Here is a 53228-nt window from a genome sequence, read left to right as displayed (position 1 = left end):
GGGGGGGGGGGGCGGGGGGGGGGCCCCCCCGGGGCGGGGGCCCCCCCCCCCCCCCCCCCCGGGGGGGGGGGGGGGGCGGGGCCCCCCCCCCCCCCCCCGGCCACCCGGGACGTGCCCTGCTACGCCTCGGGGGTGTCCCGGCCCTCCAGGTCCGCCGAGCCGGCCGACGTGGTGGGCTTCTTCGCCTCCTCGGTCGGCGAGGTCGGCGTCTCCGGGCGGGCCGACACCGGCTCCTCGGCCTTGTCGCCGTCGAGCAGCGCGGTCAACGCGGCCCCGGTGATCCGGCGGAACGTCCGCCCCACCCGGCGACGGTCCAGGACCGCCACCTCCAACTGGTTGGCGGCGATGGTCCGGGCGGCGCCGCCCTCTCCCCCGACGCTGCTCAGCGCCTGCATCGCGACCTTCACCGCCTCGCCCAGCGACATGTCCGGACGGTGGTGGGACTTCAGCACGCCGGTGATCGCCTCGGCCTGCCCGCCCATCGCCATCCGGCCCGGCTCGTCGTTGACGGATCCGTCGTAGGTAAGCCGGTAGAGCTCGTCGTCCTCGGCGGTGGTGCCGACCTCGGCCACGCAGATCTCCACCTCGAACGGCTTCGACTGCTCGGTGAAGATGGCACCCAGGGTCTGCGCGAAGGCATTCGCCAGGGCCCGGCCGGTGACGTCACGCCGGTCGTAGCTGAGGCCGTTCAGGTCGGCCATCCGCACGCCGGCGCGGCGCAGGTTCTCGAACTCGTTGTAGCGGCCGACGGCGGCGAAGCCGATCCGGTCGTAGATCTCACTGACCTTGTGCAGGGCGCTGGAGAGGTTCTCGGCGACGAAGAGCACCCCGCCCTCGTAGCTCAGGACCACCGCGCTGCGGCCCCGGGCGATGCCCTTGCGGGCCAGCTCGGAGCGGTCGCGCATGATCTGCTCGGGCGAGGCGTAGAACTGCATGGCCACGGCGGCGGTTCTCCTTAGGGCGCTGTGCTGACGGCTGCTGACTGGTACGGGCGGGAGCGGATCAACCGCCCGGGTTCTCCATCCGGCCGGAGACCACGCTCTCGGCGATCGCCGACATCTCCTCGTCGGTGAGCCGGTGGGTGCCCTCCGCCGTCGCCGTCATCACCACCGGGTAGATCCGCCGGATCAGGTCCGGGCCGCCGGTCGCGGTGTCGTCGTCGGCCGCGTCGTAGAGCGCCTCGACCGCGAGCCGGACCGCCTCGTCGATGGAGAGCCCCGGCTGGAAGCGCTTCTTCAGCGCCGACCGGGCGAAGAGCGAGCCGGAGCCGATCGCGTCGTAGCCGGTCTCCTCGTAGGGGCCGCCGGTGACGTCGAAGCTGAAGATGCGGCCGGCCCGCGCCGGGTCCTTCGCGGCCAGGTCGTAGCCGGCGAAGAGCGGGATCACCGCGAGACCCTGCATCGCGGCGCCCAGGTTGCCACGGATCATGGAGGCGAGCCGGTTGGCCTTGCCGTCGAGCGAGAGCATCGCGCCCTCGATCTTCTCGTAGTGCTCCAGCTCCACCTGGAACAGTCGCATCAGCTCGATGCCGATCCCCGCCGTGCCGGCGATGCCGACCAGGGAGTACGCGTCGGCCGGGTGGACCTTCTCGATGTCGCGCTGGGCGATCAGGTTGCCCATGGTGGCCCGCCGGTCGCCGGCCATCACGACACCGCCGGCGGCCGAGATAGCCACGATGGTGGTCGCGTGCGGCGCCATGTCGGCGGCCATACCCGGCGGCAGCGGCCGGCGGCCGGGCAGCATCTCGGGGGCCACCTTGCTCAGGAACGAGGTGAAGGAGGACGTCCCCGCGTTGGTGAACACATCTGGTAGACGCCCGGATGGATCAAAACCCGCTGCCACGTGGTTCCTCTCAGATATGTGATCGCCCCGGCCAGCCGCGACCGATCGTCACGGAACTGGCCAAGGCCACCGTTGCAGTTGAAGCACAATATCCCGCGCACCCACCCGGTGCGATGATCGTGGTCGAGATGTTGGGGATCCGGTGTGCCACAGATCGCGCACACCCCGCCTTGCTCGGCCAGGAGCTCCTGGAACTCCTTCTCGCCGATGCCGTAGCGCCGCCGCAGGTGGTACTCGCGACTGCCGCCGTGGAGCCGCGTCCGCGACTCCCTGCCCTTCTCGTTGTGGCAGGGCTTGCAGTATCGGCCGTGGCCGTCCCGCCCGGATCGGTTACGGGGAAAGTCCGCCAGCACCTTGACCGCATCGCACGCCGGACACCAGCGGTACCCTTCCGGCACCGCCGGTAGCTGACGCACCTCACGCCCATCCCGTTCCCGGACGCGCTTCGCGTAGCTGGCCTTCGAACGCGCGTTGAAGCAAGGTTTGCAGTAGCTGCCACGACCGTCTGGTCTCCTGCTGTTGGCGCAGAAGTCCGCTAAGGGCTTCCACACGCCGCAGTCGCGGCAGAGACGCTCGCCGTTCCGGTCATCCCACTGTCGAGGCATGTCCGAAATGCCGGTTAGACCCTATTCACCCCCTTTTTGGACATAGCCGCGCACGAATTCTTCGGCGTTCTCCTCGAGGACCGAGTCGATCTCGTCGAGCAGGTCGTCGACGTCCTCGGTGATCTCGGCGTGCCGCTCCGCCACTTCCGGGTTCGCCTCGGTGGTGACGTCCTCGATCTCCTCGCCCTGACGCGACTTGCCCGACTGCGACTGCCCGCCGCTGTCACGAGTGGCCATTGCTGCCTCCTCCACGATCGCCCTGCGATCAACTTACCTCGCGGAGGCGACGAAAAGCCCGCCGCGCGCCGCGTTCGGCACCCGACGGGCAATCGTCGACCCGGTCAGCCGCCGGTGAGGGTCTCCAGCAGATCCTTGGCGCTCGCACAGCGGTCGAAGAGCGCCCCCACGTGCTTGCGGGTGCCGCGCTCCGGCTCCATCATCGGCACCCGCACCAGCGACTCCCGGCCGACGTCGAAGATGACCGAGTCCCAGCTGGCCGCGACGACCTCGGAGGCGTACTGGGCCAGGCAGCGGCCGCGGAAGTAGGCCCGGGTGTCCTCCGGCGGTTCGGTCATCGCCGTACGCGTCTGCTCGTCGTCGAGCAGCGTCTTCATCGCGCCCCGGGAGACCAGCCGGTGGTAGAGGCCCTTCTCCGGGCGGACGTCGGAGTACTGGAGGTCGACCAGTTGCAGCTTGTGCGAGCCCCAGCCGAGCTGCTCGCGCTCCCGGTAGCCCTCCAGCAGCCGCAGCTTGGCCACCCAGTCCAGCTCGTCGGCGCAGAGCATGACGTCGCGGCCCAGCCTGTCCAGCACGCGCTCCCAGCGGGCGAGCACGTCGAGGGTCTGCTCGTCGGCGTCGGTGCCGTAGCGGTCGTCCACGAAGGACCGGACCCGCTCGTAGTAGGCCCACTGGAGGTCCAGGGCGGTCAGCCGCCGCCCGTCGCGCAGCCGCATCCGGTGCGTCAGGGACGGGTCGTGGCTGACCGCGCGCAGCTCGCTGACCGGGTCGGCGATGCCGAGGTCGGGGCCGAGCGCCTTCTCCTCGATCATCGTGAGGATCAGCGCCGTGGTGCCGACCTTCAGGTAGGTGGAGATCTCCGACAGGTTCGCGTCGCCGATGATGACGTGCAGCCGGCGGTACTTGTCGGCGTCGGCGTGCGGCTCGTCGCGGGTGTTGATGATCGGCCGCTTGAGGGTGGTCTCCAGGCCGACCTCGACCTCGAAGAAGTCCGCACGCTGGGAGATCTGGAAGCCGCTCTGCCCGCCGTCCTGGCCGATGCCGACCCGGCCGGCGCCGCAGACGATCTGCCGGGTCACGAAGAACGGCGTCAGGTACGCGACGATGTCGGCGAACGGCGTCTGCCGGCGCATCAGGTAGTTCTCGTGCGAGCCGTAGCTGGCGCCCTTGTTGTCGGTGTTGTTCTTGTAGAGGTGGATCGGCTGGGTGCCGGGAATCGTGGCGGCGCGCCGGGCCGCCTCGGCCATCACCCGCTCCCCCGCCTTGTCCCAGCGCACCACGTCCAGCGGGTTGGTCACCTCTGGTGTGGAGTACTCCGGGTGGGCGTGGTCGACGTAGAGCCGCGCGCCGTTGGTGAGTATCACGTTGGCCAGCCCGAGGTCCTCGTCGGCGAGCGCCTCGGCCGGGTCGTACGCGGCACCGGAGTAGGTGAAGCCGCGCGCGTCCCGCAGCGGCGACTCCTCCTCGTAGTCCCAGCGGGCGCGGCCGCCCCGGTTGAGTTCCGGGCGCGCCCCGTAGGCGTTGACCACCTGGGAGGAGGTGACCATGGGGTTGGCCCCGGCCTGGCCGGGAACGGAGATGCCGTACTCGACCTCGGTGCCCATGATCCGTCTTACGCTCATCGACCTACCCGCTTCGCTCGCCCGACCCGGTCCCCCGTCACGTCGAGCGTAGTCGGCCGCGCGGCGGATGGGGGCGCGGCGGACCGGGGCGGCGGGGGCGGAGAGGCGGGCACGGACGGGACGGGGCCCGTGGCGCGTCGCGCCACGGGCCCCGTGCGGGTGTCCGTCAGAGGTACTGGCCGGTGTTGCTGGCGGTCTCGATGGACCGGCCGGCCTCCGCGCCCTTGCCGCCGGAGACGAGCGTGCGGATGTAGACGATCCGCTCGCCCTTCTTGCCGGAGATCCGGGCCCAGTCGTCGGGGTTGGTGGTGTTGGGCAGGTCCTCGTTCTCCCGGAACTCGTCGACGCAGGCGTCGAGGAGGTGCTGCAGGCGCAGGCCCTTGCGTCCGGAGGTGAGGAACTCCTTGATGGCCATCTTCTTGCCCCGGTCGACGATGTTCTGGATCATCGCGCCGGAGTTGAAGTCCTTGAAGTAGAGGACTTCCTTGTCGCCGTTGGCGTAGGTGACCTCGAGGAAGCGGTTCTCCTCGGTCTCCGAGTACATCCGCAGCACGACCGCGTCGATCATCGCCGCGACGGTGGCCTGGGGGTCGCCGCCGTGCTCGGCCAGGTCGTCCGGGTGCAGCGGCAGCCCGGCGAGGATGTACTTGGTGAAGATGTCCTTGGCCGCCTCGGCGTCCGGCCGCTCGATCTTGATCTTTACGTCGAGTCGGCCGGGTCGCAGAATCGCCGGATCGATCATGTCTTCCCGGTTGGAGGCGCCGATGACGATGACGTTCTCCAGCCCCTCCACGCCGTCGATCTCGCTGAGCAGCTGCGGGACGATGGTGTTCTCCACGTCGGAGGAGACACCGGAGCCCCGGGTCCGGAAGATCGAGTCCATCTCGTCGAAGAACACGATGACCGGTGTGCCCTCGCCGGCCTTCTCGCGGGCCCGCTGGAAGATCAGCCGGATGTGCCGCTCGGTCTCGCCGACGTACTTGTTGAGCAGCTCCGGGCCCTTGATGTTGAGGAAGAAGCTGGTGTGCTTCTCCTTGCCCTCCCGCTCGGCGATCTTCTTCGCGAGCGAGTTGGCCACCGCCTTGGCGATCAGCGTCTTGCCGCAGCCGGGCGGACCGTAGAGCAGGATGCCCTTCGGCGGGCGGAGCTGGTGCTCGCGGAACAGGTCGGCGTGCAGGAAGGGCAGTTCCACCGCGTCGCGGATCTGCTCGATCTGCGAGTGAAGGCCACCGATGTCGGTGTAGTCGACGTCGGGCACCTCCTCCAGGACCAGTTCCTCGACCTCGCTCTTCGGGATCCGCTCGTACGCGTACGCCGAGCGGGGCTCGATCATGAGCGAGTCGCCGGCCCGGATCGGCGAACCGATCAGGGTGTCGGCGAGGTGCACGATGCGCTCCTCGTCGGAGTGCGAGACCACCAGGGCCCGGTCGCCCGGGCTGCCGTCGGGACCCGCGAGGATCTCCTTGAGCATCGCCACCTCGCCGACCCGCTCGAAACCGAACGCGTCGACGATGTTGAGCGCGTCGTTGAGCAGGACCTCCTGGCCGCGCCGCAGCTCGGCGACGTCCAGCGAGGGCGAGACGGCGACACGGAGCTTGCGTCCGCCGGTGAAGACGTCCACCGTGCCGTCGTCGTGCCGTGCAAGGAAGACGCCGTAACCACTCGGCGGTTGCGCGAGGCGGTCGATCTCCTCCTTGAGCGTCACGATCTGCGCGCGAGCCTCCTTGAGGGTGCTCACGAGCCGGTCGTTGTTCTCGGTCAGCCGCGCCAACTGTGCCTGGGTGGCCGCCAGCCGCTCTTCGAGCTGCCGGACGTGTCGGGGGCTTTCGGTCAACTTGCGCCGCACCAGAGCGAGTTCCTCTTGAAGGAACGCGACCTGCGTGGAGAGATCGTGGGCCTCCTTCTCCCACCGTGCGGCGCGCGAGTCCGCGTCGTCGCTGCGTGCCACGTCCCACCTCCCCGGGGGGCTTGAACGTTCTGCCCTAACACTAGCCGCTATGAGGCCGATTCGGTCCCACGCAACGCGCTCGTCACCGAACCTTGATCGCGAAGGGTGGCCCGGGGGGCCGGTACGGGCGTTCGGGTACCGTCGAGGCGTGGGACGGGAGAACATGGGGGGTGCGCCGTGGCGCAGGTCGTGACGGACGAGTTGCAGGTCTGGGTTGACCAGGATCTCTGCACGGGCGACGGGCTCTGCGTGCAGTACGCGCCCGAGGTCTTCGAGTTCGACGTCGACGGGCTGGCGTACGTCAAGGGCCCCGACGGCGAGCTGCGGATGGCGCCGGGCAGCCGGGTCGACGTGCCGGAGCACCTGCGCCTCGAGGTGATCGACTCGGCGAAGGAGTGCCCGGGCGAGTGCATCCACGTGGTGCGCGGCAGCGACGGCGTCGAGGTGGCCGGCCCGGAGGCCGAGGAGGACTGACGGCCCGGCCCTCCCGCGCGAGCGCGGGGGAGGATCGAGACGTCCGGGAACCCCGCCTGCGCGGACCACCCGGGCGTACGCCTCAGAGCATCGGTCGGCCGACCACCGAGGCGACCAGGCGGGCGAACTCCTCCAGGCGGGCGATCTGTCCGGCGCCGCCGTCGTCGAGGGTCTTGCCGAAGCGCAGCGCGTCGTGCCGGGGCGCGCCCACCGCCTCGTCGCTGGGCGGCGCCTCGTCCAGCGAGGTGAGCAGCAGGTAGACGTCGATGCTGTCCACCCGGATCCCGCCGTCCTCGGCGCGGGTGAGCCGGCGCCGGCAGCCGACCTCGGTCACCGTGGAGACCGGCACCACCCGCAACGACGAGGTCATCGAGCCCGGTGGCCCCTCCTCCGGCGGCACGTCCTCGCCGTGCCAGAGGACGAGGCGGCTGCCGTCGCAGACCACGACCTCCTGCCACACCCCGTTGACCTCGTTGACGAAGCGTTCCAGGGTGAAGCCGAGCACCGAAGCGCCGCGCAGCACCCCACCGAGCGCCTCGAGCGCGACGTCGGGGTCCCGCAGGTACGCCCGGGCCGCCGATTCGAGGTCCTGGTAGGGCGACCAGTCCGGGAACACCGCCGGCAGGTCGCCCCCGCCGAAGCCGGGCCGGCTCATGACACCTCCCCGTGCCCGGCCCGCCGGCAAGCGCCGACGGGCGGGATCCGTCCGTTCACTCCTCGTCGCCCCGCTGCACCGTCACGGCCGTTCCGTGTCCTCGGCCGCCTGCTGCGCCGAGGCAGCCGCCGCCTGCCTGGCGGCCTCGGCCTCGCGCAGCGCCTGGCGGCGTTCGGCGTACGCCTCGGCGCCCTTGCTGGGCTTGCGGCGCCGCGGCGGTGCGGTGACGCCGGGGGCGAGCTTACGCGCGGAGACGAGGAACGCGGTGTGCGCGATCATGCGGTGGTCCGGGCGCACGGCCAGACCCTCGGCGTGCCAGTCGCGCACCAGCGACTCCCAGGCCCGCGGCTCGGTCCAGCCGCCGCGCTCACGCAGCGCCTCGACCAGCTCGGACAGCTGCGGGGTGGTGGCGACGTAGCCGATGAACACGCCACCGGGCACCAGCGCCCGCTCGACCATGTCGAGGGTCTCCCACGGGGTGAGCATGTCGAGGATGATCCGGTCGAAGCCGGTCTCGGCGCACCCGGCGACGTCGCCGACGTGCAGGTGCCACGCCGGGTGCGGCCCGTTGAAGAACGCCTCGACGTTGCGCCGGGCGATCTGGGCGAAGTCGTCGCGCACCTCGAACGAGTGCAGCTCGCCCCCCGTGCCGACCGCACGCAGCAGGGAGCAGGACAGCGCGCCGGAGCCGGCGCCGGCCTCCAGGACCTTGGCGCCGGGGAAGATGTCGCCCATGGCGACGATCTGGGCGGAGTCCTTCGGGTAGATCACCTGGGCGCCGCGCGGCATGGAGAGCACGTAGTCCGACAGCAGCGGTCGCAGGGCCAGGAACGCGGTGCCGCCGCCGGTGGTGGTGACCACGCTGCCGTCGGGCAGGCCGATCAGCGCGTCGTGCTCCAGGATGCCGCGGTGGGTGTGGAACGCCTTGCCCGGCTCCAGGGTGACCGTGTGCATCCGCCCCTTGGGGTCGGTCAGCTGCACCCGGTCGCCGATCCGGAACGGGCCGCGGTGCACGGGGGGCAGCGCCGGGGTGTCGGCGGGCACCGGGGTACCCGGGTCTGCCGGGGCGGCGGGGGGAGTTGCGGTCACGTGTTCATCTTCCGTTGAGGTTCGAGGAGCTGAGCCAGATCCGCGATGTGCAGAATGCCCACGACATCTTCGCCTGAGGTCACCACGTACTGCGCGCCCGGGTGGGTCTGCACGGTCTCCATCACGCCTTCCCCGTCGAGTCCCACCGGCATCGCGGGCAGGTCGGGCAGGGATCGGGCGACCGCGTCGACGGCCAGCCAGGGGCGGCGTTCCACGGGCACGGCGTCCGCCGCCGCCGGGTCGACCAGGGCGACCGGCCGGCCGGCGGTGTCGGTGACCACGAGGGCGGCGCCCGGGGTGCTCCCGTCGGCGCGCCGGCGGTGCGCCTCGGCCAACGGCGTGCCGGTGGGCACGGCGAGCACGGGCCGGGCCAGCCGGGCCAGGTCGATCAGCGGGAAGCGGCGACTGATCCGGGCCATCCGGATCGACTGCCCGGCGCCGCGCCACAGGGTGAACGCGACGAGCAGCATCAGCGGCAGCGCCAGCGGCGCCAGGTCGCGGGTGAGGGTGAGCAGGGCGACCAGCGCGGCGGTGCCGACGGCGACGACGCGTCCCACCCAGCCGGCGACCTCGGTGCCGCGGTGCCGGTCGCGGGTCACCGCCCAGACCGCCGCCCGCAGCGCCCGGCCGCCGTCGAGCGGCAGGCCGGGCAACATGTTGAACAGCGCGACGATGACGTTGCTGACGGCCAGTTGGAAGGCGAGCTGGTTGGCCAGGGTGCGGTCGGGCAGGGCGAGGGTGGCGGCGACCGCGAGCACGCCGAGCACGGCGGAGACGGCCGGGCCGGCGAGCGACACCAGCAGGTCGATCCGGGGCGTCGGGGCGTCGCGGTCCATCTCGGTGTAGCCGCCGAGCAGCTCCAGGGTGATCCCGCGCACACCGATGCCGTAGCGGCGGGCGGTGAGGGCGTGGCCGAGCTCGTGCAGGAGCACCGAGCCGAGCAGGGAGACCACGAAGCCGAAGCCGATCAGGTAGCCGGCGAGCTGGGACAGCTCGAGCTGGCGGCGGGCGAACTCGGCGTACAGCACGGTCACCAGCAGGGTGAGCAGCACCATCGAGCCGTTGAGGTGCAGCGGCACCCCGAACACCCGGCCCACGGTCAGGCCGCCCCGCGCGTCGGGCCGGCGGCGCGGTCGCCTCGTCTGCTCCATCGGATCGATGCTACGCGGCGGAGATCATGCGCCGGTGTGGTGACGGGACCGGGCGCCGGCGCGGCGACGCGCTGGTGCACCGTCCGGCGACGCGATCATGCACCGGTGCGGCGACGGCGGTGGTGTCACACCGGTGCCCTAACCTTCCGGGCATGACGGCGGAACCGGTGACCACGCAGCATTCCCCGACCCCGGCCGATGTCCCGGCGACGGTGCGGGCCTCGCTGTCGCCGTCACGGGCGGCGGATTTCAAGACCTGCCCGTTGCTCTACCGGTTCCGCAGCATCGACCGGCTGCCCGAGCGGCCGACCGTCGAGCAGGCCCGGGGCACACTCGTGCACGCGGTGCTGGAGCGGCTGTTCGACCTGCCGGCCGCCGGGCGCACCCCGACGGCCGCCGGCGACCTGGTGGCCCCGCAGTGGGACCGGCTCGTCACCGAGCAGCCCGAGCTGGCGGCGCTGTTCGCCGACGGCGACCCGGCGGCGACCGAGTTCCTCCGCTCCGCCGCCGGGCTGCTGGAGGGCTACTTCGCGGTGGAGGACCCGCGCCGGCTGGAGCCGGCCGAGCGGGAGAGCCTGATCTCGGCGGTGGTCGACGAGGAACTGCTGATCCGGGGCTACGTCGACCGGCTCGACGTGGCGCCCGACGGGGCGCTGCGGGTGGTCGACTACAAGACCGGCGGCGCGCCGCGCGAGGCGTTCGAGGCCCGGGCGTTGTTCCAGCTCAAGTTCTACGCGCTGGTGCTCTGGCGCACCCGGGGCGTGGTCCCCCGGGTGCTGCGGCTGCTCTACCTCAAGGACTCGGAGATCTGCGACTACGCCCCGGACGCCGACGAGTTGCTGCGCTTCGAGCGCACCGTGGTGGCGTTGTGGCGGGCGATCGAGCAGGCGACCGCCCAGCAGGATTTCCGTCCCCGCCCGAGCCGGCTCTGCGACTGGTGCAGCCACCAGGCGCTCTGCCCGACCTTCGGGGGCACCCCGCCGCCGTTCCCGACGCAGGCGGCGCCGGATCCGCTGCGCGACGCCCGGTCCCGCCCGACGCCTCCCGGCGCCGACGAGTGACCGGCTGACCGGCGCACCACCATCCGGTGAGGTCCTCCGCCGCTCGGCGGCGGGTTCCAGCCGCCGCACGGCCGGTCGTCTGGCGCTCACGCGGCGGGTGACACCCTCGTCGGCCGCCCCGACGGGGACGAGCTGCTCTCCTCCTGAGGGATGAGGCCGGGCTCACCGCCGGCGACGATCAATCGGCCGCGACGGCGGATAGCGTCGCGGTATGACTTCGGGCCCCCGGGCGTGGCTGCGCCAGCACCCCCTCGCCGCGGACGTGCTCCTCGCCGGCGGGCTCGTCGTGGCGGAGGTGGTGCTCACCGCGTTGACCCCCCGCGAGTACTGGCCGGGGCGCCTGCTGGCGGCGCTGGGCTGGAGCGTGGTCTGCGCCGCCCCGGTGGCGTGGCGGCGGGTGGCACCGTGGGCGGCGGTCGCGCTGGCGGTGGCGACGCTGGCGGTGCCGCTGCTGCTCGGCCCCGCGCCGACCACGCAGGGCATGACCTTCATGGTGCTCACCTACACGGCGGCCGCCGCCGGGCCACCGCGTACGGCGGTCGTGGCGGCGCTGGTGCTGTGGATACCGGTCGCCACCACCAGCGCCCTCGCGCCGCCGCCCGACGAGCTGCTGGCGAACGTCAGTCCCGCCTACCTGGTGCTGAACAACCTGCTGGTGGGGGCGGTGGCGTACTCGGTGGGACGCGCGGTGCACGCCCGTCGGGCCTCCACGGAGGCGCTGCGGGAGCGGGCCCGGGCGGCCGAGGAGAACCAGCGTTCGCTGGCCGAGCGGGCGGTCGCCGACGAACGCCGCCGCATCGCCCGCGAGCTGCACGACGTGGTCGCGCACCACGTCAGCGTGATGGGGGTGCTGGCCACGGGGGCCCGTCGCGTGCTGCCGAAGGACCCGGACGCGGCCGACGGGGCGATCGCCACCATCGAGGAGACCAGCCGGGCGACGCTGCGGGAGATGCGCCGGCTGCTCGACGTGCTGCGTACCGACGCCGAGCCGGCCGCCGAGCTGGCTCCGCAGCCGGGGCTCGCCGGCATCGAGGCGCTGGTGGAGCAGGTGCGCGACGCCGGCCTGCCGGTGACCCTGCGGGTCGAGGGCACCCCGGCGACGCTGGAGGAGGGGGTGGCGTTGACCCTCTACCGGATCACCCAGGAGGCGCTGACCAACGCGCTCAAGCACGCCGGCGCGGCCACCGCCCAGGTGCTGCTGAGCTTCGACGGGGACACGGTCGACGTGGAGATCGCCGACACCGGGCGCGGCCCCGGGCCCGACGGCGACCGGATCGGGCACGGCCTCGTCGGGATGCGGGAGCGGGTCGCCCTCTACGGTGGTGTCCTGCGTACCGGGGCGCGGCCGGGCGGGGGCTTCCGGGTGTCGGCGAGGATCCCGGTGGAACCCCGGGGCGCGGCGGCGTGACCGGGGATCGGGACGGGGGAATCAGGTGACCGACGCGACGGTGCCGGCACGGCCGGTACGCATCCTGCTCGCCGACGACCAGCCGCTGCTGCGTACCGGCTTCCGGATGGTGCTGGGCACGGAGGACGACCTGGACATCGTCGCCGAGGCCGCCGACGGTCTGGAGGCGGTGGAGCTGTCCCGCCGGCTGCTGCCCGACGTGGTGCTGATGGACATCCGGATGCCGCGGATGGACGGGGTCGCCGCGACCCGGGCGATCGTCGACGCCCGGCTGCCGGTGCGGGTGCTGATCCTGACCACCTTCGACCTGGACGAGTACGTGGTGGGGGCGCTGCGGGCCGGGGCGAGCGGCTTCCTGGCCAAGGACGTGCCGGCCGACGACCTGGTGGCGGCGATCCGCACGGTGGCCGCCGGGGACGCGGTCGTCGCGCCGCGCATCCTGCGGCGCCTGCTGGACCGCTTCGCCGACGCGCTGCCCGACCCCGCAGCCGCGCCGCCCCGCACGCTGAGCGCGCTGACCGAGCGGGAGCGGGAGGTGCTCGTGCACGTGGCCCGGGGCCTGTCCAACGCCGAGATCGCCCGGGCGTTGTCGGTCAGCGAGACCACCATCAAGACCCACGTCGGGCACGTGCTGACGAAGCTGGGGCTGCGCGACCGGGTGCAGGCCGTGGTGCTGGCGTACGAGTCGGGTCTGGTCCGCCCGCGGGCGTAGCGCCTCGTCGCCGGCCGGCGCGGGCCGCGTACCCGGGGATTCGCCACGGCACGCGGCGCGGTTGCCGCCGTCACCTACCGTGACCGGAGACGTCGCCGCGCGGTTGACCCTGACGCGGCGTCACTGTGCAGGATCGGTCCCGGCCGGCGGAACGCCCTCGCCCGGCCGCCCACTCAGGGGCAACCCTGAGTCGGCATTGGGGGGCACCCGCAGCGCGAAATCCGCCACGGCTCCGACCGGAGTCGGAGGGATCGGGGCTGGCGAGCACAGATGATGGGACTGCCGTGCCGGACCAGCGGGGGCGGCGCGGACCGAAGACAGACGGAAGAGGTAGATGACGTGACCGCGACGGTAGGCCAGCAGGCGCAGGCCGCGGCCCGGGCGAACGACGTGTGGAAGGTGTACGGCAGCGGCGAGGCGCAGGTCATCGCGCTGCGGGGGGTCAGCGCGGAGTTCGAGCGGGGCCGGTTCACGGCGATCATGGGGCCGTCGGGCTCGGGCAAGTCGACGTTGATGCACTGCCTCGCGGGCCTGGACTCGGTGACCCGGGGCACGGTGTCGATCGGCGACACGAAGGTCACCGGCCTGGGCGACGCGGGCCTGACGAAGCTGCGCCGCGACAAGGTCGGCTTCATCTTCCAGCAGTTCAACCTGCTGCCGACGTTGACGGCGAAGGAGAACATCCTGCTGCCCCTGTCGATCGCCGGACGCAAGCCGGATCCGGCCTGGTACGACACGGTGATCGCCACGGTCGGGCTGCGGGACCGGCTGGACCACCGACCGGCGCAGCTCTCCGGCGGCCAGCAGCAGCGGGTGGCGTGCGCCCGGGCGCTGGTCGCCCGGCCCGAGGTGATCTTCGCCGACGAGCCGACCGGCAACCTGGACTCGCGGGCCGGCGCGGAGGTGCTGAACTTCCTGCGCAACTCGGTGCGCGAGCACGGGCAGACCATCGTGATGGTCACCCACGACCCGACCGCCGCCGCGTACGCCGACCGGGTGGTCTTCCTCGCCGACGGGCAGATCGTCTCCGAGCTGATCGAGCCGACCGCCGACACGGTGCTGGACACCATGAAGAAGCTGGACACCCCCGCCGAGGTGGCGCGCTGATGTTCCGCGCGACCCTGAAGAGCCTGCTGGCCCGCAAGGTCCGGCTGATCCTCTCCGGCCTGGCCGTGGTGCTGGGCGTCATGTTCGTCTCCGGCGCGTTCGTGCTCACCGACACCCTCGGCCGCTCGTTCGACGCGATCTTCGCCGACGCGTACGAGGGCGTGGACGTCAACGTCGCCGCCAAGCCGAAGATCGACATCGGCGAGACGGAGGGCATGCCGGTGGCGGCGCCGGTGCCGGCGGCCACCCTCGACAAGGTCCGGGCGGTGCCCGGCGTCGCCGAGGCCACCGGCGTGGTCGGCGTCGACGGGGCGCGGCTGATCGGTGGCAACGGCAAGGTGGTCGCCTCGTTCGGCCCGCCGCAGCTCGGCGAGAACTGGACCGGCGAGAGCGACCTGGTGCGGCTTCGCGAGGGGCGGGCCCCGCAGGCCGACGACGAGATCGTCATCAACAAGGCGCTCGCGACGGCCGGCAAGGTGAAGGTCGGCGACCGGGTCGGCGTGCTGACCCTCCAGCCGAAGCAGGAGTTCACCATCGTCGGCGTGTTCGGCTACAGCGGCGGCCGGGACTCCATCGGTGGCGCCAACGAGATCATGTTCACCACGCCGGTCGCGCAGAAGCTGATGCTCGGCGCGCCGGACACCTTCAGCAACCTCTCGGTCACCGCCGCCGACGGGGTGTCCGACGAGGCGCTGCGCGACGCTGTGGCCGCCGCGGTGGGTGCCGAATTCGAGGTCAAGACCGGTACGCAACTGTCCGAGGACGCGGCGGCCGGCATGAAGGAGGCGCTGTCCTTCTTCAACCGGATCCTGCTCGGCTTCGCCGCGGTGGCGCTGCTGGTGGGCACCTTCCTGATCCTCAACACCTTCTCGATCATCGTGGCGCAGCGCACCCGCGAACTGGCGCTGATGCGCGCCGTGGGGGCCAGCGGCCGGCAGATCATCGGCTCGGTGGTGCTGGAGGCCATCGCGGTGGGGCTGGTCGCCTCGGTGCTGGGCCTCGGCGCGGGCATCGGCATCGGCGCGCTGCTGGCGTACCTGTTCAGCACGTTCGCCGGCGGGCTGACCCTGGCGGGGATCGGCGTGCCGCTCTCCGCGGTGGTCGGCGCGTTCTCCGTCGGTCTCGTGATCACCGTGGTGGCGGCGCTGCTGCCGGCGCTGCGGGCGTCGCGGATCCCGCCCATCGCGGCGATGCAGGACGTCGCCACCCCCGACCGCCCGCTGACCAAGGTCACCGTGGCCGGCGCGATCGTCACGGCCGTGGGTGGCGCGCTGCTGGCGCTGGGGCTCACCGGAAACGCCGGGGGCAACACCCTCGCCACCATCCTCGGCGGGGTGCTGTTCGCCTTCATCGGCGTGGCCCTGCTGACGCCGCTGATCAGCCGGCCGGTGGTGAGCCTGCTCGGCGCGCTCTTCGCCTGGTCGGTGCCGGGGAAGCTGGGCCGGCTCAACTCGGGGCGCAACCCGCGCCGCACCGCCATCACCGCCGCCGCGCTGATGGTCGGCATCGCGCTGGTCACCGGCGTGACGGTGATCCTGGACTCCGCGAAGAGCAGCATCGGCGGGCTCGCCCAGGACAGCCTGAAGGCGGAGCTGGTGATCGCCGGGGCGCAGAGCGGCCCCCGGCCGCCGAGCTTCGACCCGGCGGTGCTGGAGAAGGCCGCCGCGATCCCGGGGGTGCGCCTGGCCGACGGCGAGTACGGCGACCTGGCGATGGTCGGCGGCGAGCGCACCTGGGTGGCGGCGAGCAGTGACGTCGCCGCGCTGCGGCTGATCTTCGGGGCCGAGCCGACCGCCGGCGACATCGACCGGTTGGCGCCGGACGGGATACTGGTCAGCTCCGACACCGCGACGGCGCGCGGCCTCTCCGTGGGGTCGAAGGTGCCGGTGCAGACGTCCCGGGGCGAGGCGCGGACGTACACCGTGACCGGCATCTACGCCAGTTCCCAGCTGACCAACCCGGTGGTGCTGCCGGCGGAGGCGGCGAGCGGCTTCGCCATCCCGCAGCCCATCCAGGGATTCATCCAGCTGGCGCCGGGCACCCGGGTGGCCGACGTGCAGCCGCAGATCGAGGCGCTGCTGGCCGACTCCCCCGAGGTGTCGGTGGCCGACCGGGAGGCGTTCATCGAGCAGCAGACCGGTCAGCTCGACGGGCTGCTCATGATGATCCAGATCCTGCTGGCGCTGGCCATCGTGATCGCCGTGCTCGGCATCATCAACACCCTGGCGCTGTCGGTGCTGGAGCGCACCCGGGAGCTGGGGCTGCTGCGGGCCATCGGCCTGCGCCGGGCGCAGACCATGCGGATGATCACCGTGGAGGCGGTGGTGATCTCGGTGTTCGGCGCGCTGCTCGGCGTCGTCGTCGGCGCCGGCCTGGGCGCGGCCGTGGTCGAGGCGCTGCGCGACGAGGGCATCACCGACCTGGTGCTGCCCTGGACCCAGATGGGGATCTTCCTCGGCCTCGCCGCGATCGTCGGGGTGGTCGCCGCGGCGCTGCCTGCGGTCCGGGCCGCCCGGATCAACGTGCTCGGCGCCATCGCCCACGACTGATCCCACCGCACGACGAGGGCCCCGCCGGTCGGCGGGGCCCTCGTCGTCTCAGGCGCCGGGCGGCGGCGCCCCTCGTCCGTCAGGCGCCCGGCGGCGGCGCGCCGAGCAGGGCGGCCAGCAGCTCCAGGTCCGCGCCGGTCAGGCTCTCCAGCTGGTGTACGCCGTCCAGCGGCGCGATCGGCACCTCCGCCGGTACGGCCAGCACCGCCGCGCCGGCGGCGAGCGCGCTGGCCACCCCCGTGGGTGAGTCCTCGATCGCCACGCAGCGGGCGATCGGCACGCCGAGCAGCCGGGCGGCGGTCAGGTACGGCTCCGGGTGCGGCTTGGCCGCCTCGACCTCGTCGCCGCAGACGACCGCGTCGAAGCTGTCGCGCCCGAGGGTGTCCAGCGCCACCTCCACCAGGGGCCGGCCGCTGGAGGTCACCAGCGCCGTCGGGATGCCCGCCGCCCGGACGGCCCGCAGCAGGTTCAGCGCGCCGGGGCGCCAGCGCAGCCCGGTGCGGAACAGCTCCAGGATCCGGGCGTTGATCCACGCCGCGCTGGCCTGCGGGTCGCGCCCCGGCTGGCCCAGGTCGTCGTGCAGGAGGCGCATCGACGCGGCCATGCTGGAGCCGATCATCGCCTTGCGGGCCGGATCGGAGAGGGTGCCGCCGTACTCCGCCGCCAACTCGTGCAGCGCGACGTCCCACAGCTTCTCACTGTCGACCAGGGTGCCGTCCATGTCGAAGAGCACGGCGGCGGGGTGGTGGCTGTTCAGCGGGTCCTCCCTCGGGTGCGTACCCCGGGATCCTCTCAGCCGCCACGCCGCCGGCGCGCGCCCAGGTGCCGCGGGGTGACCTGGCCGACGGGTTGCGCGCGGGCGCGAGACTCGGGACAACCGGCCGCCATCCACGGCGGTCCCTCGCCCGGAGGTCGCCATGCGCGTCCGATCCCTGGTCTCCCGGTGCACCGTGATCCTGCTGGCCGCCGCCGCCGCGATCTGGCCGGCCGGGCCGGCCGCCGCCGCGAGCCTGCCGCTGGAGCGGTGCTACGGCCTGGAGACCCCCCAGCACGAGGATGAGCGGGACTGGTTCGCCCCGGGCAACGTGCACACCACGTGGCCCTCCCCCGTGGGCATGGTCGACCGGGACGTGTTCCGGGTGTCCGCCCTGGGCAAGGTCCGCATCGACCACTGGGGCACCCAGAAGTCGATCGCCGGCGAGCTGCCGCTGGCCGGCAGCGGCTGGCCCGCGCCGGACGCTCCCCGGTACGCCCTGATCGCGAAGGTGACCTCCGGTTCCATGCTGGTGCTCAGCACCGGGCTGTTCTACGGCTCGGGCCGGTGGTTCCCGGTCGGCGCCGGCAGCGGCTGCATGCTCTACTACAACGCCGGTGCGCCGTCGCGGCTGGTCTTCTCCTTCAACGACCCGAACCTCGGCGACAACGGCGGCGGGGCCTCGGTGTGGGTGCGGCAGTGGTGGGGCGAGTTCTGACCGCTCAGGTGAGGCCGCAGGCGGCCAGGGACCGTTCGTAGCCGCGGAAGAACGACTCGGTGCGCTGCTCGGCGGTGCCGTGCGAGCCCTCGGCGAACCAGGGCTGGTCGGGTGCGTCGCCGACGGCCAGCAGCCCCTCGCGGAACTCCTCCAGGTCGCCGTCGGCGAGCCGCAGTGCCTTCGAGCGCACCGAGTCGCCGAGGTACGCCCCGGCCATGCAGTCGGCCTGCAACTCCTGCTGGATGGTGTAGGAGTGGCGGATGCCGAGCCGGGCCTGGATGCCGTGCGCGTACTCGTGGCCGAGCAGGTAGAACACGAACGCGTCGCCGACCTGTCGGAACGCGCCCACCGACCATCTCACGTCGTAGGCGATGAAGTCGCCGGCCGAGCAGTAGACGGCGTTGTTGCGCGGTAGCGGCTGCCCGCCGCAGGAGACCTCCCCGGCGCGCTGGTACGGCACGATCCGGCTGATCGGGCGGAAGCGCTGCCCCGAGGCACGGAACTGGGCGGCCCAGTACCGCTCGGCGATGCTCTGCGCGTCGGCGACGTCCTGCCGGAACTCCGCGACGCTGGTGGTGCCGTCGGCCCGGGTCTGCTCGGCGCCGGGCGAGGCCGGGCCGCCGGGGCGCCCCGGAGCGGGCTGTCCGTCGGACTCGGACACCCCGCCGACCACGCACCCGGCCGCCGCGACGAGGGCCACCAGCAGGCCGGCCAGCGCGCTTCGCGACCGGCCCTGCACACGCGTCGTCACAGTGCCCTCCCCAGCGTCGGCGTCACGACTTCCAGTACCCCCGCGGCGGGTCCGCCATACCGGGGCAGGGAGGTGGGCGACGCCTCGGACGGCGACGGTTCACCGGTCCGGCCGTGCAGCACCGCCGGCCTGACTGGCCGGTCGACGGGGCAGGGCGGACGGGAGACCCGCCCGCCCTGACTCTCGGCCTCCGTCAGGTCACGTTGCACATCGGCCGGGGACCCTCGGCCATCGTGAGATCGCCGATCACGATCCGGTGGTCGGTGGTGGGCGTGTGCAGCCTGCAGCTACGGAAGTTCACGCCTCGGCCGAGCAGGTAGTCGAACTTCGCCGCAGCGGTGGGAAACCCGGGCCCGGTGTGCGGGAGGGTCTTGACGCAGCGGGTGTCCTCGGCTGGTCCGCAGAACGGGTCGACGTCCCTGAACCCGGCCTGCCAGATCGGGCCCATGACCTTCGTGACGTACGGCCGGGTGTTGAGGTCACCAAGAACGAGTGCGCGAGGGTACGCCCGCGCGGCGCTCACCAACTCGCCGACCTGCTTCTGCCTCATCTCTTCGCGTTCCCTCGTCGGCTCACTGAGCTGCGTGTTGAACACCCGGACCCACTGGCCGTCGACCTTCGTGGTGAACGACTGCATGCCGCGCGCCTCCCACCACCCCTCGTCCACGCTGTAGCCCTTCTTGTTGTGGGCCCTGACCGTGGTGCCCTTGGCGTAGACGATCGCGGTGCCGAGCCGACCTGGACATCCGATGTTCTGCGCGGCCGTTCCGGTCCGGTACTCGTACTTGAAGCCCGCTTCGTTGAGCTGCCGAACGGCCTCGCGCACCTCGTTCAGGCAGGATTCCTGCAACGCGGCCACCTGCGGCCGGAAACGCTTGATCTGATCCGCGACCGACTTCGGCGTGCCGAGTTTCTGACCGTTCGTGTTCCACGCCATGAACCGGTTGGGGATCGGCTTGAGGGCCTCCTCGGCGGCGTGGGCAGGGCCGGCGTACGCGGGCGCCACGAGCCCCGCCACCGCCGCCACCGACCCGGCCAGCCATACCCTCGCGATGCGCCATGCTGCGCGTGCTGTGCTGCTCGACCTGCTCATGTCTCCCCTGTTCCTGTGGATCAGTGTCGGACTGGCCGGGCGACGTGCCAGGGGCGCCGGCACTTCTCGGTTCGGGCGGACATTCGTCGTCTGCCTTCACTCCGCCATTCGGCTCCGAGTGCGAAAGGTCGTCCCGTGTGGCCAGATCTGCTGAAAGTGTCACCGGCGGTCGGTGATGCGGAAAAGGGTCTGCGCCGTTCGGAACAGTTCCGCACGCGCTGCTCGGACGCGCCGATTTGGCCTTTGTGGACACGGCCAGGCACTTCCTCAGCAGGCGGCATCAAGAAATTGACCGGCTCGTGTCGATCGGTTACGGGCCGCCTTCGCCGTCGGGGCCGTGCAGAAACGGGCCGTCGGGCCGCGTCGGCGGGCGCTGTCGCGGAAATACCGCAGCGACCGTTCGAAGTTCCCGACCGCGCGGTGGTGCCCGCCCTCGGCGAGATCCGTCCGGCCGAGGCCGTCGAACACCCCGCCGCAATTCTCCGTGCCGCCCAGGCGCGTGGGTCGGGCGGCGGGCTCGGCGGCGCGTGGGTCGGGCGGACGGTCGCGGCGACGGTCAGGGGCTGGCGGCGAGGAAGACGAAGGCGGCGAGCAACACCAGGTGCACGCCGCCCTGGAGCACGGTGGCCCGCCCCGGCACCACGGTCAGCACGCCGGTGACGACGGTGAGGGCGAGCAGGGTCACCTGGGTGCCGCCGAGGCCGAGCAGCAGCGGGCCCTCCAACCAGATCGAGGCGATCGCTATCGCGGGGATGGTCAGCCCGATGCTGGCCATGGCCGAGCCCAGGGCCAGGTTCAGGCTGATCTGCACGCGGTCGCGGCGGGCGGCCCGCGCTGCGGCGATCGTCTCGGGCAACAGCACCAGCAGCGCGATGATCACGCCGACGAACGACGGGGGCAGGTTCGCCCCGGCGACGGCGGACTCGATCGCCGGGGACACCGACTTGGCGTCGCCCACCACGGCGACCAGTGCCACCAGCAGCAGGCCGAGGCTGAGCAGGGCGGCCCGGTCCGACGGCGGCTCGGCGTGTCCCTCCGCGTCGAGCACCCGGCCCTGGCTGTTGACGGGCAGGAAGTAGTCGCGGTGGCGGCCGGTCTGCACCATGACGAACAGGCCGTAGAGGGCGAGCGAGACCACGGCGGCGAAGGCGAGCTGCGCCGGGGTGAACTGCGGGCCCGGCTGGCCGGTGGTGAAGGTCGGCACCACGAGGCTCAGCGCGGCGAGGGTCGCCACGGTGGCCAGCGCCCCGCCGGTGCCCTCGGAGTTGAACACCGCCACCCGGCGGCGCAGCGCCCCGATGAACAACGACAGCCCGAGGATGCCGTTGCAGGTGATCATGACGGCGGCGAAGACGGTGTCGCGGGCGAGGGACTGCGTCTTCTCGCCACCGCTGATCATGAGCGTGACGATCAGGGCGACCTCGATGACGGTGACGGCCACGGCGAGCACGAGCGAGCCGTACGGCTCCCCCACCCGGTGGGCCACCACCTCGGCGTGGTGCACGGCGGCCAGCACCGCGCCCGCCAGCAACACGGCCACCACGACCACGACGGGGCCGGACAGGTCGCGCCCCCAGGTCAGGATCAACACCAGGATCGCCAGCAGCGGCGTGACGACGGTCCAGTCGGTCAGACGGGTGCGGAACAGCGCGGCCATGCCCCCACCTTCGCAGAGGCGACGATCATCCGGCCCCGGACCGTCAGTCCGGGTCCGGCAACCACGGCCCGAGCGCGGCGGGATCGGCGACCGCCTGGCGTACCTGGGCACGTTCCGGTGCGGTCAACGGGAGGGTCGCGAGCCGGCCGCCCCAGTCGGGCACCAGCTCCGACTTCCCCAGCGCGAGCGACAGCTCGATCAACCCGGCCAGCGCCAACGCCTGTTCGACGGCCGGCGCCGCCTCGCCGTGCCGACGCAGCCCCGAATTGAGCGCCCGGAAGGCGGCCAGGTCGTCGGTCTTGAACTCGCGCAGGATCCGCGCGTTGTCGAGGACCCGGGCCAGCCCCTGCAACCGCTTCGAACCGCCGTACTCCAGCTCCGCCGGCTCGTCGCGTCGGATGAAGATGATGGTGTTCCCCGACGGATCGACGACGCTGAACCGCGACGCACCGGCACGGTAGCGGGTCATCCGGGGGCGTCCCTTGGCGAGCACCTTGCCGTAGGTGCGGCGCATCCCCTCGCTGAACGCCGCGTGGTAGGGCGCGACCTCGTCGACCATCACCAGGCAACCGCCGGTGTTCTCGGCCGACGGGTCCACGCCGCTCGGCGCGCCGCCGTAGTGCAGCTCGAACCCGCTCCACCGGAACGCCAGGTAGACGTACGGCTTCGTCTGCTCGTACGTGACCTCGAAATCGAGCGCACGCCAGAACGCCAGGGTCTCCTCCGCCGACACGCAGTGCAGCAGCGGCACCGTCGTCTCGTTCGGCTGGACGTGGTTCTCGGTCATCGTCGGCATCCACTCCCCGTCCGGGTCGACAGCCCGGCCATTGTGCCAACGCGCGTGCCGCCACGCACGCCCCCGGGCGGGGGCGAGGACGGGCGTGACCGGCCTCGCCCGGCGGATGACGCCGAAGGGCCGAGGTGCGGGCTCAGTGCGCCGACGTGGCGCCGAGTTCGACGAGGAGCACACCGCCGGCGATGAGACCGATGCCGAGCATCATGACCTTGGTGAGCGGGTCGTTGAAGGCGAGCCGCGCGATGATCGCGGTCAGTGCGATGCCGGCCGCGGCCCACACCCCGTAGGCGACGCCGACGGCCATGCCGGCGCGGAGCGCCAGGCTGAGGAAGACGAAGCACGTCACGTAGCCGCCGACGACGACGGGCGCCCATGCCTTCCTGCGCAGCCCCTCGGAGGCGCGCAGTGCCATGGTGGCGGTGACCTCGAAGGCGATCGCGGCGGCCAGGAAGACCCAGCTCATCGCGCCCCCTCTGGCTCGTGGTGGACGTCGTGCGGCGCGGTGTGCCCCGATTCCGCCTGGTGGGAACCGAGTTCGACGAGCAGGACCCCGGCGACGATGACGGCGAAGCCGAGCCCCATCACCCAGGTCAGGGCGTCGCCGAACAGCAGCGCGGCCAGCAGCGCGGTGAGGGTGACCCCGCTGGCAGCCCAGATGCCGTACGCGACGCCGATCGGCATGCCCTCGCGCAGGACCAGCGAGATGAGGGCGAAGGAGAGGGTGTAGCCGACGACGACCAGCGCGATCCACGCGGGGTGGTCGTTGGCCGCCCGCAACGCGAGGGTCCCGCTCACTTCCAGGCCGATGGCTCCGGCGAGGTACAGCCACTGCTTCACGAAACGTCGCCTTCCGCGGTCAGGTCTTCGATGAGCGCGACGAGGGCGTCGCGGTCCTGCGGTTCGGGTGGGAACAGGCCGGTGGCGAACGCGCTCCAGAGGCCGTCGGCGGCCAGCCGGGCCAGGGTGAGCCGGGCGCGCGTGGTCGGTGGCAGGTCCGGTGGCAGGTCGAACCACTTGGCGAGCCGCCCGACCCAGGGCCCCGACAGCGCCGGCCGGTAGGCGGCTTCCGCGGCGACCGCGTACTCCGCGCGGCTGGCGTCGCCGCCGTACGCCACGCGGGCGTAGGCCCGGATCCGCGCGGCGGGGGTCGCCTGGTCGAAGGGCACCGCGAGCGTGGCGAGCATCGCGTCCTCGACCCGTCGCGCGGCGTGCTCGACGATCGCCAGCAGGAGGGCGTCGCGGGTCGGGAAGTGGTACATCAGTCCCGGCTTGGTCATCCCCGCCTGCCGGGCGACGGCGTCGAGGGTGATGTTCGCGCCCTCCTCGGCGGAGATCAGGGTCATGGCCGCATCGAGGACGGCGGTTCGCTGGCTCGGTCGCACCCCGTTACTTTACCTTCCGGACGGTAAAGTAACCAGGCGCCCGTGAGCACGATCAGAGCGAGGAAGCCGCAGCGGTCGGGGACCCGCTGGCGGGTTTCCATGTCCCGGCACGGCGGCGGGGCACAGACCGGTCCACAGCGAGGGCGACAGCATGACCCGATTGTGTCGATTGCGGCGAATCGTCCCTCGCCGCCGCTGCGGTGTCCCCACGATGTGAACAAGGTCGGACTCGGAACTGAGAGGGGTAGTGCGCATGAGGCGTCGACGCAGCAGGAGGGTGCCGCTGCTACAGGCGGCAGCGATGTCCCTGGCGGCGATGGTGGCGGCGGCAGCCGTCGTACGGGCCCGCCGCCGCCGCGCCGCGAACAACGCGGCGGTCGCTGGTGTTCCGGGCCTCGGGGACAGCGCGTTCGCCGATGCGGGCACCGGCGGGGTGCCGGTCCCCGGCGGCGCGGCTGCCCGGGACAAGCGGACGGCGTCGCCGGCGGCCGCGACGCGGTGAGGACGGGGAGCGCCGCCCCACGCCCGGGCCGGCACGGCGCCGGCCCGGCGTGACCAGGCGGCGCGCCCGCCGGCATCGAACACGAGCGCCCGTCCCGTCGGCGCGGGTGAGGGCGGAGGCGTTCGCCGTACGGCCGTCGTCGTTCACCCGCGGACAGGCGCGGGCCGGGGGCGCGTGGATCGTCCGCCCGAGCGTGGGCCCCGGCCGGTCGGCGGGCGCGGGATGCGCCGGCACCCGTGCGGTGACGTACAGTTCCGGGTCGGACTTGGCGTGGGCCGGGAAGACACGGCGCGGAAACGGGACGAGACAGCGACGGCATGACGGCGGACAACATCACCGAAACCGGCCACGACGGCATCGACCGGAGCCAACTGGAGACCTGCCTCAGCGTCTTCGAGGCGTTGGAGGACCTGCCCCCCGATCACCCCGACGTGGTGCGCGTACAGCGGGCCACCGCGCGGCTCTACAAGGTGATCAAGCAGCGCCGGCGCGAGGAGCGGCGGGACGCGATCGCGGCGGCCGACCGCGCGGTGACGGCGGCCACCGCCACCGGCGCGCCGGGCCGGATCGACGACGAGACCCAGGGGATCCCGCTCGCCTCCCCCACCGAGGGCACCACCGCGGGCTTCCTGCACAACCCGCGCGGCTGCTATGTCTGCAAGCAGCGCTACCGCGAGGTGGACGCCTTCTACCACCAGCTCTGCCCGTCCTGCGCGGCGCTGAACCGGGAGCGCCGCGACGCCCGTACCGACCTGACCGGCCGGCGCGCGCTGCTCACCGGCGGCCGGGCGAAGATCGGCATGTACATCGCGTTGCGGCTGCTGCGCGACGGCGCGCACACCACGGTGACCACGCGGTTCCCGCACGACGCGGTGCGCCGGTTCGCGGCGATGCCCGACAGCGGGGAGTGGCTGCACCGCCTGCGGATCGTCGGGATCGACCTGCGCGACCCCGCCCAGGTGATCGCGCTCGCCGACTCGGTCAGCGACCAGGGCCCCCTCGACATCCTGATCAACAACGCGGCGCAGACCGTGCGGCGCAGCCCCGGGGCGTACGCGCAGCTCGTCGCCGCGGAGGCGGCGGCCCTGCCCGAGGGCCCCCTGCCGGAGATCGTCACGTTCGCCAAGCCGGCCGGGCGGGGCGAGACGGCGGGCGGCCTTACCGCCTCGCCGCAGTCGACCCCGCTCACCCCGCACGCGCTCACCGCCCTCGCGCTGACCAGCGGTTCCGCCTCGCCGGAGCGGATCGCGGCGGCCACCGCCATCGACGCCGGCGGCCTGGTGCCGGACCTCGACCCGGTCAACAGCTGGGTGCAGCGGGTGCAGGAGGTCGACCCGGTCGAGCTGCTGGAAGTGCAACTGTGCAACGTGACGGCGCCGTTCGTACTGGTCAGTCGACTCCGGCCGGCGATGGCCGCGGCGAAGGCCCGCCGCAAGTACGTGGTGAACGTGTCGGCGATGGAGGGCCAGTTCGGCCGCGGCTACAAGGGGCCGGGGCACCCGCACACCAACATGGCCAAGGCCGCGCTGAACATGCTGACGCGCACCAGCGCCCAGGAGATGCTGACCGACGGCATCCTGATGACCAGCGTGGACACCGGCTGGATCACCGACGAGCGGCCCCACCCGACGAAGATGCGGCTGGCGGATGCCGGCTTCCACGCCCCGCTGGACCTGGTCGACGGCGCGGCCCGGGTGTACGACCCGATCGTCCGCGGCGAGCAGGGCGAGGACCTGTACGGCTGCTTCCTGAAGGACTACGCGCCCTGCGCCTGGTAACCGACGCGTCACCAATCTGACACTATTGCCAACCTTCGATGGGTGTGTAAAAGTTCTTCACTGACTTCAACCTCGTGCAAGAAAACCTTCGAGGGAGACCGGGATGAGAAGGACCACCACCTGGCTGCTGGGCCTCGCCACCGCGGCGGGGCTCACCGTCACGCTCGGCTCGGCGGCCGTGGCCGAGTCGGCGCCGGCCCCGCAGCCGCAGTCCGTGGCGGTGTCCGCCGTCGGTCCGCAGCCCGGCACCTTCGTCGGCAAGGGCTTCGACACCTGCACCGCCCCGTCGCAGTCGGCGATGAACGCCTGGCGGGCCAGCTCGCCGTACCGCGCGGTGGGCATCTACATCAGCGGGGCCAGCCGGACCTGCGCGCAGCCCAACCTGACGGCGACCTGGGTCGCCAACCAGGTCGCCAACGGCTGGCGGCTGATCCCCATCGAACTCGGCTACCAGGCCCCCTGCGGCACTCGCGCGCCGAAGATGTCCGCCGACCCCGCCACCGCGCGCTCGCAGGGCCGCACCGCCGCCGACAGCGCCGCCAGCGCCGCGCAGGCGCTGGGCATCGGCGCCGGCAGCACCATCTACAACGACATCGAGCACTACCCGACGACCGCGTCGTGCCGCGCCGCGGTGCTGTCGTTCCTGTCCGGCTGGGTCGAGCGGTTGCACACCAAGGGCTACCTGGCCGGCATGTACTCCAGCGGATCCTCGGGCATCAAGGACGTCTGCCTGGAGTACAACAACGCGAGCTACACCAGGCTGGACCAGATCTGGATCGCCTGGTGGAACGGCGTGGCCGACACCGACGCCGGGAGCTACTGCTCCGACGCCTACTACGCGAACCACCAGCGGCTGCACCAGTACGCCGGGGACGTGACGGAGACCTGGGGCGGCGTGACGATGAAGATCGACCGCAACTACCTGGACGTGAGCACGTCGCAGCAGCCGCCCCCGCAGCAGTGGACCACCACTATCGACAACACCACGTCCGGCCGGTTCACGGCGGGCGCCAACTGGAGCACGTCGTCGTACTCCGGGCAGCGCTTCGGCACCGACTACCGGTTCGCGAACCCGACCTCGGCCAGCGACGTCGCCTGGTACCGGGCGAACGTCCCCGAGACGGGGACCTACGAGATCTCGGTCTGGTACCCCGCCGACCCCGGATACAACGCCCAGACCCCGTACGTCGTCGCCACCGCCTCGGGCAACCGGTCGGTGACGGTCGACCAGCGCGTCAACGGTGGACGGTGGGTGTCGATCGGCGTCTTCACGCTCGCGGCCGGCGACGGCAACAAGGTCGGGGTGAGCCGCTGGACCAGCGGCAGCGGCTACGTGGTCGCCGACGCGGTACGCATCACCCGCGCCTGACCGTACGGCTGCCGGGTCAGCGCCGTCGATCCGGGTAGTTCTCGCCCAGTTCGATCTCGGCCCGTACGGCGAACTCGCGCAGCCTGGTGATCGCCTCGGCGGGCCCGCCGGTGGCCTGCACCATCGCCGACTGGGCCAGGATGATCAGCGCCTCGACCGCCTCCTGCGGCCGGGGGTTGACCAGGGCGGCGACCTGGCCCATGTCGTCGTCGAAGTAGGCGAGCAGGATCCGGCTCGCCAGCCCGATGGTCCGAGCGGTGTCCCCCGCGAGGTCGTCCGCGCCGCCCGGCGTCACGTCCCGCGCCCCGCCCACGGCGCCCTCCGGTGGTCGGTCACGCCCGGCCGGTCACCGGGGGCCCGAGGGTCTCGCCCTCGACCAGGGTGCAGGGCAGCAGCCGCTGGTGGTCGCTGTCGCGGCCGTGCAGGATGTCGTCGAGCACCTCGATGGCCTGCCAGCCCATCTCCCTGCGGGCGATGTGGAAGCCCGTGAAGTCGAGGTCGGTCTCGGCCTGCCGGGTGGGATCGCCGAGGGCCACCAGGGACAGGTCGCCGGGCACGGACATGCCCCGGGCCCGCGCCGCCTCGGCCACCGCCACCGCCTCGACCAGTTCCTCGCAGAAGACGGCGGTGACCCGGGCCGCGCGCAGTGCGTCGAGCAGCTCCGCCGTGGTCCTGTCGCCGACCGGCTCGTGCCAGCCGTCCACACCGGTCTCCCGGACCGCGGCGGTGAAGCCCGCGAGCCGGTCGGTGGCGGACTCGGCCCCGGCGCCGGCGCCCACGTACGCCAGCGCCCGGTGCCCGAGGTCGACGGCGCGGTGGACGAGGGTGGCGGTGGCCCGGGCGTAGTCCGCGCCGACGTAGGGCACCGGACCGCCCGCCCCGGACGGCAGGTGGGCGTCGTCACGTCGACCGACGGACACGAAGGGCATGTCCCCGGCGACCATCCGGGCCAGCTCGTCGCGGGGGATCTCCCGACCGAGCAGCACGCAACCGTCGGCGAGCCGGATGCGGTTGTTGTCGTGGAAGATCCGGCGGCTGCCGCCGCTCACGGGGGCGCTGGTGAACAGCAGCAGGTCGCACCCGATGCTCTCCGCGCACGCCTCGATGCCGGACATGAACGGGTGGTAGAAGTTCGCGCTGGTGCTCGGGAACACCGACTCGTAGGTGAACACGCCCAGGATCTGGTTGTGCTGTTGCAGCAGCCGCCGGGCGAGCGGGTCGGCGACGTAGCCCGTCTCGCGGATGACGCGCAGCACCCGTTCCCGGGTCTCCGGGGCGATCCGCCAGGCCGCCTCGGTCCGGTCGTTGAGCACGAGCGACACCGTCGTCTGACTCACTCCGGCCATCCGCGCGATCTCGTGCTGCGTCAGCCTGCCCCGCCCTGCGGACACGGATATCGGCCACCTTCTGAGCATCACGTATCGCCGATGGTTGTCGCGGAGGATGCTGCCCGGCCCGCAGAACCGGTGTCAAGGGCCGACGGACGCAGTAATACGTATTACGGCCTCCGGCGGTATTGACCCGGGCCTCTCGCTGATCCAAGACTCAGCGCATCCCCCCGGCAACGCGAGGAGCCGACATGCCTGATCACGCCCTGTCCCGCCGTGGCCTTCTCCGGGCCGCCGGCCTCACCGGCCTCGCCGGCGCCGGCCTCACCGCACTCGGCCCGCCGGCGCACGCCCGACCGAAGACCCCACGGCTCGGCACGATCGCCCTGGTCCCGCTCGACGACCGGCCCTACACCTGGTACGCCCCGCAACAGATCGCCACCGGCGCCGGCTACGACACCCTCCTGCCACCTCGGGAGACCCTGGGGCGGCACTTCGCCCCCGGCGACGGCCGCGCCGTCGGCCAGTGGCTCACCTCGTCCACCACGCAGGCGGACGCGCTGGTCGTCGCCCTACCGATGCTCGCCTACGGTGGACTGCTCAACTCCCGCAACAGCTCCGTGCCGGAGGCCGAGGCGTTCGCCCGGCTGGCGGCGGTACGGACCGTCCGACAGCGCCGCCCACACCGGCGGCTCTACGCCTTCGACACCATCATGCGGCTCACCCCCGAGGGGCCGTGGCGCAACGAGCTGCGGGCCTGGGCCACGGTGAAGGACGAGGTCGACAACCTCGGAATGGTGGAGAAGCGGCCGCAGCTCGACGCGCTGGAGTCCCAGATCCCGGTCGACGTGCGCGACGACTACCTGGCCACCCGGGCGCGCAACCACCGGATCAACCTGACGATGATCGAATGGGCGGCCGAAGGGATCTTCGACTTCCTCGTGGTGGGCCAGGACGACGCCACCGGCCACGGCCTGCACCGACCCGAGTCCCAGGCGCTCGCCGCCCGCATCGCCGAACTCGGCGTCGGCGACCGGGTGGTGATCTACCCGGGCGCCGACGTGGTGGCCGCCCTGCTCATTGCCAAGATCGCCGTAAGGGACGCCGACGTGCGCCCCCGGGTCAGCGTCGAGTACTCCCGGGTGCCCGGCGAGGAGTGGACCGCGCCCTACCAGAACATCCCGTACGCCCAGCTCGTCAAGGGCTACGTCGACATCCTCGGCGGGACGGTCGTGGACCGGCCGGAGCAGGCCGACCTGGTCCTGATGGCCAACACGGGCGGCAGTTCCGCGTCGGTGGCGCCGTTCGCCGACCGCCTGGTGGCCCACGTCCGGGCCGGACGCCTCGTGGCCCTCGGCGACGACGCCATCGCCGGGCACTCCGACCGGCGGCTGCTGTCCCTGCTCAACGGCCGGATCCGGTACGTCGAGCTGGCCGGCTACTCCGGCTGGAACATCGGCATCAGCCTCGCCCAGGCGACGTCCCGCTGGGCTCTGCGGCAACGCTCGCTCCGCGGTGACCTGCCGCCCGGCGCGCCCCGCACCGTCGGTGAGCCGGTCCTGGCCGCCCGGCGGGCACTCCTGCACGACGCGGCCCGAGCCACCATCGAGTTGTCCATCTCGGAACTGGTGCAGACCGACTCGTACCGCGCCTCGAACGTCCGTACCGCCACCACCGCCTACGCGTCCGCGCTGGGTGAGCCGGACCCGCAGAACATCGCCACCCACTTCGCCGAGATCAACGCCTATGCGGTCGACAACACCGTCCCGCACGCGGAGAAGCTGTTCGCCGACGAGTTCGCCGGGGCCACGCTCGCCCTCGGCAGCGACGGACGGGCGCCGGTGACCGCCCGCGTGGACCGGCTCGACGCCTGGCACCTCTACCTGCCCTGGAACCGCACCGGCGAGATCGCCGCCGAGCCCCGGATCGTCCTGACCCCGGATCGGGGACGACGGTGAGGGCGCGGGCGGCCGCGCTGCTGGCCGCGCTCGTCGTCGCCGCCGCGACGCCGGTCCCGACCGCCCCGGCCGTCGCCGCCACCCCGGTCCCGCTCGTCGACAGCTACTTCGACTGGCTGGTGGCCTCACACGACGGGGTCCGCAACGGGTTGCGCCGGGACATCGAACACGTCCACGGCGACCAGCTGGCGATCGCCGGCAGGACCTGCACCACGGCGAGCCCGTGCACGATCGGCGGGCCGCGGCAGAGCACCGCCGCCTGCACCTCGCTCCAGTTCATCTCGGTCTACCTCGACCAGCGGGCGGCGTACGAGCAGCGGTCCCTGTCGAGCGTGGAGACCGGGCTCGTCGACGAGTTCGCCGGCGCGGTGCTCGCCCACCGGCTCGCCAAGGACCCGAACGCGCCGAAGATCTTCGACGACGCGGTGGCGAGCACCCCGGACGGCCAGCTCCGCTACTTCACCTCGTTCGGCAACGCGGCGTGCGGAGAGGCGCTGCTGGCCGCCCACCAGGCGACCGGCACCGCCGGGTACCTCGACGCGGCCGTCGGCATCGGCGAGTTCCTGCTCCGGATGCAGGACCCACGCGCCTACTACCTGACCTACGGCGTGCATCCGTTCGTCGACGCACTCGGCCAGCCCACCACCCCGCCGGGCGGCTACGTCGACCAGATCTCCAGCTGGAGCAACCTCTACTCGACGATCTCCACCTGGAACCTCACCGCGATCGCGTTCATGCAGCGGTTGCAGACGGCCGTCGCGCCGCCGGACAACCGGTACGGCCAGTCGGCCGCCACCGCCCGGCAGTTCCTCACCACGGGACTACAGCTCGGCGCGGACTGGTACACCTTCGACTTCGACTCCCCCGCCACCAGCCAGAACCGCGTGGTGGCGCAAAGCGCGTACCGCGCGGACTGCCGCGACAACCGGTGGCACCGCAAGGGCTCCTGCACCTACACCGACGGCCGGATCGCCGGCGGGACCCTGGGCACCGACATGATCGAGTACGGGCTGGCCGGACTCTACGACCACGAACGCCAGCTCAACGGCGCCAGTTCCGCGGCTGCCGCCGTGACGACCCTCTACACCACGTACACCAGCCTCCCGGGCTGGCACACCGCCTCGGCCAGCGACCCGCTCGACTGCGTCGACGACACCGCGTCCGGGGCCGTGGACCCGTACTACCCACCGGACAACCAGGGTGCGACGCCGACGGGTGACGCCCGCGACTACGACCCGCACCTGTCCTTCGGTGGCTTCTTCCGCCTCACCCCGCCCAACGAGAACGCCGAGGCGAAGTACTACGACATCGTCGGCTTCGGCATCCTCGCCGAGCTGCGCGAGGAGCTGGTGCCGGCCAAGTTCGCCGCCGGCTACCAACGGTTGCAGCAGGCCGACCGGCAGGACGCGCTCTACGCCCTGCTCGACCGTTCGCTGGCCGCGATGTTCCTGCCCACCCGCGACGCCGACGACCTCGACGGTGACAGCGACACGACCGAACACCTGTGCAAGGGCACCCGGGGCACCCTCCCGGTCGCCCACAACGGCCTCGGCATCCTCAAGGCCGTCGGGTACGCCGCCACCCGGTGACCGCGCCACCGATCCCCGATGACCTCGTCCACCACCATGACGAAAGTGAACCGATGCGTCGCACCAGACGACTGACACCTCGAACCCTGAGCGTGATCGCCGCCGCCGCGGTGGCCCTCACCTTCGCGGTCGCCCCGGCGGGGACCCCGGCCGCAGCCGCCGCGCCGCCGGCCAACCTGGGCCGGCTCGCCGTCGTACCGCTGGACGACCGGCCGTTCACCGCGCACACGCCCGTCGCGGTCGCCGAGGCCGGCGGACACGAGGCGCTCACACCCCCGAAGGACCTGCTCGGCGAGTACTTCACCTACGGCCAGGCCGACGCGGTCGGCGCCTGGTGGCGCAAGGCCGCCGCCGACGCGGACGGCTCGGTCGTCGCGGCCCCGATGCTCGCCTACGGCGGCCTGGTCGCCTCCCGGACCTGCCAGACCAGCCTGGCTGACGCCCGGCGGCGGCTCGCCGTGCTGGACGAGGTGAAGCGGAGCAACCCCGACAAGCCGCTGTACGCGTTCGACGTGATCATGCGCCTCACCATCGAGCCGACCAGCAGCTACCCGGGCATCCACTCCGGTCCCATCCGCCGCTGGGCCGTCCTGATGGACCAGGTGGAGAACCTCGGGCAGGAGGAGCGCCGGGCCGAGTACGAGCAGGTCGCCAGCGAGATCCCCGAGGAGATCAAGGCGGACTTCCTCTGTGCCCGGGCCCGGGACCACCAGATCAACCGGGACATGATCGAACGGGTCGCCAAGGGCACCATCGACTACCTGATCCTCGGCCAGGACGACGCCACCGAGCACGGCCCGCACCGCCTGGAAAAGGCGGGCCTGGCCGCGCTCACGGCCCAGCTCGGGGTCCAGGACCGGGTCAGGATCTACCCGGGCGCCGACATCCTCGGCGCGCTGCTGGTCGCCAAGCACGTCACCGAACGGCTCGGCGCCGCCCCGACGGTCGACGTCGAGTGGTCCCGCACCCCGGGCGAGCAGTGGGTGGCGCCCTACCAGGACGTCCCCTACGCCACCCTGGTCGACGAGTACGTGCGTACCCTCGGCGCCCGTCCCTCGGACGGTCCCGACGCCGACATCCTGCTGATGGCGAACACCGCCGGGGGCGGAGACCTGGAGCCCTTCGCCGACCGGATCCACGACGCGGTGGCCCGGGGCCGGCTCGTCGCGGTCGGCGACGACGCGCTGGCCGGCAAGGTGGACGCCGAGCTGCGGTCGCTGCTCGCCCCCCGGATCCGGTTCGGGGAGCTCGCCGGCTGGTCCGGCTGGAACATCGGTCTGTCGATCTCCCAGTCGGTGGTCCGCGCGGCGCTGTTGCAGGCGAGCCGGACCGGACGCCTGCCCAATTTCCCGGGCAGGTCGAAGGGGATCCCCTTCCAGCAGGCGCGCCAGGCCATCCTGCTGAACGCCGCCACCGCGCACGTCGAGTTGACGCTGCAGGAGCTGGCCCACACCGACGTCTACCGCAACCAGGTGCTCAGCCAGGTCCAGGCGTACGCCCGGGACAACGGCGACGATCCGCAGTACATGACGAAGGTGTTCGAGGGCGCCAACCAGCTCGCGGTGCAGCGGACCAGGGCGCTGGCCGACCAGCTCTTCGCCGACGAGTTCGCCGGCACCCCCCTCCACGCCGGCAACGACGGCCGGCACGAGGTGACGGCGGTCGTGCACCGCCTGACGTCCTGGCAGATGACGCTGGCCTGGTCGCGCTACCAGGAGCTGGAGGCCTTCCCCACGCTCGCCCTGAGCACGGCCCCCACCGATCGCGGTGCGCTGCTCACCGTCTCGGCCCTGCCCCTGCGCACCACGGTCCGGCCGGACTCGGACGTGGACACCCGGATCACCGCGGTGCTCCGCAACGACGTCGGCACGCCGGTGACGGCACAGCTCAGCGCCGTCGTACCCGAGGGGTGGGTGGCCCCGGCGCCGACCGAGGTGCGCCTCGCGCCGTTCGCGGTGGTGGAGGTTCCATTGACCGTGGGGGTACGCGGGCTCGCGGCCGAGCAGAGCGCCACCGTCAGGGTCGACGCCGCGCACGGCGTGCTGCCGGACCAGCCCCGACAGTTCACCGCGAGCGCCACCACGACCGTCGGCGCGGTGTGGCGCAACGTGGCACTGGCCGCCGAGGGCGCGAAGGCCAGCGCGTCGGGCTGGTGGCGGCAGTACGTGCCGGCGCACGTGATCGACGGCAACCGGGTCAGCTCCGGTAGCCGCTGGATCACCGACCCGGCCGACAGCCACTGGCTGCGGGTCGACTTCGCCGGTGCGGAACTGGTCGACACCGTACGGCTGCACCAGTACGGCGGGTACGAGCTGACGTCGTACCGGATCTCCGGCCTGGTCGACGGCACCTGGCGGGTGCTCGACGAGGTCACCGGGAACACGACCCAGGTCACCACGCACACCTTCACGCCGGTCCGCGCGACCGCCGTGCGCCTCGACGTCCTCGCCAGCCGGGACCGGCAGGCCCGGCTCTACGAGATCGAGGTGACCTGCCGCGCCGCTTCCTGCGGCTGACGCCGACACCGCCGAGGCGGCGTCGACACACCGCCGCGTCCAGGTCCGGTCACCGGGTGGCCTCCCGCCCCCGGCGACCGGACCGGCCGGCGGTGCGCGTGCCGCCGGCCGGTGTGGCGCAGCGCCGTACGCGGCAGGCGGACGACGCGGTGTCGCGACGGGTGCACGACGCCCAGAAGAAATCGATTCCCTGCCATATAGGATCTCAGGGCCGACCACTCTCGGGCGGCGGGCCGCAACGGACGGTGGTGCTCGTGCGGTCGCATCCGGGGGTCCGGTGCGGGACCGGGCGCGAGACACCGACAGGGGACGACCGCATGACGACCATCTACGACGTGGCCCGGGTGGCCGAGGTCTCGGCGTCGACGGTGTCCCGGGTGCTCAACGGGCACTCGTCGGTGGATCCGGACCTGGCCGCGCGGGTACGCCAGGTGGTGCTCGACCTGGACTACCGGCCCAACGCGGTGGCCCGCAGCCTGCGCCGGCAACGCACCAGTCTCTGGGCGGTGATCATCTCCGACATCGGCAACCCGTTCTTCACCTCGCTGGTGCGCGGCATCGAGGACGTGGCGCAGGAGGCGGGCTTCTCCGTGGTCCTGTGCAACGGCGACGAGGATCCCGAGAAGGAGACCCGCTACGTGACGGCGGCCCTGGCCGAGCGGATGGCCGGCGTGATCATCTCGCCGTCGGGACGACCGGCCCTGATCAACCGGCTCACCGAGGCCGGGATGCCGGTCGTGGCCATCGACCGGCAGCCGCACGGGGTGGCTGTGGACACCGTGCTCGTGGACAACGTCCACGGCGCCGAGACGGCCACCGCCCACCTGATCGACAGCGGCTACCGCCGGATCGCCTGCGTCACGGGACCGCGGCGGATCTCCACCGCCGTCCAGCGGTTACGCGGATACCAGCAGGCCCTTCGCGCGGCCGGCCGGAGCGTGCCGGAGGACCTGGTCCGGTACGCCGACTTCCGGGAGGACGGCGGCTACCGGGCCATGGCGTCCCTGCTGAACGCCGCCGAGCCGCCGGACGCGGTCTTCGTCACCAACAACCTGATGACGGTGGGCGCGGTGGAGTGCCTGGTCGACAGGGGTGTCGCCGTGCCCACCCGGTGCGGCGTGGTCGGGTTCGACGACATCCCCTGGGCCCACCTGGTGCGGCCCTCGCTGAGCACCGTCGCGCAGCCCACGTACGACCTGGGGCGGGCCGCGGCGTCGCTGCTCACCGAGCGGATCGCCAACCCCGCGAAGGCGTCCTCGACCGTCACCCTGCGCACGACCCTGCGGGTCCGCGAGAGTTCGGTCCGGTCCCTGCCCCCGCCCGACGGACAGCCCGCCGCCGGCGCGGGTGGGCCCGCCCGGGCCCGGTGAGCCCGCGGCGGGCCACCCGGACGGGTCACAGCGCCACGTCGCCGCACAGGTGCACCCGCACCCCCAACGCGTCGAGCATCGCGGCCTTGACCCGCAGGGCACGGTCGGCGGCGTCGGCGTCGTCGGCGTAGACCACGTTGACGTGGTTGGCCTTGTGCCGGGCCATCAACTGGTCGCGGCCCACGCCGTGCAGCACGGCGTGCATGATCGGCCACTGCGGGGTGGTGGCCCGCAGCCGACGCTGCGTCTCGGCGGCCGGCAGCTCGACCACGGTGCCCCGGCCCAGGTCGGCGTGCAGCACCCCGTCCATGATGAAGATCCGCGACCAGACGATCTCGCCCGGCCGGGAGACGCCGCTGAGGGTGCCGCCGCCCAGCGGGAAGTACATCGGCGGCTGCCGCATGCTGTACGACCGGTCGTAGCCGCCGTTGTGGGACGCGGGCACCGAGCCGGAGATCTCGAACACCCAGACGAAGTCCGGCCCGTACGACTCCCCCCAGCGGATGTCGTGCAGGGTGGTGGCCGGGTCCATCCCCATCGCGGTCCAGATCCGGTTGGTGATCAGCGAGTCCACCGCGACGCCCTCGTCGACCTCGTTGAAGTGCGGCAGGGCCTGTCCCGCGTACAGCTCGCGTGTGCCGTCCCGGCTGGTGACCGGCGGCCGGGACACGTCGTTGAGCAGCCCCTCGGCCAGGTCGCTCGCCGGCACCGTGTCCTTGAGCCCCTGCTGGTACTGGATGCCGACCGCGTCCAGGCCGAAGTCGTCGGCTATGCGCAGCGCGGCGACGTACATCTTGAACTGGCTGTGCAGTTGGGCGTCGGTCAGTTCGGTGGCCTCGTCCGTGCCGGTGTGGAAGGTCATCCCGGCGGCGTCGAGCCACGCCCGCACCGCGTGCGCCTCCGCGTCGGACACCCGCGACATCTCCGCCACCAGCGCGCTCTGCGACAGCCGCTCCTTGAAGATGCCGAGCGGGTTGAGCAGCTCGTCGTCGATGATCGCGTTGTACATGCCCATGCAGCCCTCGTCGAAGACGCCGACGACGGCCGGCCGGCGTCGCAGCTGGCGGGCCAGCGCCACGCCGAGCGCGACCTCGGGATCGGGCGGCAACGGCGGCAGGTCCCGCACGTGGCTCTCGTCGTGGACCACCTCGCCGGTCTCCAGCCAGGCCTTCAGCCCGTCGCGCGCCCACTCGTCGGTGAAGTCCTCGCTCCACAGCGCCGAGTACCGCACGCCCGCCTTGGTGAGGCTGCCGGCGAGGTTCAGCAGGCCCACCAGGCCGGGGAACTCCCCGCTCCAGTTCGCCACGAGCAGGATCGGGCCGCGGTGGGCGCGCAGCCCGGCCAGCACGTGGTGGCTGTACTGCCACACCGCCTCCACGACGACGAGCGGGGCGTCGACCGGGATCCCCTGGAAGACCTCGATGCCGGCGCGCTGGCTGTCGATGAAGCCGTGGCCCGCGGCGGCGTCCACCGGATGGGCCCGCCGGGTCTGCCAGCCCAGGGCGGTCACCGCGTCGGCGAGGTCCGCCTCCAGGCGTTGCTGGGTCGGCCAACCGGTGACGTTCGCGGCCGGCCGCAGGTCGCCGCTGGCGACCGTGTAGACCGTCCGGGGGGCGGCGGCCGGCGGGTCGACCAGCACCGGCATGGTGTAGTTGCTCACGGGTTGACTTCCTCCACTGGCTCGTCGGTACCTGGCTGGGGCGGGGTCGCGAGGCGCGTCTGCCGGGCGGCCAACACGTGGGCGACGGATTTCGAGCCGGCGTAGAGCTGCCGGTAGAGCCCGTACAGCTCCGCGTAGTCGGCGGCGAGCGCCGGGCGCGGCTCCCGGACCTCCCGGATCGGGTTCCACCGGTGGATGTCGACCCGCTGCACCGCGCCGGCGGCGAGGAACGCGGCGCCGTAGCTCGCGCCGATGGTGACCGACGGGATGTGCTGTGCCCGGCCGGTGACGTCCGAGACGATCTGCGTCCAGAGGTCGCCCCGGGTGCCGCCGCCCACCGCCACGACGCGGCGGATGTCGCCGCCGGCCGCCTCGATGGTCTCGATGTTGTGGCGCACGGCCAGCCCGGTCGCCTCCAGCGCCGCCCGGTAGATGTCGCCGCGCCCGTGGGAGAGCGTCAGGCCGGCGATGACGCCCCGGGCGTCGGGATCGAGGATGGGGGTGCGCTCGCCGGCGAAGAACGGCAGCATGAGCAGGCCACGCGCGCCCGGCCCGGAGCGCTCGGCCAGGCGCAGCAGCTCGGGGTAGTCGGCGGCGTCGAACAGCTCCCGCAGCCATCCGGTGATCGCCCCGGAGGTCGCCATGCCGCCGGCCAGGTTGCGGGTGCCCGGCAGCGCGCCGACCGTGCCCCACAGCGCCGGGCTGGTCAGCGGGTGCGGCACCGTGTGCACGAGGAACATCGTGGTGCCGTACATGAGCATCAGGTCGCCGACGCCCTGGGCGCCCACGCTGACCGCCTCCGACCAGGCGTCGATCGTCCCGGTCACGACCGGGGTGCCCGGCGGCAGCCCGGTGGTCGCGGCGGCCCCGGCGGTGACCGCACCCGCCACGTCGCCGGGCCACCGCAGCTCGGGCAGCTCCAGCCCCGGGGCGATCTCGTCGGCCCAGGGGCGGTACCAGGTCTGCGCCGCGCTGTCGTACAGCGGCGTGCACTGGCTGGCCGAGTGCTGGTCGAGCAGGTACCGGCCGGTCAGCTGCCAGACCAGCCAGGAGCTCGGCATGAACAGCCGCCGGGCCCGGGCGAACAGCTCCGGCTCGGCGTCGGCGACCCAGGCGACCTTCGCCCCCGCCGCCTGGGTCGACAGCGTCGAGCCACACCGGCGCAGGATCTCGTCCGCGCCGAAGCGCTCGGTCAGCCGGGCGATCTGCGGCGTGGACCGGGTGTCGACGCCGTAGAGGACGGCCGGGCGCAGGGGCGTGCCGGCGGCGTCGGTGAGCAGCACGCACGGCCCCATCCCGCTGACCCCGACCGACACCACGTGGACGTCGCCGGGGGCCAACAGCTCACGGGTGAGGGCGACGAACTCGTCCCACCAGACGCGGCCGTCCATCTCCACCCAGCCGGGTCGCGGCCGGTCCACCCGGTGCTCCCGGACGCGGGAGCGCAGCACGCGCCCGGCCAGGTCGACGAGGACGCCCTTGCTGCTGGACGTGCCGATGTCGACCCCGAGCACCGCGGCCACCGTCATGCCAGGTCTCCTCCGCTCTTCCAGGTCCGGGTCGTGGCCCGCCGGGCCGCGCCGGCCCGGCGGTCAGGCGACGCCACCGAGCTTCGCGTACGTCTCGGCGGCGTTCTCCTTCGTGACGCGCATCGTGTCGAGGGTGGTGGTACGCGGAACGTCCTCGGCGCAGTCGACCAGGATCCGGCGGGCCAGGTCGACGGCCTCCCGGCCACCCGTGGCGTACTGGAAGGTCGCCGCCAGCCGGCCCTGCTCGACGGCCTTGATCCCGCCCGACGGCACCGGCAGGGCGTCGATGCCGGTGAACTTCACCTTCGTGTGCAGCCCGGCCGCCTTCGCGGCCAGGTACGCGCCCTCGGCCATCGGGTCGTTGTGGGCGTACACGGCGGCGGCGTCGGGGTGGGCCTTGAGCAGCGCGTCGGCCACCGACTGGCCCTTCTCCCGCAGCCAGTCCCCCGGCTGGGAGGCGACGACCTCGATCTTCGGGTTGGCCGCGATGCCCTCCCGGAAGCCCTGGGCGCGTTCGGCCGCCGGCGTGGAGCCGGGCAGCCCGGCGATCTCGATGACCTTGCCGCCGGCGGGCAGCAGCGTGGTGGCGTAGAACTCGCCGGCCGCCCTGCCGATGGCGACGTTGTCCCCGCCGATGAAGGCCGTGTACGCCTCGCCCTCCACCTTGCGGTCGAGCACGATCACCGGGACGCCCCGGTCGTACGCCTTGCGCACCACCGCGGTCAGCGGCTTGGCCTCGTTCGGCGAGATGACCAGCAGGTCGATCTTCTGGGTGAGGAAGTTCTCCACGTCGGCGACCTGCTTGCTGTTGTCCTGCGCCGCGTCGGCGACCACCACGGTGAACCCGGGGACGGACTTCGCCGCCGTCTGCACGTCGTTGTTCATGACCTGCCGGTAGGGCTCGGCGTTGTTGGCCTGCGACATGCCGATGAGGAAGTCCTTGCCGGCGCCGCACTTCGCGGCCGTGGCGTCGCCGCCGTCGGACGGCTTCTCCACGCTGCACGCGGTGGAGGTGACGAGCGCGCCGGTGCACAGCAGCGCGAGAAGGACGGTACGGGTGCGCATGATGACGCTCCTTGTTCGGTGGCGGTTCAGACGATGCTGCGGCGGAGCTTCTGCAGCCCGGCGGCGGCCACGATCACCAGTCCCTTGATCAGTAGCTGCACGTTGGCGTCGATGTTGTTGAGCGCGAGGATGTTGTTGAGGATGCCGAGCAGCAGCGCCCCGGCGAGGGTGCCGCCCATCGAGCCGGTGCCCCCGGCGAGGCTGGTGCCGCCGATGACCACGGCGGCGATGGCGTCGAGTTCGTAGCCGGCGCCGTCGTTGGGGCTGCCCTGGTTGAGCTGTCCGGCGTGGATGATGCCGGCCACGGCGGCGAGCAGGCCCGCGATCGCGAAGACCGCGACCTTGACCCGCAGCACGGGCACGCCCGAGAGGCGGGCGGCCTTCTCGTTGCCGCCGATGGCGTAGACGTGGCGGGCGAACGCGGTCTTGCGCAGCACGACGATCGCGGCCACCCCGATGCCGACGAACAGCACGGCCGGGACGGGCAGCACCCCGTTGATCGTGCCGTTGAGGATCTCGAACGCGGGGGGCGCCTCCTGCGGGCCGTCGCCGTAGGCGATCGGGATGCCGAGCCCGCCCGACCAGATCCGGGCGAGGCCGCGCGCGACCTGGAGTCCCGCGAGGGTGACGATGAACGACTGGATGCCGAGCCGGGCTGTCGCGTAGCCCTGCAACGCGCCGAAGAGGGCGCCGATCAGCAGCACGACGGTGACGGCGGGCAGGATGCCGAGCCCGGAGTCGACCATCAGCGTGGCGGTGCCGACGGCGGAGAGGCCGAGGATGGCGCCGACGGAGAGGTCGATGCCGCCGAGCAGGACGACGAACGTCATGCCGATGGCGATGATCCCGATCTCGGACACCGCGCGGACGATGTTGCCGAGGTTCTCCGTGGAGAGGAAGAGGATCTCACCGTCGCGGCGGGGCGAGACGGCGATGGCCAGCACGAACACCAGCAGCAGCGCGAAGAGGCTCTGCACGGCGAAGAGCCGCTCGACGAGGTCGCCCCGGCCGCCGGCCCAACGCCACCGGCCGGCGCCGGCCGCCGGGTCGCCGCCGGCCGGCGCCAATGGCGTGCCGGGCCCCTTGTCCGGTGCGCGCAGGTGGGTCATCGGTCGTCCCCTCCGGCGGCCGTGCCGCCCATGGCCGCGGTCAGGATGTCCTCGCCGGTGCACCCGTCGGCCGCGAGTTCCGCGACGGCCCGTCCGCGCCGCAGGACCACGATCCGGTCGCAGACGCCGGTCAGCTCGGGCAGCTCCGACGAGGCGAGCAGGATGCCCATCCCGTCGTCGGCGAGCCGGCGCAGCAGCCGGTAGATCTCCGCCTTGGCGCCGACGTCGACGCCCCGGGTCGGCTCGTCGAGCAGCAGCAGGCGGGGGCGGGTGAGCAAATGCCGGGCGAAGACGACCTTCTGCTGGTTGCCGCCGGAGAGCGAGCCGACCGGCGCGGCCGCGGACGACGTCTTGATCGCCAGGGCGGCGACCTGCTGGCGCACCGCGTCCCGCTCGCGTCCGGCGCGGACGACCCCGGCGGTGCTGACCCGGCGCAGGGCGGCCAGGACGATGCTGCGGCCGACGGGGTGCTCGAGCACCAGGGCGGAGCGGCGGCGGTCCTCCGGCACGAAGCCGACGCCGGCGCGCAGGGCGGCGCGGGGGCCGCGCGGGGCGTACGGGCGGCCGGCCAGCCGGATCTGGCCGCTGCGGCGACCGGGCGGGCCGGCGCCGTACAGGGTCTCCAGCAGTTCGGTGCGGCCCGCCCCCATCAGGCCGGCCAGGCCGACGATCTCCCCGGCGCGCACGGTCAGGCTGACGCCGGCGGGTTCGCAGCGTCCGGGCCGGGTGCCCCGGGGCCGTACGGCGAGGTCGTCGACCTCCAGCACCGGGGGCCCCGCGGGGCGGGCGGGCCCGGCGGATCCCGCGCTGAACAGCGCCTCGGCGGGGCGGCCGACCATCAGCGTGATGATCCGCTGCCGGTCGGCGCGGTCCGGGCGCAGCGTGCCGGCCACCTCGCCGTTGCGCAGGACGGTGGCCCGGTCGGCGATGTGCTCGATCTCCTCGAGGCGGTGGGAGATGTAGACGACGGCCACGCCGCGCTCGCGCAGCGCGCGGATGGTGGACATCAACCGCCGCACCTCGGCGTCGGCGAGCGCGGCGGTCGGTTCGTCCATGACGAGGACGCGGGCGTCGAGGGAGAGCGCCTTGGCGATCTCGACGAGCTGCTGCTCGCCGACGCGCAGCGAACCGACGGGCCGGCGCGGATCGATCCGGGCGCCGAGCGGGCCCAGCCAGTCCTGGGCGGCGCGGGCCATCGCCCGCCGGTCGAGCGTCCGCAGCCTGGTGCGCGGTTCCCGGCCGAGCACCAGGTTCTCGGCCACGGAGAGCGCCGGCACCAGGTCGAGTTCCTGGTGGATCGTGGCGATGCCGGCGGCCTGGGCGGCTGCCGGGCCGGCGAAGCGCACGGGCTGGCCGCCGATCGAGATCTCCCCGCCGTGGTCGGTGACGACGCCGGACAGGATGTTGATCAGGGTCGACTTCCCGGCCCCGTTCTCCCCCAGCAGGGCGTGGACCTCGCCGGCGCGCAGGGTGAGGTCCACGCCGCGCAGGGCGTGGACGCCGCCGAAGCGCTTGGTGATGCCCGACATGGCGACGGTCACCTGGTCGCTCACGCGGGCCTCCGGGGAGATCGGAAATCGATTTCTGGCAACATAGACGGACGTCGAAGTGATGTCAACGCCCCCGGTGCGGGCCGGGCCGCCACCCCGCCGCCCGACCCGCACCGGCGGCCCCTCTCAGGGCACCGCGTTGACCGCCGCGTGCACGGTCTCGGCGAACGCGGTGTCCCGCCCCACCCCGCTGGCGGCGAACCGCCACGTCCCGCCCGGGTACGACCCCGGCGGCCACGCGGCGCCCCCGTTGCGCCACAGCGGCTGCCAGGACGCCATCGCGTGGCCGGCGTCGTACCAGGTGTTGTCGCCGCGCCACGCCGAGGCCCAGCGGTGGGCGGCCACAAGGGACAGATTCGCGCCGGAGGTCATCGACCACGTCGGCATCCCCGGCACGTCCCCCGTCGGCCGGGCCGCCACGGCGGGATCCCCGACCGCCGGCAGGGCACCGTCGACGTTGAACGCCACCTCCCACACCGGCGCCGTCGTCTGACCGGTCACCGACCAGGTGACGTCGCTCTGCAGCGCCGGCCCGGTCCAGCGGGGCGCCACGGTCAGCAGCCAGTCGGCGGTGACCGGCTCGTCGCCCATCCGCATGCCGACCAGGTTGATCCGGGAACCGTCGGCGGAGACGTCCACCCTTGCCGGCGGGCCCGCCCGGTCCGTGACGTCGAAGCGGCCGACCGCCAGATAGGGACCGGTGCCCCGGTGCGACGAGTCCAACGCCGGCCGGTACGCCCCCGCGCCGGCCGGGTCGACCGCCAGGGACGCGATCCGGGTGTGCGGCCAGGTGCGCACGTCGGCGCGTAGGAAACCGGTGCTCACCTGGTAGCCGCGGGCGACCACCTGGGTGGACCAGGTCAGCGGGGCGAGCCACAGCCCGCCCTGGCCCCAGCCGGCGTGGCTCAGGTACCAGTTCTCCCCGTCGACCACGACCTCGGCGGCGTGCGCGTCGAGCACGGTCACCTTCTCCGCCCCCTCGAAGCGCAGGGGGTCGCGGCTGCGGTAGACGGCGGTGCGCCGGTACGCCGCGCCGTAGTCGGTGCCGTCGCAGCAGACGAAGAGGTACCACCAGTCCCCCCGGCGCACCACGAACGGCGACTCCGTCTGACCGGCGGCCCGGCCGGTGTGCGGCGACGCGTACGCCACACCACGCCCGCTCCACGTCCGCAGGTCGGCGCTGGTGCGGTACGCGACCACGTGGTTGCCGCCCTGCGGATTCGAGGTCGCCGTGTAGTACATGACCCAGCGGTCACCGACCCGGGTCACCATCGGGTCACGCGCCTCCCAGCCGTCGCTGAACAGCGGGTTGGCGGGGCTGCGGGTCCAGGTGAACAGGTCGGTCGAGGTGGCCAGGTGCATCCGGTAGTTCGCGTAGTCGGGGCTGCCGGCCGCGTAGAACATGTAGTAGACGCCCTGGTCGTGGACGACGTGGGGCGCCCAGATCCACTGTTCGCCCCTCGACGGGTCGGCCGTCAGCGCCGGTGGCCGCTTCGTCCACGGCCCGGTGGGCGTGGGCGCCGTGGCGTGGCCGAAGCTCTTCTCGTCCTGCGGCGCGCCGGGCTCGGCGTGGGCGATGGCGAAGGCGTGCCACAGCCCGGTCCGCTGGTCGCGCACGATCGTGTGGTCGTTGTAGTACCACGCCGTCGGCTCCCCCACGCCCGGGTCGTAGACCCGCGTCAGCGGCCCCCGTGCCGGCGTCTCGGCCACCGTCTCGTACGCCGTCGTGGTGACCGCCGCCAGCGGGCCGACGCGGCGCAGGGTGAGCGTGTCCAGGCCCGCGAAGAACCCCGTCGAGGAGGCGGAGCGGCCGGTCACCGTCACCGTCAGCCGGTGGCTGCCGGCGGCGAGCGAGGCCGATCCCAGCGGTACGGCCTCGACGCGCCGCACGGTCGGGGCGTAGCCGTCGAAGAGCTGACCGACGGCCACCCCGTCGACGGCGAAGCGCAGGGTGCCGTAGTCGGCGGCGCGGGTGAGCACGGCGCCGATGTCGTACTGCCCGGCCGGCACCGGCGGCAGCGACACGGTGACCGAGTCCCCCGCCCGGGCGGCACGCAGCCAGAGTTGGCGGCCCGCCGACCAGGCGATCCCGCAGCAGTTGGCCTGCGCCTCGACCGGGGCGGTCGACGAGAGCACCGTCAGCGACTCCGCCTCGGCCCGTACGACGTCCTCGGCGGCGGCCGGCGTGGCCGGGACGGCCAGCAGGGCGGCGCCGAGCAGGAGCACCGCGAGCATCCGGGGCGCGCGCATCACGACACGCTCGGGCGGGGCAGGTCGGTGCCGGGCGCGAACTGGTCGTGCCACCTGACGCCCGGGCCGAAGCCGCCGCCGGTCGACAGCGCCACGTACGTGTCCGCACCGGTTCCCCGCGTGTACGTCACGAGGTCCGCCCTTCCGTCGCCGTTGAAGTCGCCGATGCCGGGCAGTTCGTCGCCCACCGCGAACCAGTCGTGCCACCTGCCGGCCTGCGCGCCGAAGCGCGTGCCGTCGGAGAGCGCCACGAACACGTCGCCGGTGGTCCCCCGGGTGAACGTCACCACGTCGTCACGCCCGTCGCCGTCGACGTCGCCCAGCGCCGGCAGCTGGTCGCCGAGCGCGAGCGAGTCGTGCCACTTCCAGCCGTCCTCGACGAACCGCGTCCCGTCGGAGCGGGAGACGAACACGTCGCCGGTGGCGCCCCGGGTGAACGTCACGATGTCGTCGCGCCCGTCGCCGTCGACGTCGCCCACCGCCGGCAGCTCGTCGCCGAGCGCGAAGTGGTCGTGCCACTTGACGCCGGGGCCGAAGCCGCTGCCGGTCGACAGCGCCACGTACACGTCGGCGGCGGCGCCCCGGGTGAAGGTGATGATGTCGGTGCGCCCGTCGCCGTTGACGTCGCCGACGGCGGGAATCTCCGTACCCGTGGCGAAGAAGTCGTGCCACTTGGCCCCGGCGGCGTACGTCGTGCCGGTGGAGAGCCCCACGTAGACGTCGGCGCTGTCGCCCCGGGTGAAGGTGATGACGTCGGCCCGACCGTCGCCGTCGACGTCGCCGGTGAACGGGAGCTCCTCGCCGACGGCGAAGAAGTCGTTCCACCTCCGGCCGTCCGGCACGAACCGGGTGCCGTCCGACACCGACGTGGTCACGTCGGCGGTGGCGCCCCGGGTGAACGCCACGGCGTCGTCGCGGCGGTCGCCGTTGGCGTCGCTGGTGTTGCGGGTGCGGGTGGTGGCCGACACCTCGGCCGAGGGCGCGGAGGCGTTGCCGGCGCCGTCGACCGCGACGACCCGGTAGTGGCGGGTCTGTCCGGCCGGCAGCGGGCCGTGCCGGAAGGTGGTCGTCCGGGTCGTGCCGACCAGGTTGGCGGGGGTGGTCGCGACGTTGGGATTGCGCGAGGCGTAGACCCGGTAGCCGGCGACGCCCACGTCGTCCGGCGACGCCGACCAGGACAGGCCGAGGGCGTGCACCCGACCGCCGGCCAGGCCGAGCCCGGTGACCGCGCCCGGCCCGGTGACGTCGAGGAACGGGGGAACCATGCTGTCGGCCTCGTAGCGGGCCGCCGTCCAGGCCGGTGCGCCGGCCGCCGGGGTGAGGGTGATGGTGACCGTCGCGCGGCCGGCGGTCAGCGCGGCCGGGAGGACGAACTCGTCGGCCAGCCAGCGCTGCCGGTCGTTGCCCAGCGGTTGCCGCCACACGCCGGCCGGGCGGCCGTCGACCGACACGGCGACCTGCTGGTACGCGCCGGCCTGGTCGCCGTGCCGGCGCAGCCGTACGCCCTGGTTGGCGGGGTCCACGGCGAGCCGGAAGCTGGCGGCGCCGCCGGTGGCGCGCACCTGGCCCGCGACGGGAGCGTTGTCGTCGTCGCCCTCGTACGCGGCGGTCAGCGGGTACTGGGTTCCGGAGTCGGTGTAGGCGTGCCCGGCGCGGCTGGCGGCGTCGCCGGTGACCAGCGTGTCGGTGCGGCGCAGGGCGACGGTCGGCTGGGTGTAGAGGAAGGCGGTCGAGGCGTAGTTCGCCGGCATGTCGTTGGCGGGGCCGTGCTCGATGCCGAAACGGAGCCCCGTGGCGTAGGGCACCGCGTCGCCGATCATCAGCCGGTACATGGCGTCGCACTCGTCGGCACAGCCGCCGGAGCGCAGCAGGTGGGCGGTGTTGCCGGTGAAGACGCCGCTGTACTCGCCGCGGTTGAAGTACCAACCGGACTCGTAGAAGTCCTCGGTGCCGGTGCCGTAGATCTGCGGCGTGGGCGAGCCGTCGACGTGGACGCGTTCGTCGCCCTCCAGGTAGTTGCGGGTGTTGCCGCCGATGATGTGGCCGCGGGCGGTCTGGGACACGCCGACGAACCGTCCCCGGCCGGCCTGGTCGGCGACGATCCAGTCGCCGCCCCCGACCGTCTCCGCGCGGCGCGACTGGGTGGTGAAGTAGCCGGCGGCGCCGTCGGGGGCGAGGGCGCCGGTCCAGGCGGTGCCCGGCGCGGTGGTCACCTCCGCCTGGACGCCGGCGACGGGGGCGCCGGTGGTGTTGGCGACCGAGATCGTCGCGGTCGAGCGGAAGGGCATCGGCCACCAGGCGCTGTACCAGCCGCCGGGTGCGGAGTCCATGGCGAACATCAGCGAGCGTACGGAGCGCTCCCCGAGTCCGGCGCCGAAGAACTCGCCCACCGGGCTGTCGACCGTGGCGCGCCCGTCGAAGGCGATCCGCAGCCGCAGGCCCGACAGCGTCGAGGCGGTGGCCGCCGCGTCGGGCAGCCGCAGCCGCAGCGCCGTGACCGCGGCGGGGCCGGTGAGCGTGGCGAGTGTCGCCTGCCCGCCCGCCGGGACGTCGACCCGGGCGGTCCTGGTGCTCGCGCCGGGCTGGCTCGGCTTCGGGTCGCGTTGGCCGGCGGCGCGCAGCCTGTCCACCACGTCGGTGGCGGGGTCGGTGGGGTCGAACGTGGACACCCCGACCGCGTCGGCGAACGTGCGGTAGGTGACGTGGTGGAAGAGCGGGTTGGACTGGGTGGTGATCCGCATGGACTCGCGGTAGGGCATGGGGACCTTGACGGTGACCCCGCCGGAGGTCTGGTCGGCGTTGGTGACCAGCGGGAACACGAACGGGTGGCCGAGGCCACCGTCGACGAGGCGCTGGAGGCTGGTGTCGACCACCGTGACGCCGTCGAGTTCGACGCGGATCCAGCCGGTGGCGCTGACGTTGCCGTCGTCGCGGGTGAACCAGATCGACTGCACCTCGCCGGCTCCGCGGTCCTCGGCAATGACGCAGCCGCCGGCCTGGCGAAGGCACGAGTAGGTGCCGACGAAGCCGTCGTCGTTGGAGCCGTCCCGGGCGAAGCTGGAGAACTGCCGGGTGCGGCTGCCGGCCGCCAGCTCGGGCAGCCGGTCGAGGCGGCGGTAGACGTCCCAGCCGACCGGGCCCTTGTCGTCGACGACGGCGAGCGCCCCGGCACCGCGCGGGACCGGGGCGGGCTCGGCGGCGTGCGCCGCCGCCGGGGGGATCATGGTCGCCAGCGCCGCGGCCAGAGCCAGCCAGCGGCGGAGGTGGGGCTTCATGGATGTCCCTCCAGGATGACCGTCGGAGCCGCGAGAAATCGATTGCTCGGGAGTTAACCGGGGGGCATCGCGAGATGTCAATACTTTACCGCCACCGCTCAGTTGCCGAAGGAAGATTCCAGGACGCATTGACAGCCGTCGGGGTCCTGGCGATACTCCTCGGCAATCGATTTCCCACCGACGGGGAGGTGTCGACGCGGCGACGCACCCGTCAGCCCGGGCGGCCCTCCTGGCGGCAGCGCGCCTCCGTGGCGGAACCGCTCGCCGCACCGCTGACACCCCTCAGAGGAGCATCGTGAGACGTACTCCCCTCGCCCTGCTGGTCGGCCTCTGCACCGCGCTGGCGTCGGTCGTGGCGACCGCGCCGGCGCAGGCCGACGCCCCGATCGGCACGCTGGCCTGTACCTCGATCCCCGCCAACCACGACCCCGCGATCAGCGTGATCGTCTACCGGGTCGCCCGCGCCCACAACGTCAACGACAAGGTCATGCTCTCCGCGTTCGAGGCCGGCTGGGTCGAGTCGCACATGAACAACCTGCCGTGCGGCGACAAGTCCTCGCTCGGGGTGTTCCAGCAACGGTGGGACTACGGCTGGGGCACGCCGGAGCAGATCATGGACCCGGTCTACGCCAGCACGCAGTACGTCACCCGCGCGATCGTCTGCGACCGCAACAACCCCCGCTACACCGCCGGCCAGGTCGCCCAGTGCGTGCAGCGCTCCGGCTTCCCCGACCGCTACGACCAGGTGGCGACGAAGGCGCGGACCCTGCTCGACGAGGCGGCACGGACCCACGCCATCGCTGGCGGATCCGCCACCGACGTCAGCGGCGACGGACGCGACGACATCGTCAGCTTCACCCAGAACGCGCTCGCCGACGTCTACGTCAGCACCTCCACGGGCGCGGGCTTCGCCGGGACCTCGGTGAAGTGGAACGACTTCTTCTCCATCGGCGGCGAGACCGCCTCGACCGGCGACGTCGACGGCGACGGACGCGACGACGTCGTCACCTTCGCGCACGGCAACACCGGCGACGTGTACGTGGCGTTGTCGAACGGCACCAGCTTCGGCGGCGGCCAGAAGTGGCACGAGTGGTTCGCCCCCGGCGCGGAGATCGGCGCGGTCGGCGACGTCAACGGCGACGGCCGCGCCGATATCGTCGCCTTCACCCACAACGCGGCCGGCGACGTCTACGTGGCGCTGTCCACCGGGTCCTCGTTCGCCGGCACCGCCGTGAAGTGGCACGAGTACTTCTCCATCGCCGGCGAGTACCCCGCCCTGGGCGACGTCAACGGCGACGGCCGCGACGACATCATCACCTTCACCCAGGGCCCCGCCACCGCCTCCGACGTCATCGTCGCCCTCTCCACCGGCAGCGCCTTCGGCGCGCCCCAGAAGTGGCACGACCTCTTCGCCGTCGGCGCCGAACTCCCCCGCGTCGGCGACATCAACGGCGACGGACGCGACGACATCGTCACCTTCACCTGCAACACCAACGCCGACGTCTACGCCGCCACCTCCACCGGCACGTCATTCGCCGGCACCACCGTCAAGTGGCACGACTTCTTCTGCCTCGCCGGCGAGTTCCCCTACCTCGCCGACGTCAACGGCGACGGCAAGGACGACATCGTCGTCTTCACCAAGGGCACCACCAACGACGTCCACGTCGCGCTCTCCACCGGCACCACCTTCGGCGCCAGCGCCAAGTGGCACGACTTCTTCGGCCTGAACGGCGAGACCACCCTGTGAACCGCGGACGGGAGACCACCATGAGACCCGACAGACTCTCCTGGCGCGGGGGTGCCGCCGTCGTCCTCGCGGCGGCGCTGCTGAGCCCCGTCGCGCCGGCCGCCGCCGCGCCGGCCAGGCCCGCCGGTCCGCTCGACACGGCCTTCACGCGAGCGGCCGGCGAGTTCGACGTACCCAGGGACCTGCTGGTCGCCGTCGGCTACGGCGAGACCCGGCTCGACGGACACGAGGGGCAGCCCAGCCAGGCCAACGGCTACGGCGTCATGCACCTGGTCAGCAACCCCCGCCAGCGCACGCTGGAACGGGCGGCCGCACTGACCGGGCAACCGGTGGCCGCCCTGAAGTCGGTGACCTCGGCCAACATCAGGGGCGGCGCGGCCCTCCTGCGGGACATCGCCGACGCCGAGCGGCTCACGGCCGCCGACCGGGACCGGATCTCCGCCTGGTACCCGGTGGTCGCGCGGTACGCGCACGCCGCCGACGACGCAACGGCCCGCCTGTACGCCGACCACGTCTACGACCTCCTGCGGGCCGGCATCACCGCGCCCTCCGCGCGGGTCACGCCCCAGCGGGTGCAGCCGGAACTCGGCCGGTACGCCCGCGTCGCCCCCGCCGGGGTGGCGGCACCGGGTGCCCTCGCCGCGGCAGTGCCGGAGTACGCGCCCGCCCGGTGGATCTCGGCGTACGGCGGCAACTACGCGGCGGGTCGCTCCTCGCGGATCACCACTGTCGTGGTGCACGTGACCCAGGGCTCGTACGCCGGCACGGTGAGCTGGTTCCAGAACCCGTCGGCGGGAGTGAGCGCCCACTACGTGGTGAAGTCGAGCAACGGCGAGATCACCCAGATGGTGCGCGAGGGCGACACCGCCTACCACGCGCGGTCGGCCAACCCGTACTCGGTGGGCATCGAGCACGAGGGCTTCGTCGACAACCCGAGCTGGTTCACCGAGTCCATGTACCGCTCGTCTGCCGCGCTGACCCGCTATCTCTGCGACAAGTACGGCCTGCCGAAGAACCGCACCGCGATCAAGGGGCACCACGAGCTGCCGGGCAACGACCACACCGACCCGGGTCCGCACTGGAACTGGAACCACTACATCTCCCTGGTCAACGCGGGTGGCGGGTCCGGTGGCCGGTATCTGGCGGGTTCGCCCACCGACTTCACCGGCGACGGCCGCGACGACATCGTCACCTTCACCCAGGGCACCCTCAACGACGTCTACGTCTCCACCTCCACCGGCACCAACTTCGCCGGCACCTCCAACAAATGGAACGACTTCTTCGGCCTCAACGGCGAAACCCTGCTCACCGGAGACTTCAACGGCGACAACCGCGACGACATCGTCACCTTCACCCACGGCACCCTCGCCGACGTCCACGTCTCACTCTCCACCGGCACCACCTTCAGCCCCAGCACCAAATGGCACGACTGGTTCGCCCCCCACAACGAAGTCGCCGCAGTCGGCGACGTCAATGGCGACGGCAAAGACGACATCATCACCTTCACCCACGACACCAACGCCGACGTCTACGTCGCCCTCTCCACCGGATCATCGTTCACCGGCACCGCCATCAAATGGCACGAATACTTCTCCATCGCCGGCGAACACCCCGCCCTCGGCGACGTCAACGGCGACGGCAAAGACGACATCATCACCTTCACCCAAGGCCCCGCCACCGCCTCCGACGTCATCGTCGCCCTCTCCACCGGCACCACCTTCGGCCCACCCCAAAAATGGCACGACCTCTTCGCCGTCGGCACCGAACAACCCCGCGTCGGCGACATCAACGGCGACGGACGCGACGACATCGTCACCTTCACCTGCAACACCAACGCCGACGTCTACGCCGCCACCTCCACCGGCACCACCTTCACCGGCACCACCGTCAAATGGCACGACTTCTTCTGCCTCACCGGCGAATTCCCCTACCTCGCCGACGTCAACGGCGACAACAAAGACGACATCATCGTCTTCACCAAAGGCACCACCAACGACGTCTACGTAGGACTCTCCACCGGCACCACCTTCAACCCCAGCACCAAATGGCACGACTTCTTCGGCCTCAACGGCGAAACCACCCTGTGAGGGTGGCTCGAATTCCTACGTAGCGGGTCCGGGGCAGGAGGCGCCGAGTCTCGGACGACCGTGAATCGGCGGTGGTGCGCAGACTGAACGAGGCGAGGGCCTCCCGAGGCGACGTCGCCTCGGGAGGCCCCGCGCTGCGGATCAGATGCCGCACGAGACCCTGGCACCCCCACCGGAGAGCAGGTCGCTTCGGGACCAGCCCGACACGCCGGTCGCGCGGTTGTGCAGGTAGGTCCAGCGGGCGCCGTCGTGCCCGGTCCGCCAGCAGCGGAACGTCGCGGTCTGGCCGGGCTGACCCTGGCCGCGCGAGGTGCAGTCGGAGCCGGGCCCGGTGCGGATGTTGATGCCGGTCCCGGCGAACGTGCCGTTGACCTGCGGCTCGAAGCTGGCGATCCCCTGCGGGCAGGACGCTTGGGCCGGAGCGGCCACCGCCAGCACGGCGGCGCTGCCCAGCATGACGGCGGCGATCGAGATGCGTGCGAGTCTCATGCGGATCTCCCTTGACGACGTGACGGAACGGTCAGCTCCGCCGGTGGATGCGGGATCAGAAGTGGGGATCGAGACCGCTACCCCAGGTGTACGAACCGGTGGCGGACAGCTGGAAGTCACATTGGATGTGGTACGACCAGCCGCCGTCCTCCTCCGTGAGATAGCTGTGGTGCCGGTAGGTTCCGACGCTGGGAACGCCGGGCCAGAGCTGGTCCGTCCAGGTGTACGTGCCGGGCAGGATGCGGCCGGTGTAGGTCTGGCACGGTGCCGATGTGGGGAACGTCCACCAGCCGTAGGTGCCGTCCCGCAACGTGATCTCGCGGCTGACCGATGCGATCGGCATCCCGCTGTTCGGCCTGGCTTCCAGGCGTTGGTTCTTCTGGTTGTAGGCCACGTCGGCGGCCTGCGCCGTGCCGGACACGACCGGCAGCATGGCGAGGGCCAGG

The 53228-nt window shown here is 72.6% G+C and carries 43 protein-coding genes and 1 pseudogene (1 of these 44 only partly in view); 16 read left to right on the top strand and 28 right to left on the bottom strand.

Translation table 11 applies throughout. From position 1 onward, the window contains the following. Window positions 1–119: 119 nt before the first annotated feature. The 6 genes from prcA to arc all read right to left on the bottom strand — a co-directional run bounded on the left by prcA (window position 120) and on the right by arc (window position 6254). Window positions 120–941 (bottom strand): proteasome subunit alpha, encoded by an 822-nt coding sequence (gene prcA, locus ACLQ20_RS10580; RefSeq protein ID WP_121398240.1) that lies wholly within the window; start codon window positions 939–941, stop codon window positions 120–122. 61 nt (window positions 942–1002) lie between these two features. Continuing rightward, a complete protein-coding gene (gene prcB / locus ACLQ20_RS10575; protein WP_192581475.1) occupies window positions 1003–1842 on the bottom strand; it encodes a proteasome subunit beta in 840 nt (279 codons plus the stop codon). Continuing rightward, a complete protein-coding gene (locus ACLQ20_RS10570; protein ID WP_425855200.1) occupies window positions 1761–2447 on the bottom strand; it encodes an endonuclease VII domain-containing protein in 687 nt (228 codons plus the stop codon). Before ACLQ20_RS10570 ends, prcB begins: the two co-directional genes overlap by 82 nt. Before the next feature lie 21 nt (window positions 2448–2468). Next, entirely contained in the window at window positions 2469–2684 is a 216-nt protein-coding gene (locus ACLQ20_RS10565) for a ubiquitin-like protein Pup (protein WP_088993750.1), read from the bottom strand. 104 nt (window positions 2685–2788) lie between these two features. Beyond that, window positions 2789–4306: a depupylase/deamidase Dop gene (dop, locus tag ACLQ20_RS10560; RefSeq protein WP_151455852.1), complete on the bottom strand. Its 1518-nt coding sequence runs from the start codon at window positions 4304–4306 to the stop codon at window positions 2789–2791. Between the two features lie 166 nt (window positions 4307–4472). Further along, window positions 4473–6254: a proteasome ATPase gene (arc, locus tag ACLQ20_RS10555; RefSeq protein ID WP_151457627.1), complete on the bottom strand. Its 1782-nt coding sequence runs from the start codon at window positions 6252–6254 to the stop codon at window positions 4473–4475. Between the two features lie 177 nt (window positions 6255–6431). Between arc and ACLQ20_RS10550 the strand changes: the two genes are divergently transcribed. Beyond that, the gene (locus ACLQ20_RS10550) at window positions 6432–6728 is read left to right on the top strand and encodes a ferredoxin (protein WP_132237457.1); all 297 of its coding nucleotides are present in this window, start codon (window positions 6432–6434) and stop codon (window positions 6726–6728) included. 82 nt (window positions 6729–6810) lie between these two features. Here the strand turns inward: ACLQ20_RS10550 and ACLQ20_RS10545 are convergent, their stop codons facing one another. The 3 genes from ACLQ20_RS10545 to ACLQ20_RS10535 form a co-directional block, all read right to left on the bottom strand. Continuing rightward, window positions 6811–7383: a hypothetical protein gene (locus tag ACLQ20_RS10545; protein ID WP_151457626.1), complete on the bottom strand. Its 573-nt coding sequence runs from the start codon at window positions 7381–7383 to the stop codon at window positions 6811–6813. 81 nt (window positions 7384–7464) lie between these two features. After that, on the bottom strand, window positions 7465–8472 hold the full coding sequence (locus tag ACLQ20_RS10540) for a tRNA (adenine-N1)-methyltransferase (RefSeq protein WP_425855197.1): 1008 nt from the start codon (window positions 8470–8472) through the stop codon (window positions 7465–7467). Beyond that, complete coding sequence (locus tag ACLQ20_RS10535; protein WP_370518934.1) at window positions 8469–9527, bottom strand: site-2 protease family protein; 1059 nt, start codon at window positions 9525–9527, stop codon at window positions 8469–8471. The genes ACLQ20_RS10540 and ACLQ20_RS10535 overlap by 4 nt, the downstream gene beginning before the upstream one ends. Before the next feature lie 248 nt (window positions 9528–9775). On the opposite strand from ACLQ20_RS10535, the gene ACLQ20_RS10530 reads away from it, so the two are divergent. From ACLQ20_RS10530 to ACLQ20_RS10510, 5 genes are all read left to right on the top strand, one after another. Next, entirely contained in the window at window positions 9776–10684 is a 909-nt protein-coding gene (locus tag ACLQ20_RS10530; RefSeq protein WP_151454180.1) for a RecB family exonuclease, read from the top strand. A gap of 211 nt (window positions 10685–10895) precedes the next feature. After that, window positions 10896–12092, top strand: coding sequence for a sensor histidine kinase (locus ACLQ20_RS10525; RefSeq protein WP_151454179.1), 1197 nt, complete (start codon window positions 10896–10898; stop codon window positions 12090–12092). A 25-nt stretch (window positions 12093–12117) separates the two neighbouring features. Further along, complete coding sequence (locus tag ACLQ20_RS10520) at window positions 12118–12804, top strand: response regulator (protein ID WP_132237447.1); 687 nt, start codon at window positions 12118–12120, stop codon at window positions 12802–12804. A gap of 339 nt (window positions 12805–13143) precedes the next feature. Further along, window positions 13144–13911: an ABC transporter ATP-binding protein gene (locus ACLQ20_RS10515; protein ID WP_151454178.1), complete on the top strand. Its 768-nt coding sequence runs from the start codon at window positions 13144–13146 to the stop codon at window positions 13909–13911. After that, window positions 13911–16460, top strand: coding sequence for an ABC transporter permease (locus ACLQ20_RS10510; protein ID WP_425855194.1), 2550 nt, complete (start codon window positions 13911–13913; stop codon window positions 16458–16460). The genes ACLQ20_RS10515 and ACLQ20_RS10510 overlap by 1 nt, the downstream gene beginning before the upstream one ends. A gap of 79 nt (window positions 16461–16539) precedes the next feature. On the opposite strand, the gene ACLQ20_RS10505 is transcribed toward ACLQ20_RS10510, so the two are convergent. Beyond that, window positions 16540–17193, bottom strand: coding sequence for an HAD family hydrolase (locus ACLQ20_RS10505; RefSeq protein ID WP_151454176.1), 654 nt, complete (start codon window positions 17191–17193; stop codon window positions 16540–16542). A gap of 184 nt (window positions 17194–17377) precedes the next feature. Between ACLQ20_RS10505 and ACLQ20_RS10500 the strand changes: the two genes are divergently transcribed. Further along, a complete protein-coding gene (locus tag ACLQ20_RS10500) occupies window positions 17378–17932 on the top strand; it encodes a hypothetical protein (RefSeq protein WP_151454175.1) in 555 nt (184 codons plus the stop codon). A gap of 4 nt (window positions 17933–17936) precedes the next feature. Here ACLQ20_RS10500 and ACLQ20_RS10495 read toward each other — a convergent pair. The 7 genes and pseudogenes from ACLQ20_RS10495 to ACLQ20_RS10465 all read right to left on the bottom strand — a co-directional run. After that, window positions 17937–18728: pseudogene (locus ACLQ20_RS10495) on the bottom strand (neutral zinc metallopeptidase); the annotation flags it as partial. 148 nt (window positions 18729–18876) lie between these two features. After that, complete coding sequence (locus tag ACLQ20_RS10490) at window positions 18877–19701, bottom strand: endonuclease/exonuclease/phosphatase family protein (protein WP_425855192.1); 825 nt, start codon at window positions 19699–19701, stop codon at window positions 18877–18879. A 631-nt stretch (window positions 19702–20332) separates the two neighbouring features. After that, complete coding sequence (locus tag ACLQ20_RS10485) at window positions 20333–21433, bottom strand: calcium:proton antiporter (RefSeq protein ID WP_192581366.1); 1101 nt, start codon at window positions 21431–21433, stop codon at window positions 20333–20335. A gap of 43 nt (window positions 21434–21476) precedes the next feature. Further along, window positions 21477–22220 (bottom strand): glyoxalase, encoded by a 744-nt coding sequence (locus tag ACLQ20_RS10480; RefSeq protein WP_425855191.1) that lies wholly within the window; start codon window positions 22218–22220, stop codon window positions 21477–21479. A 142-nt stretch (window positions 22221–22362) separates the two neighbouring features. Next, window positions 22363–22692 (bottom strand): DMT family transporter, encoded by a 330-nt coding sequence (locus tag ACLQ20_RS10475; protein ID WP_393168474.1) that lies wholly within the window; start codon window positions 22690–22692, stop codon window positions 22363–22365. Then, window positions 22689–23066 carry a DMT family transporter gene (locus ACLQ20_RS10470; RefSeq protein ID WP_425855190.1) on the bottom strand — a complete coding sequence of 126 codons (378 nt, stop codon included), beginning with the start codon at window positions 23064–23066 and terminating at the stop codon, window positions 22689–22691. Before ACLQ20_RS10470 ends, ACLQ20_RS10475 begins: the two co-directional genes overlap by 4 nt. Beyond that, a complete protein-coding gene (locus ACLQ20_RS10465; protein ID WP_425855189.1) occupies window positions 23063–23572 on the bottom strand; it encodes a TetR/AcrR family transcriptional regulator in 510 nt (169 codons plus the stop codon). Before ACLQ20_RS10465 ends, ACLQ20_RS10470 begins: the two co-directional genes overlap by 4 nt. A 316-nt stretch (window positions 23573–23888) precedes the next feature. Between ACLQ20_RS10465 and ACLQ20_RS10460 the strand changes: the two genes are divergently transcribed. From ACLQ20_RS10460 to ACLQ20_RS10450, 3 genes are all read left to right on the top strand, one after another. Then, window positions 23889–24113 carry a hypothetical protein gene (locus tag ACLQ20_RS10460; RefSeq protein WP_425855188.1) on the top strand — a complete coding sequence of 75 codons (225 nt, stop codon included), beginning with the start codon at window positions 23889–23891 and terminating at the stop codon, window positions 24111–24113. 317 nt (window positions 24114–24430) lie between these two features. Then, window positions 24431–25891 carry an SDR family NAD(P)-dependent oxidoreductase gene (locus ACLQ20_RS10455; protein WP_151454167.1) on the top strand — a complete coding sequence of 487 codons (1461 nt, stop codon included), beginning with the start codon at window positions 24431–24433 and terminating at the stop codon, window positions 25889–25891. A 103-nt stretch (window positions 25892–25994) separates the two neighbouring features. Then, window positions 25995–27260 carry a glycoside hydrolase domain-containing protein gene (locus tag ACLQ20_RS10450; RefSeq protein WP_327028264.1) on the top strand — a complete coding sequence of 422 codons (1266 nt, stop codon included), beginning with the start codon at window positions 25995–25997 and terminating at the stop codon, window positions 27258–27260. A gap of 16 nt (window positions 27261–27276) precedes the next feature. On the opposite strand, the gene ACLQ20_RS10445 is transcribed toward ACLQ20_RS10450, so the two are convergent. Continuing rightward, window positions 27277–27573 (bottom strand): hypothetical protein, encoded by a 297-nt coding sequence (locus tag ACLQ20_RS10445; RefSeq protein ID WP_327028263.1) that lies wholly within the window; start codon window positions 27571–27573, stop codon window positions 27277–27279. A 19-nt stretch (window positions 27574–27592) separates the two neighbouring features. After that, on the bottom strand, window positions 27593–28675 hold the full coding sequence (locus ACLQ20_RS10440) for a LacI family DNA-binding transcriptional regulator (protein ID WP_425855185.1): 1083 nt from the start codon (window positions 28673–28675) through the stop codon (window positions 27593–27595). Between the two features lie 164 nt (window positions 28676–28839). Here ACLQ20_RS10440 and ACLQ20_RS10435 point away from each other — a divergent pair, with 164 nt between their 5' ends. The 4 genes from ACLQ20_RS10435 (at window position 28840) to ACLQ20_RS10420 (ending at window position 36021) form a co-directional block, all read left to right on the top strand. Continuing rightward, the gene (locus tag ACLQ20_RS10435) at window positions 28840–30546 is read left to right on the top strand and encodes a DUF4127 family protein (protein ID WP_425855183.1); all 1707 of its coding nucleotides are present in this window, start codon (window positions 28840–28842) and stop codon (window positions 30544–30546) included. Continuing rightward, complete coding sequence (locus ACLQ20_RS10430; RefSeq protein ID WP_425855181.1) at window positions 30543–32135, top strand: hypothetical protein; 1593 nt, start codon at window positions 30543–30545, stop codon at window positions 32133–32135. The genes ACLQ20_RS10435 and ACLQ20_RS10430 overlap by 4 nt, the downstream gene beginning before the upstream one ends. 53 nt (window positions 32136–32188) lie before the next feature. Then, on the top strand, window positions 32189–34651 hold the full coding sequence (locus ACLQ20_RS10425; RefSeq protein WP_425855180.1) for a DUF4127 family protein: 2463 nt from the start codon (window positions 32189–32191) through the stop codon (window positions 34649–34651). 317 nt (window positions 34652–34968) lie between these two features. Then, the gene (locus ACLQ20_RS10420; RefSeq protein WP_151454161.1) at window positions 34969–36021 is read left to right on the top strand and encodes a LacI family DNA-binding transcriptional regulator; all 1053 of its coding nucleotides are present in this window, start codon (window positions 34969–34971) and stop codon (window positions 36019–36021) included. Between the two features lie 25 nt (window positions 36022–36046). On the opposite strand, the gene ACLQ20_RS10415 is transcribed toward ACLQ20_RS10420, so the two are convergent. From ACLQ20_RS10415 to ACLQ20_RS10385, 7 genes are all read right to left on the bottom strand, one after another. Continuing rightward, a complete protein-coding gene (locus tag ACLQ20_RS10415; protein ID WP_425855178.1) occupies window positions 36047–37681 on the bottom strand; it encodes a fucose isomerase in 1635 nt (544 codons plus the stop codon). Further along, complete coding sequence (locus ACLQ20_RS10410) at window positions 37678–39210, bottom strand: FGGY-family carbohydrate kinase (RefSeq protein ID WP_358117922.1); 1533 nt, start codon at window positions 39208–39210, stop codon at window positions 37678–37680. Before ACLQ20_RS10410 ends, ACLQ20_RS10415 begins: the two co-directional genes overlap by 4 nt. Before the next feature lie 63 nt (window positions 39211–39273). After that, a complete protein-coding gene (locus ACLQ20_RS10405) occupies window positions 39274–40275 on the bottom strand; it encodes a substrate-binding domain-containing protein (RefSeq protein ID WP_151454158.1) in 1002 nt (333 codons plus the stop codon). A 26-nt stretch (window positions 40276–40301) separates the two neighbouring features. Further along, window positions 40302–41384 carry an ABC transporter permease gene (locus ACLQ20_RS10400; protein ID WP_425855176.1) on the bottom strand — a complete coding sequence of 361 codons (1083 nt, stop codon included), beginning with the start codon at window positions 41382–41384 and terminating at the stop codon, window positions 40302–40304. Beyond that, window positions 41381–42937 (bottom strand): sugar ABC transporter ATP-binding protein, encoded by a 1557-nt coding sequence (locus tag ACLQ20_RS10395; RefSeq protein WP_425855175.1) that lies wholly within the window; start codon window positions 42935–42937, stop codon window positions 41381–41383. The genes ACLQ20_RS10400 and ACLQ20_RS10395 overlap by 4 nt, the downstream gene beginning before the upstream one ends. 123 nt (window positions 42938–43060) lie before the next feature. Beyond that, window positions 43061–45184, bottom strand: coding sequence for a family 43 glycosylhydrolase (locus ACLQ20_RS10390; RefSeq protein ID WP_425855173.1), 2124 nt, complete (start codon window positions 45182–45184; stop codon window positions 43061–43063). Further along, a complete protein-coding gene (locus ACLQ20_RS10385; protein WP_425855171.1) occupies window positions 45184–48459 on the bottom strand; it encodes a DUF2961 domain-containing protein in 3276 nt (1091 codons plus the stop codon). The genes ACLQ20_RS10390 and ACLQ20_RS10385 overlap by 1 nt, the downstream gene beginning before the upstream one ends. 295 nt (window positions 48460–48754) lie before the next feature. Between ACLQ20_RS10385 and ACLQ20_RS10380 the strand changes: the two genes are divergently transcribed. Continuing rightward, window positions 48755–50206, top strand: a complete 1452-nt coding sequence (locus ACLQ20_RS10380; RefSeq protein ID WP_425855170.1) for an FG-GAP repeat domain-containing protein — start codon at window positions 48755–48757, stop codon at window positions 50204–50206. 20 nt (window positions 50207–50226) lie between these two features. Further along, window positions 50227–52293 carry an N-acetylmuramoyl-L-alanine amidase gene (locus ACLQ20_RS10375; RefSeq protein ID WP_425855169.1) on the top strand — a complete coding sequence of 689 codons (2067 nt, stop codon included), beginning with the start codon at window positions 50227–50229 and terminating at the stop codon, window positions 52291–52293. Window positions 52294–52434: 141 nt separating this feature from the next. Here ACLQ20_RS10375 and ACLQ20_RS10370 read toward each other — a convergent pair whose 3' ends face one another. Next, the gene (locus tag ACLQ20_RS10370) at window positions 52435–52782 is read right to left on the bottom strand and encodes a hypothetical protein (RefSeq protein WP_151455689.1); all 348 of its coding nucleotides are present in this window, start codon (window positions 52780–52782) and stop codon (window positions 52435–52437) included. A gap of 55 nt (window positions 52783–52837) precedes the next feature. Further along, window positions 52838–53228: the 3' portion of a hypothetical protein gene (locus ACLQ20_RS10365; protein WP_151455688.1), read on the bottom strand. 44 nt of this gene lie beyond the right edge of the window; only the last 391 of its 435 coding nucleotides appear in the window; its start codon lies off the right edge, out of view; the stop codon is at window positions 52838–52840.

Source organism: Micromonospora sp. DT46, assembly GCF_049841735.1.
GTDB classification, from domain to species: domain Bacteria; phylum Actinomycetota; class Actinomycetes; order Mycobacteriales; family Micromonosporaceae; genus Micromonospora; species Micromonospora reichwaldensis.
Note: the sequence above shows the minus strand (reverse complement) of the source record. Positions and strands in the feature narration are given on the sequence as shown.

Bases quoted from the DNA above. Each gene is read 5' to 3' on its own strand.
- ACLQ20_RS10485 (WP_192581366.1), bottom strand. From the start codon at position 21,433: ATGGCCGCGCTGTTCCGCACCCGTCTGACCGACTGGACCGTCGTCACG.
- ACLQ20_RS10435 (WP_425855183.1), top strand. From the start codon at position 28,840: ATGCCTGATCACGCCCTGTCCCGCCGTGGCCTTCTCCGGGCCGCCGGC.
- ACLQ20_RS10405 (WP_151454158.1), bottom strand. From the start codon at position 40,275: ATGCGCACCCGTACCGTCCTTCTCGCGCTGCTGTGCACCGGCGCGCTC.
- ACLQ20_RS10510 (WP_425855194.1), top strand. From the start codon at position 13,911: ATGTTCCGCGCGACCCTGAAGAGCCTGCTGGCCCGCAAGGTCCGGCTG.
- ACLQ20_RS10545 (WP_151457626.1), bottom strand. From the start codon at position 7,383: ATGAGCCGGCCCGGCTTCGGCGGGGGCGACCTGCCGGCGGTGTTCCCG.
- ACLQ20_RS10570 (WP_425855200.1), bottom strand. From the start codon at position 2,447: ATGCCTCGACAGTGGGATGACCGGAACGGCGAGCGTCTCTGCCGCGAC.
- ACLQ20_RS10480 (WP_425855191.1), bottom strand. From the start codon at position 22,220: ATGACCGAGAACCACGTCCAGCCGAACGAGACGACGGTGCCGCTGCTG.
- ACLQ20_RS10425 (WP_425855180.1), top strand. From the start codon at position 32,189: ATGCGTCGCACCAGACGACTGACACCTCGAACCCTGAGCGTGATCGCC.
- ACLQ20_RS10500 (WP_151454175.1), top strand. From the start codon at position 17,378: ATGCGCGTCCGATCCCTGGTCTCCCGGTGCACCGTGATCCTGCTGGCC.
- ACLQ20_RS10535 (WP_370518934.1), bottom strand. From the start codon at position 9,527: ATGGTGCTGCTCACCCTGCTGGTGACCGTGCTGTACGCCGAGTTCGCC.
- ACLQ20_RS10370 (WP_151455689.1), bottom strand. From the start codon at position 52,782: ATGAGACTCGCACGCATCTCGATCGCCGCCGTCATGCTGGGCAGCGCC.
- ACLQ20_RS10525 (WP_151454179.1), top strand. From the start codon at position 10,896: ATGACTTCGGGCCCCCGGGCGTGGCTGCGCCAGCACCCCCTCGCCGCG.
- ACLQ20_RS10410 (WP_358117922.1), bottom strand. From the start codon at position 39,210: ATGACGGTGGCCGCGGTGCTCGGGGTCGACATCGGCACGTCCAGCAGC.
- ACLQ20_RS10530 (WP_151454180.1), top strand. From the start codon at position 9,776: ATGACGGCGGAACCGGTGACCACGCAGCATTCCCCGACCCCGGCCGAT.
- ACLQ20_RS10390 (WP_425855173.1), bottom strand. From the start codon at position 45,184: ATGCGCGCGCCCCGGATGCTCGCGGTGCTCCTGCTCGGCGCCGCCCTG.
- ACLQ20_RS10475 (WP_393168474.1), bottom strand. From the start codon at position 22,692: ATGAGCTGGGTCTTCCTGGCCGCCGCGATCGCCTTCGAGGTCACCGCC.
- ACLQ20_RS10385 (WP_425855171.1), bottom strand. From the start codon at position 48,459: ATGAAGCCCCACCTCCGCCGCTGGCTGGCTCTGGCCGCGGCGCTGGCG.
- ACLQ20_RS10440 (WP_425855185.1), bottom strand. From the start codon at position 28,675: ATGCTCAGAAGGTGGCCGATATCCGTGTCCGCAGGGCGGGGCAGGCTG.
- ACLQ20_RS10420 (WP_151454161.1), top strand. From the start codon at position 34,969: ATGACGACCATCTACGACGTGGCCCGGGTGGCCGAGGTCTCGGCGTCG.
- dop (WP_151455852.1), bottom strand. From the start codon at position 4,306: ATGAGCGTAAGACGGATCATGGGCACCGAGGTCGAGTACGGCATCTCC.
- ACLQ20_RS10565 (WP_088993750.1), bottom strand. From the start codon at position 2,684: ATGGCCACTCGTGACAGCGGCGGGCAGTCGCAGTCGGGCAAGTCGCGT.
- ACLQ20_RS10465 (WP_425855189.1), bottom strand. From the start codon at position 23,572: ATGACCCTGATCTCCGCCGAGGAGGGCGCGAACATCACCCTCGACGCC.
- ACLQ20_RS10375 (WP_425855169.1), top strand. From the start codon at position 50,227: ATGAGACCCGACAGACTCTCCTGGCGCGGGGGTGCCGCCGTCGTCCTC.
- ACLQ20_RS10455 (WP_151454167.1), top strand. From the start codon at position 24,431: ATGACGGCGGACAACATCACCGAAACCGGCCACGACGGCATCGACCGG.
- ACLQ20_RS10400 (WP_425855176.1), bottom strand. From the start codon at position 41,384: ATGACCCACCTGCGCGCACCGGACAAGGGGCCCGGCACGCCATTGGCG.
- ACLQ20_RS10450 (WP_327028264.1), top strand. From the start codon at position 25,995: ATGAGAAGGACCACCACCTGGCTGCTGGGCCTCGCCACCGCGGCGGGG.